Annotated in this window: 35 protein-coding genes, 1 tRNA gene and 2 pseudogenes; 23 read left to right on the top strand and 15 right to left on the bottom strand. The window is 63.5% G+C overall.

Annotated features, from left to right (window positions below; all coding sequences use genetic code 11):
- From A9D60_RS15315 to A9D60_RS15305, 3 genes are all read left to right on the top strand, one after another.
- Nucleotides 1–593: EcsC family protein (locus tag A9D60_RS15315; RefSeq protein ID WP_065268397.1), on the top strand; the 593-nt coding region annotated here is incomplete at its 5' end.
- A 78-nt stretch (nucleotides 594–671) separates the two neighbouring features.
- On the top strand, nucleotides 672–1178 hold the full coding sequence (locus tag A9D60_RS15310; RefSeq protein WP_065268394.1) for a DUF1178 family protein: 507 nt from the start codon (nucleotides 672–674) through the stop codon (nucleotides 1176–1178).
- 28 nt (nucleotides 1179–1206) lie between these two features.
- Entirely contained in the window at nucleotides 1207–1848 is a 642-nt protein-coding gene (locus A9D60_RS15305; RefSeq protein ID WP_065268393.1) for an SDR family oxidoreductase, read from the top strand.
- 277 nt (nucleotides 1849–2125) lie between these two features.
- Here the strand turns inward: A9D60_RS15305 and A9D60_RS15300 are convergent, their stop codons facing one another.
- Nucleotides 2126–3892 (bottom strand): trypsin-like peptidase domain-containing protein, encoded by a 1767-nt coding sequence (locus A9D60_RS15300; RefSeq protein WP_065268392.1) that lies wholly within the window; start codon nucleotides 3890–3892, stop codon nucleotides 2126–2128.
- Nucleotides 3893–4148: 256 nt separating this feature from the next.
- Between A9D60_RS15300 and A9D60_RS15295 the strand changes: the two genes are divergently transcribed.
- The 8 genes from A9D60_RS15295 to glmM all read left to right on the top strand — a co-directional run bounded on the left by A9D60_RS15295 (nucleotide 4149) and on the right by glmM (nucleotide 14938).
- Complete coding sequence (locus A9D60_RS15295; RefSeq protein ID WP_065268391.1) at nucleotides 4149–5090, top strand: glycine--tRNA ligase subunit alpha; 942 nt, start codon at nucleotides 4149–4151, stop codon at nucleotides 5088–5090.
- A 17-nt stretch (nucleotides 5091–5107) separates the two neighbouring features.
- Nucleotides 5108–5641, top strand: coding sequence for a DUF6446 family protein (locus A9D60_RS15290; protein WP_065268390.1), 534 nt, complete (start codon nucleotides 5108–5110; stop codon nucleotides 5639–5641).
- Nucleotides 5642–5717: 76 nt separating this feature from the next.
- Nucleotides 5718–7943 carry a glycine--tRNA ligase subunit beta gene (glyS, locus tag A9D60_RS15285; protein WP_065268389.1) on the top strand — a complete coding sequence of 742 codons (2226 nt, stop codon included), beginning with the start codon at nucleotides 5718–5720 and terminating at the stop codon, nucleotides 7941–7943.
- Between the two features lie 177 nt (nucleotides 7944–8120).
- Nucleotides 8121–10697 carry a putative PEP-binding protein gene (locus A9D60_RS15280; RefSeq protein ID WP_065268388.1) on the top strand — a complete coding sequence of 859 codons (2577 nt, stop codon included), beginning with the start codon at nucleotides 8121–8123 and terminating at the stop codon, nucleotides 10695–10697.
- Between the two features lie 172 nt (nucleotides 10698–10869).
- A complete protein-coding gene (locus A9D60_RS15275) occupies nucleotides 10870–11526 on the top strand; it encodes a cell wall hydrolase (protein ID WP_065268387.1) in 657 nt (218 codons plus the stop codon).
- Between the two features lie 128 nt (nucleotides 11527–11654).
- Complete coding sequence (locus A9D60_RS15270; protein ID WP_065268386.1) at nucleotides 11655–12575, top strand: dihydroneopterin aldolase; 921 nt, start codon at nucleotides 11655–11657, stop codon at nucleotides 12573–12575.
- On the top strand, nucleotides 12572–13567 hold the full coding sequence (folP, locus tag A9D60_RS15265) for a dihydropteroate synthase (RefSeq protein ID WP_065268385.1): 996 nt from the start codon (nucleotides 12572–12574) through the stop codon (nucleotides 13565–13567). Before A9D60_RS15270 ends, folP begins: the two co-directional genes overlap by 4 nt.
- Nucleotides 13568–13591: 24 nt before the next feature.
- Nucleotides 13592–14938 carry a phosphoglucosamine mutase gene (glmM, locus tag A9D60_RS15260; protein WP_065268384.1) on the top strand — a complete coding sequence of 449 codons (1347 nt, stop codon included), beginning with the start codon at nucleotides 13592–13594 and terminating at the stop codon, nucleotides 14936–14938.
- A gap of 15 nt (nucleotides 14939–14953) precedes the next feature.
- Here glmM and A9D60_RS15255 read toward each other — a convergent pair whose 3' ends face one another.
- From A9D60_RS15255 to ilvC, 3 genes are all read right to left on the bottom strand, one after another.
- Nucleotides 14954–15859 (bottom strand): DMT family transporter, encoded by a 906-nt coding sequence (locus tag A9D60_RS15255; protein ID WP_065268383.1) that lies wholly within the window; start codon nucleotides 15857–15859, stop codon nucleotides 14954–14956.
- Nucleotides 15860–15951: 92 nt separating this feature from the next.
- The gene (locus A9D60_RS15250) at nucleotides 15952–16860 is read right to left on the bottom strand and encodes a DMT family transporter (protein ID WP_065268382.1); all 909 of its coding nucleotides are present in this window, start codon (nucleotides 16858–16860) and stop codon (nucleotides 15952–15954) included.
- An 89-nt stretch (nucleotides 16861–16949) separates the two neighbouring features.
- On the bottom strand, nucleotides 16950–17972 hold the full coding sequence (gene ilvC, locus A9D60_RS15245; RefSeq protein WP_019298383.1) for a ketol-acid reductoisomerase: 1023 nt from the start codon (nucleotides 17970–17972) through the stop codon (nucleotides 16950–16952).
- Between the two features lie 132 nt (nucleotides 17973–18104).
- Between ilvC and A9D60_RS15240 the strand changes: the two genes are divergently transcribed.
- From A9D60_RS15240 to A9D60_RS15225, 4 genes are all read left to right on the top strand, one after another.
- Entirely contained in the window at nucleotides 18105–18560 is a 456-nt protein-coding gene (locus tag A9D60_RS15240) for an Lrp/AsnC family transcriptional regulator (RefSeq protein WP_065268381.1), read from the top strand.
- Nucleotides 18557–19015, top strand: coding sequence for an Lrp/AsnC family transcriptional regulator (locus tag A9D60_RS15235; protein WP_065268380.1), 459 nt, complete (start codon nucleotides 18557–18559; stop codon nucleotides 19013–19015). Before A9D60_RS15240 ends, A9D60_RS15235 begins: the two co-directional genes overlap by 4 nt.
- A gap of 177 nt (nucleotides 19016–19192) precedes the next feature.
- Entirely contained in the window at nucleotides 19193–19819 is a 627-nt protein-coding gene (locus A9D60_RS15230; protein WP_141117937.1) for a hypothetical protein, read from the top strand.
- A 225-nt stretch (nucleotides 19820–20044) separates the two neighbouring features.
- Nucleotides 20045–21169 carry an aminotransferase class V-fold PLP-dependent enzyme gene (locus A9D60_RS15225; protein ID WP_065268378.1) on the top strand — a complete coding sequence of 375 codons (1125 nt, stop codon included), beginning with the start codon at nucleotides 20045–20047 and terminating at the stop codon, nucleotides 21167–21169.
- Here the strand turns inward: A9D60_RS15225 and A9D60_RS15220 are convergent.
- The 4 genes from A9D60_RS15220 to A9D60_RS15205 form a co-directional block, all read right to left on the bottom strand.
- Entirely contained in the window at nucleotides 21166–21849 is a 684-nt protein-coding gene (locus A9D60_RS15220) for a M50 family metallopeptidase (protein ID WP_254656708.1), read from the bottom strand. The genes A9D60_RS15225 and A9D60_RS15220 overlap by 4 nt on opposite strands.
- A 22-nt stretch (nucleotides 21850–21871) precedes the next feature.
- Complete coding sequence (locus A9D60_RS15215; RefSeq protein WP_065268376.1) at nucleotides 21872–23068, bottom strand: UbiH/UbiF family hydroxylase; 1197 nt, start codon at nucleotides 23066–23068, stop codon at nucleotides 21872–21874.
- Between the two features lie 78 nt (nucleotides 23069–23146).
- Nucleotides 23147–23395 (bottom strand): hypothetical protein, encoded by a 249-nt coding sequence (locus tag A9D60_RS15210; protein ID WP_039151719.1) that lies wholly within the window; start codon nucleotides 23393–23395, stop codon nucleotides 23147–23149.
- A 164-nt stretch (nucleotides 23396–23559) separates the two neighbouring features.
- Nucleotides 23560–24204 (bottom strand): pyrimidine 5'-nucleotidase, encoded by a 645-nt coding sequence (locus A9D60_RS15205; RefSeq protein ID WP_065268396.1) that lies wholly within the window; start codon nucleotides 24202–24204, stop codon nucleotides 23560–23562.
- Between the two features lie 142 nt (nucleotides 24205–24346).
- Between A9D60_RS15205 and A9D60_RS15200 the strand changes: the two genes are divergently transcribed.
- Nucleotides 24347–24991, top strand: coding sequence for a GntR family transcriptional regulator (locus A9D60_RS15200; RefSeq protein ID WP_039184023.1), 645 nt, complete (start codon nucleotides 24347–24349; stop codon nucleotides 24989–24991).
- On the opposite strand, the gene A9D60_RS15195 is transcribed toward A9D60_RS15200, so the two are convergent.
- Nucleotides 24951–26882: a glycosyltransferase family 2 protein gene (locus A9D60_RS15195; protein ID WP_065268375.1), complete on the bottom strand. Its 1932-nt coding sequence runs from the start codon at nucleotides 26880–26882 to the stop codon at nucleotides 24951–24953. The genes A9D60_RS15200 and A9D60_RS15195 overlap by 41 nt on opposite strands.
- A gap of 110 nt (nucleotides 26883–26992) precedes the next feature.
- A complete protein-coding gene (gene carA / locus A9D60_RS15190; RefSeq protein WP_065268374.1) occupies nucleotides 26993–28153 on the bottom strand; it encodes a glutamine-hydrolyzing carbamoyl-phosphate synthase small subunit in 1161 nt (386 codons plus the stop codon).
- 182 nt (nucleotides 28154–28335) lie between these two features.
- Between carA and A9D60_RS15185 the strand changes: the two genes are divergently transcribed.
- Nucleotides 28336–28809 (top strand): GatB/YqeY domain-containing protein, encoded by a 474-nt coding sequence (locus A9D60_RS15185; protein WP_065268395.1) that lies wholly within the window; start codon nucleotides 28336–28338, stop codon nucleotides 28807–28809.
- 98 nt (nucleotides 28810–28907) lie between these two features.
- On the opposite strand, the gene A9D60_RS15180 is transcribed toward A9D60_RS15185, so the two are convergent.
- Together A9D60_RS15180 and A9D60_RS15175 are read right to left on the bottom strand one after the other, a co-directional pair.
- Nucleotides 28908–29399, bottom strand: a complete 492-nt coding sequence (locus A9D60_RS15180) for a DUF2244 domain-containing protein (RefSeq protein WP_065268373.1) — start codon at nucleotides 29397–29399, stop codon at nucleotides 28908–28910.
- A gap of 154 nt (nucleotides 29400–29553) precedes the next feature.
- The gene (locus tag A9D60_RS15175) at nucleotides 29554–31227 is read right to left on the bottom strand and encodes a cytochrome c oxidase subunit I (protein WP_065268372.1); all 1674 of its coding nucleotides are present in this window, start codon (nucleotides 31225–31227) and stop codon (nucleotides 29554–29556) included.
- Nucleotides 31228–31462: 235 nt separating this feature from the next.
- Between A9D60_RS15175 and A9D60_RS15170 the strand changes: the two genes are divergently transcribed.
- Both A9D60_RS15170 and A9D60_RS15165 read left to right on the top strand, forming a co-directional pair.
- Nucleotides 31463–31888: an HIT family protein gene (locus tag A9D60_RS15170; protein WP_065268371.1), complete on the top strand. Its 426-nt coding sequence runs from the start codon at nucleotides 31463–31465 to the stop codon at nucleotides 31886–31888.
- A 369-nt stretch (nucleotides 31889–32257) separates the two neighbouring features.
- Nucleotides 32258–33928: an alpha/beta fold hydrolase gene (locus A9D60_RS15165; protein WP_254656707.1), complete on the top strand. Its 1671-nt coding sequence runs from the start codon at nucleotides 32258–32260 to the stop codon at nucleotides 33926–33928.
- A 2-nt stretch (nucleotides 33929–33930) separates the two neighbouring features.
- Here the strand turns inward: A9D60_RS15165 and lipB are convergent, their stop codons facing one another.
- Nucleotides 33931–34581, bottom strand: coding sequence for a lipoyl(octanoyl) transferase LipB (gene lipB / locus A9D60_RS15160; RefSeq protein ID WP_065268369.1), 651 nt, complete (start codon nucleotides 34579–34581; stop codon nucleotides 33931–33933).
- Between the two features lie 126 nt (nucleotides 34582–34707).
- Here lipB and A9D60_RS15155 point away from each other — a divergent pair, with 126 nt between their 5' ends.
- From A9D60_RS15155 to A9D60_RS15140, 4 genes are all read left to right on the top strand, one after another.
- The gene (locus A9D60_RS15155) at nucleotides 34708–36321 is read left to right on the top strand and encodes a peptidoglycan-binding domain-containing protein (RefSeq protein ID WP_065268368.1); all 1614 of its coding nucleotides are present in this window, start codon (nucleotides 34708–34710) and stop codon (nucleotides 36319–36321) included.
- Between the two features lie 222 nt (nucleotides 36322–36543).
- On the top strand, nucleotides 36544–38109 hold the full coding sequence (locus A9D60_RS15150; protein ID WP_065268367.1) for a caspase family protein: 1566 nt from the start codon (nucleotides 36544–36546) through the stop codon (nucleotides 38107–38109).
- Between the two features lie 170 nt (nucleotides 38110–38279).
- A tRNA-Leu gene (locus tag A9D60_RS15145) sits at nucleotides 38280–38366 on the top strand.
- Nucleotides 38367–39073: 707 nt separating this feature from the next.
- Nucleotides 39074–40321: a hypothetical protein gene (locus A9D60_RS15140; RefSeq protein ID WP_065268366.1), complete on the top strand. Its 1248-nt coding sequence runs from the start codon at nucleotides 39074–39076 to the stop codon at nucleotides 40319–40321.
- Between the two features lie 333 nt (nucleotides 40322–40654).
- Here A9D60_RS15140 and A9D60_RS25565 read toward each other — a convergent pair.
- Nucleotides 40655–40846 (bottom strand): annotated as a pseudogene (locus A9D60_RS25565) (IS5/IS1182 family transposase); the annotation flags it as partial.
- Nucleotides 40846–40989 (bottom strand): annotated as a pseudogene (locus A9D60_RS27470) (IS5/IS1182 family transposase); the annotation flags it as partial. The pseudogenes A9D60_RS25565 and A9D60_RS27470, both read right to left, overlap by 1 nt.

Here is a 40989-nt window from a genome sequence, read left to right as displayed (position 1 = left end):
CCGGCGCCACGGAGACCGCGTTGCGGGTGGCCATGAAGGGGGCCAGCCAGTCGCGCCGGCTGGTGCCGGATCAGAAGCCCGGGGTCGACCGGATGGTGAGCGCGGCCATGGGCGCCGCGGGCGGCGCTGCGGGGCTGCCGGGGGCGCTGGTGGAGCTGCCGGCCACCACCGCCTTTCTGCTGCGCACCATTCAGGGCGCGGCAGCGGCGGAAGGGTTTGATCCCGATGCCGAAAGCGTGACCTTCGACTGCATCCAGGTGTTTGCCGCGGCGGGGCCGCTGGCGGAGGATGACGGGGCGGATTTGGGCTTTGTCTCTGTCCGGCTGGGATTGCCCGGCGGCCTGCACAAGCTGATTGCCCAGGTGGCGCCCAAGCTGGGCACGGTGCTGGGGCAGAAACTGGCGGCACAGGCCGTGCCGATTGCCGGCGCGGTGGCAGGGGCTGCGGTGAACTATGTGTTTTCCGGCTATTACCGGGAAATGGCGCATGTGCACTTCGGCTTGAGAAGGCTGGCGGTGGAGGCGGATGTCGCGCCGGAGGAGCTGACGGCGCGGCTGCGGCAGCGGCTGCAGAACCAGAATGGAGCGCGGTAGCTGCGCGGCGGACACAGAGACCTCTTGCGCTTGCCGGAGAGGCAGATTTAATCAGCCTTTCCTGCTAAGAGAGTAAGCATGATTCAATACAGCCTCAAATGTGCGGACGGGCATGCGTTCGACAGCTGGTTCCAGTCGGCGGCCGCTTTTGACAAGCTGGCCGCGGGCGGGATGGTGTCCTGTGCGGTCTGCGGCGGCACCAAGGTGACGAAAGCAATCATGGCACCGCGGGTGCGCCCGGGCCGCAAGGCGGTGTCCGGTGTCGGCGAGCCTGAACCGCAGGCCGTGCCTGCTGCTGCCCCGGCACCAGCTCCTGCGCCGGCGCCTGCTGCGTCAGGGCCGGGTATGCTGAGCCGCCCGTCGGGCGAGGTGGAGAAGGCGCTGGCCGAGCTGCGCAAGAAGGTTGAGGAAAACTCTGACTATGTAGGGGACAGTTTCGTGCGGGAGGCCCGTGCGATGCATCTGGGCGAGGCGCCGGAGCGGGCGATCCACGGCGAGGCAAGGCTGGAAGATGCGCGCGAGCTGATCGAGGAAGGCGTGCCGGTGATGCCGCTGCCGTTCCGCCCGGGCCGGAAATCGAACTGACAAGACCAAAGCTGAAGGACAGGGCAGAATGCATGCAGTTGTAACGGGAACCAGCCGCGGGATCGGCAAAGAGCTGGTGAAGCAGCTGCGGGAGGCGGGCCATGAGGTGACGGGCACCTCGCGGGACCATTCCTCGGGCGTCAAGCTGGATGTTTCCGACCCGGGCCAGCAGGCGCGCTTTGCCGCCCAGATCAAGGGCCGCCCGGTGGATCTGCTGGTCTGCAATGCCGGCGTTTATATCGACAAGGCGATGGGGCTGGAGGATTATTCCGCCGAGGTCTGGACCAAGACGATGGCCGCCAATGTGACCGGCGTGTTCCTGACGGTGCAGGCGATGCTGCCGAACCTGCGGCTGGCGGAAAGCCCCAAGATCGCCATCCTGTCGTCGCAGATGGCCAGCCACAACCGGGCGCCGGGCGGCAGCTATGCCTACCGCGCGTCAAAGGCGGCGGCGCTGAATATCGGGCGCAACCTGGCCACCGACCTGAAGCCGGAAGGGATTGCCGTCGGCATCTATCATCCCGGCTGGGTGCAGACTGACATGGGCGGCTATGACGGCGAAATCACGGTGCAGGAGTCGGTTGCCGGGCTGATCAATGAATTTGATGTCCTGACCGTGGACACCACCGGCTGCTTTCATACCTGGGACGGCCGCATCCACCCTTACTGAGCGGAGGCTGTCAGGCAGCGCAGCGCTCCCGCGCCCGCAGCGGCTTGGCTTTGCCAGCCCCCTTGGCGGCCTTGGGCGGTGCGCCGCGCGGTTGCGCGGCGCGGCACCGTGCGCAGGCACGGTGCCATGCCCAACGGGCTGAGGGCCCGGCAGGGCCCGGTGCCGGGCGGGAGCACTGCGCTGCTTTTAGGGCTGCGGGCGCTGCAAAAAAGAAAGCCGGCGCGAAATCCGCGCCGGCTGTTTTGTGTCAGCAGTTTGCCTGCAAGCGGGGCAGGGGTTACTCCCAGCAGCTGACCAGAACGGTCATGCCGGAGGCCAGCCGGGTGATTGCCGCGTTGGGCAGGCTGCCGCCGGAGGCGGGCTGTGCGGCCGGGCTGAGGCCTGCGTCGTTCAAGGCGCCGCGGATCACCTCGGCGTTCACGGCAAAGCTAACGCCTTCGGGCAGCTGCTTGCCGCCGGACTGCTGCGGCAGCAGCATCCCCAGCACCGCGCCGGTTGCATCCAGCACCGGGCCGCCGGCATCGCCGGGCTGTGCTGCCAGCTCAAGGCGCGCGACATTGGTGTTGCCGTCCAGGCTTTTCACGTCGGCAATCTTGCCCCAGGTCAGGCTGGGAGCGCCAAGCACGCCTTCGTAGGAGAAGCCGGAGACCGCGACCTCTGACTGCAGCCGCGGCGAAGCGGTGCTGAGGCCGCCCACGGCGGCAGGCGCCAGAGGCTGTGCGGGTTTCAGCACCGCGATGCCGTCGGCGGCGTTATTGGCTGCAACGGTGGCTTCATAGCCGTGGTCCAGGGTGATCCGGGTGCAGCCGGCCACCACGTCCGAGGTGGTCAGAACGCTGCCGTTGCCATCCACGAAGAAGCCGCTGCGCGACAGTTTCGGCTTGCGGATCTCCAGGCCGGAGACCAGATCGACGTTTTGCACCGCGTCGCCGCCCTCAGCCGGGTCCAGAACCCCGTCGAGGCGGGTGAAGCTGGACTGCATCGCGGCCAGAACGCGGGCGCGGCGGTCTTCGTCGCCGGCGGGCCAGACCAGGGTGAAGCCCTTGATCTCGCCGTTCTTCAGGCTGGCCTGGGTGAAGGAGACGATTTGATTGCTGCGGCCTTCGATGGTGAAGCTGCTGGCGCCGCGTTCGCGCGGGCCGTCCAGCGGCACGATTTCCAGCGTCTGCAGGATGTCATAAAGGCCAAACAGGGTGCGCTTGTCGCCGGGCTGGCTGATCAGCAGCAGCTGGGCGCCCAGATCGCCTTTGCTGGTGTAATGGGCAAAAGGCGATTCATAGCGGTCAAAGGCAACTTCATCTGCCGGGATCTGCAGCGCGATGCCGGCCTTGGCGTCCTCGGCGCGGGCCATGCCGACAGAGATCAGCGGCGCGTTGTATTCATCCATCAGCACCTGGCGCTGGGCGGTGGTCAGCACGCCGGTCGGCTCAAAGCCGCGGGCCGCCTGCCAGTCGCTCATCGAGGCGCGGGTGCCGCGGCCGAAGGCGCCGTCGATGCCGGAGTTGTAGAAACCTGCCGCCTTCAGCGCGACCTGCAGGTCCATCCGCTGCTCACGGCTGAGCGCGCTTTCGCTGCGCCGCGCCTGGGCCGGGGTTTCATCGGGCAGGGTGGTCTGCAGGGCGGTTTGCGGCTGCGGTTCGGGTTCCTGCACCGCGGGTTCCACAGGGGCGGGGGCGGGTTCCGCGGGCTGGGTGGCATCCGCAGCAACCGGGTAGAACTGGCTGCCCAGGTTGCGTTCAAATGCGATGAAGCTGTCGCGCGGGATCTGCCCCTCGCCGCGGTAGACCTGCAGCACGCGTTCGGCGTCATCACGGGAATAGGGGCCGAGCACCACCCCGTACCAGCCGCCGCCAATGGAATAGCCGGAGACATCGGGCAGGCGGGCGGCATAGCTGCGGGCCTCTTTTTCGGCCTCGCGCAGGGAGGGGCGGGCGGCGATCTGGRTCCAGACGCCATCGCGGCTGCTCTGCGCTGAAACAGGCGCCGTGAACGCAATGGCCAGCGCAATCAGCGGCAGGGCCAGAGCGGCAAACAGTTTTTTCATGGTCAGGGCCTCGTATCCCGGAAGTACTCTTATTCTTTGAGGCGGAGATTAAGCATTTTGCGGCGGCAAAGGGAACTCCTCATGACAGGGGGAATTCCCGGCCCGTTGCCGCATTCCCGCACTTTTGTTGCCGATGCGCGGCGGGCATCGGGGCAAGGACAGGGCTTAGGCAGGCAGAGGGCGTTGACCCTGCCAAGAGCCTTGCATAGGAAGAACCCCGCAATTGCTGCCCCAGATGCCCCCAAAGGGATAAGAGATGACCCAGACCAACGGCGCGCCGCGCTCCTTCCAAGAGATTATCCTGAGGCTCCAGAACTACTGGGCCGCCAAAGGCTGTGCAGTGATGCAGCCCTATGACATGGAAGTCGGCGCCGGCACCTTCCACCCGGCGACCACGCTGCGCTCGCTGGGGTCCAAGGCCTGGGCCGCGGCTTATGTGCAGCCCTCGCGCCGCCCGACCGACGGGCGCTATGGCGAGAACCCGAACCGGCTGCAGCATTACTACCAGTACCAGGTGCTGATCAAACCCAGCCCGCCGAACCTGCAGGAGCTGTATCTGGGCAGCCTTGAGGCGATTGGCGTTGATATGGCGATGCACGACATCCGCTTTGTCGAGGACGACTGGGAGTCGCCAACGCTCGGCGCCTGGGGCCTGGGCTGGGAAGTCTGGTGTGATGGCATGGAAGTCAGCCAGTTCACCTATTTCCAGCAGGTCGGCGGCCATGACTGCCACCCGGTGTCGGGTGAGCTGACCTATGGGCTGGAACGTCTGGCGATGTATATCCTGGGCGTCGATCATGTGATGGACATGCCCTTCAATGACCCGGACGCGCTGATCCCGCTGAGCTATGGCGACGTGTTCAAGCAGACCGAGGAAGAATACGCCCGCTGGAACTTTGACGTGGCCAACACCGAAGTGCTGCTGCGCCATTTCGAGGAGGCCGAGGCCGAATGCGCAGCGATCCTGGCGCAGGAGCATCAGGACCCGAAGACCGGCAAGCGCATCATCATGGCGCATCCCGCCTATGACCAGTGCATCAAGGCGTCCCACATTTTCAACCTGCTGGATGCCCGCGGGGTGATTTCGGTCACTGAACGCCAGGCTTATATCGGCCGTGTCCGGGCGCTGGCCAAGCAATGCGCCGATGCATTCGTGCTGACCGAAGCCGGCGGCTACGCGCCCGAGAACGCGGCCTGAGCAGGGGACGGCACGTTATGGGGAAACTCCTTGCCCTGATCCTGATCGTCTCCGGCCTCGCGGCCGGGGGGGCGATGTATTACCTGCAGGTCTATGGCTTCTATGACGAGGTCGCGCTGCAGCCGGGCCGCGATGTGATGCTGGTGCCGCTGGATGGCGGCGAGGCGCAGCCGATTGCCTATGCGGATTTCGAGGCGATTGACGCGGACAGCTCCCCCATCCGCTACCGGGCCTGTTTCACCACCAAGGTGTCACCGGATGAGCTGGCGCAGGTCTTTGCCCTGTCGGACAAGGTTGAGCCGCGCAACGCGCCGGACTGGTTTGAGTGCTTTGATGCCGCCGCCATCGGGGCCAAGCTGGCGGATGGCTCTGCCAAGCCGTTCCTGTCGGTCAAGAACATCTCTTATGGCGTCGACCGGATTGTTGCCGTCACCGATGAGGGCCGCGGCTATGTCTGGCATGAGCTGAATGACTGCGGCCAGAAAGCCTATGACGGCACCGTGGTGGGCGAGGAATGCCCGCCCCGGCCTGAGGCGGGTGCAAGCGAATGATGCGCCTTCGCCCCATGCCCGCCTTTTCTGAATTTTCCGCTGCGCCCGCCCGCGCGGCCACGCCCGAGGATATCTGATGCCCGATCTGCTGATTGAACTGTTTTCCGAGGAAATCCCGGCCCGCATGCAAGCGCGTGCGACGGAGGACCTGAAGAAGCGTGTGACCGATGGTCTGGTCGAGGCGGGCCTCACCTATGCCGGGGCCGCGGCGCTGTCGACGCCGCGCCGCCTGACGCTGGCGGTGGATGGACTGCTGGCGGAAAGCCCGACCATCCGCGAAGAGCGCAAGGGGCCGAAAGTGGGTGCGCCGGACAAGGCGATCGAGGGCTTCCTGCGCGGTGCGGGCTTGACCCGTGATCAGCTGGAGGAGCGTGAGACGCCGAAGGGTGCGGTCTTTTTCGCGATGATCGAAAAGCCGGGCCGCCCGGCGGCGGAGATCATTGCCGAGGTGCTGGAAGACAGTATCCGCAACTTCCCCTGGCCGAAATCCATGCGCTGGGGTGCGGGGTCCTTGCGCTGGGTGCGGCCGCTGCATTCGATCCTCTGCATCCTGTCGGATGAGGCAGGCGCTAGCGTGGTGGATCTGGACATCGACGGCATCAAGTCCGGCAATACCACCCGCGGCCACCGCTTCATGGCGCCGGATGAGATCACCGTCACCGGTTTTGACGACTACGCCGCCAAGCTGAAGCGCGCCCATGTGGTGCTGGACGCCCGTGAGCGGGCCGAGGCGATCTGGCAGGAGGCGACCAACCAGGCCTTTGCCAACGGGCTGGACGTGGTCGAGGACAAGGGCCTGCTGGCTGAGGTTGCAGGCCTGGTCGAATGGCCGGTGGTGCTGATGGGCGCGATTGACGAAGAATTCCTGGCGCTGCCGGCAGAGGTGCTGCAGACCTCGATGAAGGAGCACCAGAAGTTCTTCTCGGTTAAGAACCCCAAGACCGGGCGGATCGAGAAGTTCATCACCGTCGCCAACCGCGAGACCGCGGACAATGGCGCGACTATCCTGGCGGGCAATCAAAAGGTCCTGTCGGCGCGTCTGGCGGATGCCAAGTTCTTCTGGGCGAACGACCTGCGCACGGCGAAGTCCGAGGCGGGCATGAGCGCCTGGGTCGAGAACCTGGGCAATGTGACCTTCCACAACAAGCTGGGCACCCAGGCGGCGCGGATCGACCGCATCGCCGCGCTGGCTCGGGAGATCGCGCCGGTGGTGGGCGCCGATGCGGACCTGGCAGAGCATGCGGCGCGGGTGGCCAAGGCCGACCTCAGCTCGGAAATGGTCTACGAATTCCCCGAGCTGCAGGGGCTGATGGGCCGCTACTATGCCGAGGCTGCGGGCCTGCCCTCAGCCGTGGCGAATGCCTGCGAGCAGCATTACTCACCGCTGGGGCCGGGCGATGATGTGCCGTCGGAGCCCGTTTCGGTCGCCGTGGCACTGGCCGACAAGCTGGACACGCTGACCGGCTTCTGGGCGATTGATGAAAAGCCCACCGGCTCGAAAGACCCCTTTGCCCTGCGCCGCGCCGCGCTGGGGGTGATCCGGCTGGTGCTGGAGAATGATGTGCGGATGCCGCTGGACCGGTTCTTTGACAGCCAGCTTCTGCGGGCCGAAAGCGCCGCCAATGGGGCGCTTCCGGAGGAGACCGTGAATGACCTGCTGCAGGAGATTGCAGAACACGGGGTGTTCGGGTCCGCTTTCGAGGCCGTGAAGGAGAACCTTGGCGCGTCCCCTGCGGAAGCCTTCCTGAACCTCGAAAAGAAGGTTCCGGACACTTCGGACGACCTCCTCTCCTTCTTCCACGACCGCCTCAAGGTCTTCCTGCGCGATCAGGGCATCCGCCATGACGTGATCGACGCCTGCATTGCAATGGACGGGAACGACGACCTGACACTGCTGGTGAAACGCGCCCGCGCCTTGGAGGATTTCCTGAAGACCGAGGATGGCACCAACCTGCTGCAGGGCTTCAAACGCGCCAACAACATCCTCAGCCAGGCGGAAGAAAAGGACGGCGTGGAATACTCCTATGGCGCCGACCGCAAGTTTGCCGAGGACCCGGCCGAGACCGCGCTGTTTGATGCGCTGGAGGCTGGCGGGGCGGCGATCTCTCCGGCTGTCGAAGCCGAAGATTTCGCGGCAGCCATGCGGGGCATGGCCGCCCTGCGCGCGCCCATCGATGCGTTCTTTGAGGCGGTGCAGGTCAATGCGGACAGCGAAGTGGTGCGGCGCAACCGCCTGAACCTCCTCAGCCAGATCCGGCAGGTCTGCGGCCAGGTGGCGGACCTCGCCAAGGTCGAGGGCTGACCGCCAGCGCCCGTCTTCTTCTTTGCCTAAAATACTCCCGCCGGAGGCACCGGCCTTTCCGCAAGGGAAGGCCGGTTTTTCGTATCTGCGCCCGCCTGATCCGTCACTGCCCTGTTACAAGACCCTTGCGCCGTCGCGTCTTGGCCTTATGGTGACTGGCAAAGGAGACGTGCTGCAGTGCAGAAAGATTTCGAACAGACCCCGCAGGCCTGCCTCATCACTGCCACCGCGCCGGTGGCCACCGCCACCCATGGCGGGCGGGCGAAATGCCTGCAGCGCTTGGTGCGCTTGGACCTGCCGGTGCCGCGCACGGTGGCGCTGTCGTTTGATGCTGTGCACTCCATTGCCGAAGGGCAGATGCCGGACCTGAACGCGGTGCTGGCCGAATTCGACCCGGAGGCGCTGCTGTGCGTGCGCCCGTCCTCGGAAGATCCTGACTGGGGCGGTCCCGGTGCGATCCTGAACATCGGCATGAACGATGCCCGCTATGTCGACCTCTGCGACAGCCTGGGGCGGGAGGCCGCGGCGGCGCTGTATCTGCGGTTCGTGCAATCCTATGCGGTGCATGTTGCGCGGCTGGATCCGGATGTGTTCGACGATGTCGAGGACGGCGGCCCGGATGCTTTGAGTGAAATTCTGCATGCCTATGAGGCGGAGACGGATGAGCCGTTTCCGCAGGACCCGGGTGAGCAGCTGGCGGCGGTGCTGCGCTCAATGGCGCGGGCCTGGGAGGGCACCTCGGCACGGCTGTTGCGCCAGGCCAAAGGCGCGCCGGCCGATGCGGGCCTGGGGCTGGTGGTGCAGGAGATGATCCCCGGTGTGGGCCAGGGAGAATGCGGATCGGGTGTCCTGCAGCTGGTGAATTCCACCACCGGCATGCCGCAGCTGACCGGGCGCTACCTGAGCCAGAGCCAGGGGCGCGATGCGCTGGGGGCCGGGGTTCAGGCGATGTACCTTGCCAAGGATGCGCGCGGGCTGTCGCTGGAGGAGCTGGCGCCGGAGGCGTTTGCGGACCTGAAGGCCCACGCAGCGCTGATGCGCCGGAAGCTGCGCGAGGAAATGCAGCTGGAGTTCGTCATCGAGAACGGCCGGGTGCATATCCTGGACGGGGTGCGGGTGGTGCGGTCGGCACAGGCAGCGGTGCGGATTGCCATTGCGCTGGCCGAGGACGGGGTGATCCCCAAGGAAGAGGCCCTGATGCGCGTGGATGCGCATATCCTGAATGAGCTTCTGCACCGGCAGGTGGCGCCGGACGCCGAGCGTGATGTGATCGGGCGCGGCATTGCCGCAAGCCCCGGAGCCGCGACCGGCAAGCTGGTTTTCACTGCTGCCGGGGCGCAGGCCAGTGCGGCGCGCGGGGAGCCCTGCATTCTGGTACGCCGGGAGACCTCTCCCGAAGACGTGCGCGGGATGCATGCGGCGGCGGGTGTGCTGACCGAGAAGGGCGGCATGACCAGCCATGCGGCGGTGATCGGCCGCGGTTTGGGCCTGCCGTGCATCGTCGGTGCCTCCAACTTGAAATTTCACAGCAAGCGCAAAATGCTGGAGTCCGCAGACGGCCGCGTGTTTAACGCGGGCGACATCATCACCATCGACGGCAGCAGCGGCCAGGTGCTGGCAGGCCAGCCGCAGATGCTGGAAGCGGCTGAGGACGGGGCGCTGCAGACGCTGCTGACCTGGGCCGACGAGGCCCGCGATATCGGCATCCGGGCCAATGCGGACACCCCGGAAGATGCTGAAATGGCGAGAAAGTTCAACGCTCAAGGCATCGGACTGTGCCGGACGGAGCATATGTTCTTTGAGCCCGGGCGGCTGACCGTGATGCGCGAGATGATCTTTGCCGAGACGCCCTCGGGCCGGGAGGCGGTGCTCGAGCGTCTGCTGCCGATGCAGCGCGACGACTTCCGCGAGCTGTTCCGGATCATGGAGGGGATGCCGGTCTGCATCCGCCTGTTCGACCCGCCGCTGCATGAATTCCTGCCCGCCACCAAGACCGGCCAGCGCGAGCTGTCGGAGGCTTTGGGCATTCCGGTCAGCGATGTGACCCGGCGGGTGGAGGAGATGGACGAGTACAACCCGATGCTGGGCCTGCGCGGGGTGCGGCTGGGCGTGACGGTGCCGGAAATCTATGACATGCAGGCGCGCGCCATCTTCGAGGCCACGCTGGAAGCCTCGAAATGGGGTGAGCCGGTGGTGCCGGAAATCATGATCCCTCTGGTCTCGGCCAAGCGTGAGGTGGAGCTGGTCAAGGCCCGCATCGATGCGGTGGCTGCGGCGGTGAAGTCAGAGCGCGGCGAGGACTTCACCTACCGGCTGGGAGTGATGGTGGAAACGCCGCGCGCGGCGCTGCGGGCGGGGGAGATTTCGCCTCATACGGCGTTTCTCAGCTTCGGCACCAACGACCTCACGCAGATGACCTATGGCCTGTCGCGGGATGACGCCGGGCGGTTCATGTCGGAATATGTGAACCAGGGGGTGTTCCCGGAGGATCCGTTCCACGTGCTGGATACCGACGGGGTCGGCGAGCTGCTGAAACTGGGTGTTCAGCGCGGCCGCGCGGAGAACGGCGAAATTACGCTGTCGATCTGCGGCGAGCACGGCGGCAACCCCGAATCGATTGCATTTTGCCGTGACGCGGGCTTTGATTACGTTTCGTGCTCGCCGTTCCGGGTTCCGGTTGCGCGGTTAGCCGCCGCCCAGCTGGCGATTGGCAGCAGAACCGGACAGGTTGCGCCAACTTACCATAAATATTAGGAAAATTCAGGGCATCCAGCTGCTGGAAGAGGTTCTGGCCCCGCATATGCGTTAACCATGCTGTCGCACCCCCGGGCGGCAAGCTGGACCTTCGGGGTCATTTCCTTTAAAGGCTGCGACCGCATGTGGCCGGGGTAACCGGTTGCAAGCTGCTAGGACGGGGGAACCCTGAATGAAATTGTTGACTATGATTGCCGTGATGGCTGCCACCATCGCGATGGGTAAGAGTGTTGCTGCCGAAACCGGTCTGGATGCGCTGATCGAGCGTGAGCAGGCCAGTCTCAACGCGGTACCTGCGCGGAAGTTCAGCGGATTTTTCGGATTCCGCTCCAATCCGTTCAAGAGCCGCAAGACCGGCACGCAACAGGTGGAGTACTCAAAAGCCTGGCTGGACTCCCAGCCCAAAGCGACCGGTGGCGAACAGTTCGCCTGCCTGGCCGAGGCGCTGTACTTCGAGGCGCGCGGCGAGACCGTGAAAGGCCAGTTCGCGGTGGCCGAAGTGATCCTGAACCGGGTCCAGAGCGAACAGTTCCCGAACACCCCGTGCGGGGTGATCAACCAGGGGACAGGGCGCAAGTACCAGTGCCAGTTCACCTACACTTGTGACGGCTACGAGGAAGTGATCCGCGAGAAGAAAGCGTATCAGCGGGTGGCCAAGGTGGCGCGTGCGGCGCTGGACGGGCTGAAGTCGGAACTGACCGCAGGCGCGACCTACTACCACACCACCGCGGTGCGGCCGCGCTGGAGCCGCACCTTCACAAACACTACGCGCATCGGCGTGCATCTGTTCTACCGCGACGATCGCTACCAGACCGCGATGAGCAACTGATGGCATGAAGGCGGCATCCCGGTGCCGCTTTCTGCTACTGGCATGGCGTATGCGGGACTGTTAAGAAGCCGCTGAAAGTCTATTGTTGGGTCCCGCACCTGACACAGCCAGCCAAAGGCCCGTTTCCCATGCCCTCTGAAATCCGCCTTGCCTTTGCGCACCCGTCCGAACGTTCGATGGCCACTGCCGCGCCCGGCCCGCTGGACCGGATTTCGCTGCGCGATCACACTGTCGAAGTGGAGATCGGCGCGTTCCAGGCGGAGCGCGGCTCAACCCAGCGGATCAGTTTCAACGTGGTGGTCGAAATCGCGCCGCTGCCCAAGGATCTGGACGACGATGTTGACCGGATCCTGTCCTATGACAAGCTGACCGAAGCCATCGCTCATGAACTGGCGGCGGAGCGGCTGAACCTGCTGGAGACGCTGGCGGAACGGGTGGCCGAACGGATCCTGCTGGAGCATCAGGCGGTGCGCGCATTCGTGCGGATCGAGAAGCTGGACCGCGGCCCCGGCGCGCTGGGCGTCGAAGTGGTGCGCTCCAAGGATCAGATCACCCATCTGGCAGGCGAGCAGGACCGCCCGCATCCGCGGCTGATGTACCTGTCCAACGCGGCCATCGACAGTGAAAACCTGACCGCCTGGATAGACCAGATGGAATGCCGCAAGCGGCCGCTGATCCTGTGCGTCGGAACGCACCCGCTGGCGGTCCCCACGACGGGGCATAAGTGGACCCAGCGGCGGATCGACCTGCTGGCGATTGAACAGAATGCCTGGCGCCTTGCGGCCAAGGATGACCGCTGCGTTGTGGTCTCCACCCGGACCGAACTGGATTGGGCGATGAAGAACGGCCAGATCTGCGTCTGGGCGCCGTCCAAGATCGTGCTGGATGCAGTGGAAGGGCCTTCGGCGCCGCCCTCGAACTCGGTGGCGCTGGCGGCCTGGTTTGCGGCGACGTTCGAGGCTGGCGAGATGATTGTGCTTGGCGGGGATTTGCCTGATAATCCCGGTGTCCCCTTGCGGGCCGTCAGCGTGGAGCAAGCACAACTGTGACATATTACCGGCCGTTGGTTCAGCACGGCGAGGCGCGCCCCGAAGGCGCGGTTCCGCTGGCAGGCAGTGCCTTGTGGTTCACCGAGGTTGAGATCCTCAGCCGCGATGCGCCGCCGCGGATTGTGCCTGCCGGTCTGGTGCCTGAGATGGAGCGCCGCCGCCTGAGCGCGCGGCGCGCGTCGATCGCCGGTCTGGATATGACCCAGCCGCAGATCATGGGCATTCTGAATGTGACGCCGGACAGTTTCTCGGACGGCGGCAAACATGCCGGTGCCGAGGCTGGGAAGGCCGCGGCGCTGCAGATGGTGGCCGATGGCGCAACGATCATCGACGTGGGCGGCGAGTCCACACGGCCCGGGGCTGCTGAGGTGCCCGAGGCCGAGGAAATCGAGCGCACGGCCCCGGTGATCGCGGCCATTCGCGCGGAGTGCCCGGTGCCGGTCTCCATTGACACCCGCAAGGCCACGGTGGGCATGGAAGCGCTGGAGGCGGGGGCGAACCTGCTGAATGATGTCTCCGGCTTCACCTTTGATCCGGCCCTGGCGCCCCTGGCGGCGCAGGCCAGCGTGCCGGTCTGCATCATGCATGCCCAGGGCGATCCGGCCACCATGCAGGATGATCCGCAATACGGAAATGTGCTGCTGGATGTCTATGACTTCCTTAGCGACCAGATCGACCGGCTGGAAGCCATTGGCGTGGTGCGCGAGCAGATCGTGGTCGACCCGGGCATCGGGTTCGGCAAGACGCAGGAGCATAACCTGACGCTTCTGCGCAATCTCAGCCTGTTTCACGGGCTTGGCTGCCCGGTGCTGCTGGGGGTATCCCGCAAGAAATTCATCGGCACCATCGGCGAAGCGCCGCGTGCGGATGCCCGGGCGCCGGGGTCGATTGCGGTAGGGCTTGCAGCGCTGGCGCAAGGCGTGCAATTCCTGCGGGTGCATGACGTGGCTGAGACGGTTCAGGCCCTGCGGCTTTGGCAGGCGGTCCGGTAAGGCCTTTTTAGGCAGGAAAGCATAATGCGGAAACTCTTTGGAACCGATGGCGTGCGCGGCACGGCCAATATCCATCCCATGACCGCGGAGATGGCGCTGCGCATTGGGGCAGCCGTGGGGCGTTATTTCCGGCGCGACGGCACCGGGGTGCACCGGGTGGTGATCGGCAAGGATACCCGGCTGTCCGGCTATATGTTTGAAAACGCGCTGACGGCGGGGCTGACCTCGACCGGCATGAACGTGCTGCTGCTGGGTCCGGTGCCGACGCCGGCGGTCGGGCTGATGACACGCTCGATGCGGGCGGACCTTGGTGTGATGATCTCTGCCAGCCACAACCCGTCAGAGGATAATGGCATCAAATTCTTCGGCCCCGACGGATTTAAACTGTCGGACAGCGCCGAAATGGAGATTGAGGCGCTGGTCGAGGCAGGGGTCGATCCGGCCCAGGCTGTCAACATCGGCCGCGCCAAGCGGATCGACGATGCGCGCTTCCGCTATGGCGAGCGGGTCAAAAGCTCCCTGCCGCGCAATCTGGGCCTGAACGGGCTGAAGGTGGTGATCGACTGCGCCAATGGCGCGGCGCACCGGACCGCGCCCGAAGTGCTGTGGGAGCTGGGGGCGGACGTGATCCCGGTCGGGGTGGCGCCGGACGGGCTGAACATCAACCGCGGTTGCGGCTCGACCCATCCGCAGGCCGCGGCTGAGGCGGTGGTGGCGCATGGGGCGCATGTCGGGATCTGTCTGGATGGCGATGCCGACCGGGTGATCCTGATCGATGAGACCGGCACCGTGGCGGACGGCGACCAGCTGATGGCGCTGCTGGCCAGCCGCTGGGCCGAAGAAGGTCTTCTGACCGGCGGCGCGCTGGTTGCAACCGTGATGTCGAACCTCGGTCTCGAGCGCTTCCTTGAGGGCAAGGGCCTGGGATTGGAGCGCACGGCCGTGGGCGACCGCTATGTGGTGGAACGGATGCGCGAGGGCGGGTTCAACCTGGGCGGCGAACAATCCGGCCATATCGTGATGAGCGACTATGCCACCACCGGCGACGGGCTGATGGCGGGGCTGCATTTCCTGGCGGCGATGGTGCAGACCGGCCGGAAGGCGTCAGAGCTGGCGCATCAGTTTGAGACCGTGCCGCAGCGGCTGCGCAATGTGCGGTTCCAGGCGGGCCAGGTGCCGCTGGAGGATGCGCGTGTGCAGGAGGCGATTGCCGCGGCTGAGAAGATGCTGGACGGCCAGGGGCGCCTCTTGATCCGCAAGTCCGGGACCGAACCGCTGGTGCGGGTGATGGCGGAGAGCGAGGATGCCGAGCTGATGACGCTGGCGGTCGACAGTGTGGTTGCCGCGGTTGAGGCGGCGGTCGAGGGCTAGTCGGGAGGGGGGCGTTCAGCCCCCTTTGCCGAACAGGCGGCTGAGCCTGCCGAACTGACTGAGGCCGAGACCGCCCAGGATCATCACCATTGCCAGCAGCATCGAGGGCGGCAGCTCCTCGCCCAGGAACACCGCGCCCAGCACCACCGCCCAGACCGGCACCTGGTAATTGGTGAGGGTCATGAAGGTGGGGCCGGCCTCGCGCACCACGATGACGCGCAGCAGGTTGGCAGCGGCTGTCGGGATCAAGCCGAGGACAGCGGCGATCAGCAGGGTCCGGGTGTCCGGCATCACTGGCGGGCCTTCTGCGGCCCAGGCGGTCGGGAAGATGATGAAACAGCCGATCACCAGGAAGATGGCCGCCAGTCCGACCGGGTCGGCGGGCGGCAGACGGCGGGTCAGGATAGAGCTGACCGAGTAGCAGGCTGCGGCAGCCAGGCAGGCGGCGCGGCCATAGGCCTCCAGTTCGGCGCCGCTGGTTTCAAATGCCTTGCCGCCGATCAGCAGCGCGACGCCGGCAAAGCCGATGCAGAAGCCGATGAGGCGGCGCAGGGTCATCTGCTCGCCCGGCACAAAGACATGCGCCAGCGGCAGCACCATCAGCGGGATTGCGGCCATGCTGACGCCGGTGAAGCCGGAGGAGACATGCTGCTGACCCCAATTGATCAGCATGAAGGGCAGGGCGGTGCTGAGAATGCCGATGAGGATCAGCGAGGGCCAGTTGGCCTTACCTTTGAATAGCTTGAACCCGCGCCAGCCCCAGACCGCGCACAGCAGCAGCGCGGCAAAGCCGATCCGGCTGGCGGCCAGCCAGAACGGGGTGATCCCGTCCAGCGCCAGCTTGATCAGCAGAAACGTCCCGCCCCAGACAAAGCCGAGGGTGGCAATCATCAGCCAGTAGCGAGGTGCGATATCGGGCATGGGGTCCTCTTGCCGTTCACCGCGCGACAAGACCCCGCCGGGCGGGCGGGGTCAATGGAAATTGCTTTGTTATCGATCGAAGCGTTTGCGCTTCACGCCGCGCGCGGGCGGCGGCTGCGGCTGAGGAGAAGGCCGCCGAGGATCAGCGCCAGCGCGGCAAACAACTGCGGCGGCAGGGTTTCCCCCAGAAGGGCGGCGCCGAAGATCACCGACCAGACCGGCACCTGGTAGTTCACGGTGGACAGGAACGCCGGGCCTGCGCTGCGGGCGACCTGCACCAGCAGCACCTGGGCGAGGGCGGTGGGCAGCAGGCCAAGGTAGATCACGGCGCCGAGCGGCAGGGCGGCGGGCAATTCCGGCACGCCCTCAGCCCAGAGCGCGGCGGGGGTCATCATGGCAGCTCCGCACAGGAGAGCTGCGGCAGAGAGCGACAGCATGTTCACCTGCGGGCAGAGCCGGGTAATGATCGAACCGATGGCGTAGCACAGCGACGCACCAAGGCAGGCGAGGCGGGCCAGTGATTCAAAATCCGTTCCGGCGGAGCGGAAGGCATCCAGACCGATCAGCACCACAACACCGGCAAAGCCGATCAGGAAGCTGATGGTGCGGCGCAGGGTCATATGCTCGCCCGGCACCAGAAGATGCGCCAGCGGCAGAACAAACAGTGGCACCACCGCCATGCAGACCCCGGCAAAGCCGCTGGCCACATAAGTCTGCCCCCAGCTGAGCAGGGTGAAGGGCAGGGCGTTGGTAAAGAACCCCATGCCGATGGCGCAGGCCCAGATGATCCGGCCTTCCCGCATACGCGGGGAGGGCAGACCGATGCCCATGGCATAGACCACGCCCAGAAGGCAGAGCGCGCCGATGGAGATCCGCAGCGCGGCGATGGTCATCGGCGGGAAGCCCCGAAGCGCCAGCGACACCGCCATGAAGGAGGCGCCCCAGATCACACCGAGGAACAGGAGCTTGGCCCAATTGGCAGCGCCGGGGGTGTCTGGCATCGGATAACCCCAATGAAATAAATGAAAAAGGGCGCCCCAAATTGGAGCGCCCTGCAGAGGTAAGGTCAGCGGAGGGTTCCGCGGGCGCCTTAGTTCTTCTCTTTGTCGACCATCTTGCCGGCCGAGATCCAGGGCATCATGCCGCGCAGCTTGGCGCCGGTTTCTTCGATCAGGTGCTCGTCGTTGGCACGGCGGGAGGCTTTCAGGGTCGGCTGGCCAACCTGGTTTTCCAGCATGAAGTCGCGGACGAATTTGCCCTGCTGGATGTCTTCCAGAACCGCTTTCATGCGGGCTTTGGTTTCGTCGTACTTCAGGATGCGCGGGCCGGTGACGTACTGGCCGTACTCGGCGGTGTTGGAGATCGAGTAGTCCATGTTGGCGATGCCGCCTTCATAGATCAGGTCAACGATCAGCTTCACTTCATGCAGGCACTCGAAGTAGGCCATTTCCGGGGCATAGCCGGCTTCGACCAGGGTTTCGAAACCGCAGCGGATCAGCTCAACCAGGCCGCCGCAGAGAACTGCCTGTTCGCCGAACAGGTCGGTTTCGCATTCTTCGCGGAAGTTGGTCTCAATAATGCCGGAGCGGCCGCCGCCGATGGCGGAGCAATAGGACAGGCCGGTTTCCAGCGCTTTGCCGGTGGCGTCGGTGTGAACCGCAACCAGGCAGGGCACGCCACCGCCTTTGGTGTATTCGCCGCGCACGGTGTGGCCCGGGCCCTTGGGCGCCATCATGATGACGTCGACGCCTTCTTTCGGCTCGATCAGGCCGAAGTGCACGTTCAGGCCGTGGGCGAATGCGATGGCTGCGCCCGGACGGATGTTGTCGTGGACGTATTTCTTGTAGGTCTCAGCCTGCAGTTCGTCGGGCATGGTGAACATGATGACGTCGCACCAGGCGGCCGCTTCTGCGATGCCCATGACCTGCAGGCCTTCGCCTTCGGCTTTCTTCGCCGAGGGGGAGCCTTCGCGCAGGGCGACGACAAGGTTCTTGGCGCCGGAGTCGCGCAGGTTCAGCGCGTGGGCGTGGCCCTGGGAGCCATAGCCCAGGATGGCCACTTTTTTGTCCTTGATCAGGTTCACATCGCAATCGCGGTCGTAATAAACGCGCATGATCCACGTCCTTTCGTTTGGTGTTTGAGGGCATCATAGGCATGTGGGCGGGGAAGGCGATTGCTGTTGCGCATGAATTTCGCGGTTTCTTTGCGGTAGTCATTCGTAATTTTGCCTGATAGTGATGAAATCATGCTTGATGATCTCGACCGGCGCATTCTGCGCTATATGCAAAGCGACCCGGAGCAATCGATTCCGGATCTGGCCGAACGGCTGGGCATGACCGCCTCGCGCCTGTCGCGGCGGCTGGAGAAACTTCGTGAGGCGCGCGTGATCCTGGGGCAGCGGGCGGTGATCGACTGGCGCGCCTTGGGCTATGAGGTGGAGGTGTCGCTGCGGGTGACGCTGGACAAGACCAACCCGCGCGCCTTTGACGAGTTCATCGAGGCGGCCCGGGGCATTGCCGAGGTGATCGAGATCCAGACCTTTCTGGGCCAGGTGGATGTGCGGCTTTCGGTGATTGCGCGGGACATGCCGCACTACCAGCAGATCTACCGCGCCGCCATTTTGAACCTGCCGCATATCACCGATATCGAGGCGCTGATGCATGTGGCGCGGATCAAGTCGGACGAGGTGCTGCCGGTATGAGCGCTTTGGATGATCTGGACTTTGCCATTCTGCGGGCGCTGTCGGAGGATGCGACTTTGTCGGCGGGGGCGCTTGGCCGGCAGCTGGGGCTGAGCCAGCCCGCCACCTGGCGGCGGATCAAGCGGCTGCAGGAGGCGGGGATCATCGCGGGCCGCAGGCTGGAGCTGGACAAGGAAAAGCTGGGGTTTGGTGTCACCGTCTTTCTGGGGGTAAAGCTGGCGACCAAGGGGCGGGTCAGCCTCGAGGATTTTGAGCGCGCGGTCTCAGCCATCCCGGAGGTGCAGACGGTGGAGCATGTGCTGGGCATGTATGACTACCGCCTGCGGGTGACGGCGCGCGACATTTCCGATTTTGAACGGGTGCTGCGGCGCCGGGTGATGACCTTGCCGGGAGTCGGTAATGTTGAGGCCAATGTGCTGCTGAGCGAGGAACGGCGGCCGGGGCCGCTGGGATGACTATCAAGGGCTTGCAGCGGGCATCTCTTGGGGAGCGCTGAATTGAAACGTAAACAGATGCAGCGGATGCAAGGCAAACTGCCGCCGGATCATGAGTTTGCAGCGGTGGTTGCAGAGGCGTACAGGGTATTTGCCTGCCGCAAGCCGTCAGATACTGGAGTCTGCAAAGGATGCTGCATGGACCCGGCTATTGAGGCAGACTTCTTTGGTCCGGAGATCGCGGACTTGCCACTTCACTATCTGCGCGACTGGTTTTTTGCGGCTTTGGAAGGGCCGCTGGATCAGGCTATCTGGCGATACTTGCTGCCCAGGGTTCTAGAAGCGCTCGCGGGCAACAAGGAGTTGGCTTATGTTGGCCTTGAGGTCAGCTTGAACCGTTTCCCGACCGGCGATGCCGCGCGTTGGCGCGAGCAAGAGTGGCAGGTTCTTAGTACATTCCAGCGGATGTTTCTCCAGAGAGCTGTGCGAGAGGGCGGCGACAGCTTGGATGATGTATTGTGCATGTTTGGTCTTGCGGGCTGGCCGCTGGAGGATTTGTTCGCGCAGGTGCTGGAAATGCCTGCGGATTTGCTCGCCGCCAAACTGTGGCGCGACTGGTGCATCGGGCGCCCGTCGATCTGGATTACGGCGTTCTGGGACAATGGCGGCAATTCTGATGCCTTTGCCTTTTACACCTCGCCGGAGCTTTATCAGCGGATTTCGGATCTGGCCTTGGATGAGCAAACGCCGCCTGAGCTGGCGGAAAAGGCGCTGGCGGTGGCTGGGGTGATCGAGCAGGCAGTCGCTTGGGATGCTGGGAACTGATGCCTGTGCGCCCGGTGGGCGGGCCGCAGCGGAGTGTTTGTTGCCGATGTGAAACCCGCTTGGCGCAAATGCGGGTGTTTTCTGTCGTGCTTGGGCTGTCTTTTCCTTTCCGTTTCGCCAGTATCCCCCTTCGGAGAATGGCGGCGGCGCTGTATGCCATTGTAGGCTTTGCCAAAGCCTGCGGCACCGGCTAGCCGTTAGTAAAGGAAGACAAGGGAGGCCCAGATGGCACTGCTCGATACCGTGGACCCGCAGGGTCTGGATGAATTTTCGGTGGTTTTCACCGACCGCTCACTGAACCATATGTCCAAGACCTTTCAGACCGTGATGCTGGACATCAACGCGATGCTGAAAGAGGTCTATAACGCCGAAGCGGTGGCGCTGGTGCCCGGCGGCGGGACCTATGCGATGGAGGCGGTGGCGCGCCAGTTTGCCCGCGGGGCAAACGCGCTGGTGGTGCGCAATGGCTGGTTCTCCTACCGCTGGAGCCAGATTTTCGAGGCCGGCGGGTTCACCGCGTCCTCCACCGTGATGAAGGCGCGCCGCACCGGCAATGAGAGCGCCTCGCCGTTTGAGCCGGCGCCGATTGCGGATGTGGTGGCTGCGATCAAGGAGCAGAAGCCGGACATCGTCTTTGCCCCGCATGTGGAAACCGCTGCCGGTGTGATCCTGCCCGATGACTATGTGACCGCGATGGCCGCGGCTGCGCATGAGGTTGGCGCGCTGATGGTGCTGGACTGCATCGCGTCGGGCTGCGCCTGGATCGACATGAAGGCGACTGGTGTGGACGTGCTGATCTCCGCCCCGCAGAAGGGCTGGAGCGCATCCCCGTCCGCCGGTCTGGTGATGTTCTCGGACCGGGCGCTGGCGCGGCTGGAGGAGACAACCTCGGACAGCTTTGCCATCAATTTGAAGCAATGGCGCACCATCATGAAGGCGTACGAGGACGGCGGCCACGCCTATCACGCCACCATGCCGACCGACGCGCTGAAGGCCTTCCGCGATACCATGCTGGAGACCAAGGAGTATGGTTTCGAGAAACTGCGCGATGCGCAATGGGCGCTGGGCAACGGCGTGCGGGCGATGCTCAAGGAGAAGGGCATCACCTCGGTTGCGGCTGACGGCTTTGGCGCGCCGGGCGTAGTGGTGAGCTATACCAGCGATCCGGATGTGCAGAACGGCAAGAAGTTCCTCGCACTTGGCACCCAGATCGCCGCGGGCGTGCCGCTGCAGTGTGACGAGCCTGCGGATTTCCGCACCTTCCGGCTGGGCCTGTTCGGTCTCGACAAGCTGTATGACGTGGATGCCACCATCGCGCGGCTGAAAAACGTCGTGGATCAGGTGCTTTAACGCAAGATCCGGACTGGGCTGCGCAAGGGGATATTGCTTGTGCGGCCCAGCCCGTGGCGCAGGGTGAGCCAGATCACCCCAAGGCTGATCGCCAGCCAAATCCCGCCCCACAGCATGGTTGCGCCGCCGAACTCCTCGGCCATCATCCGCGCGTCCGAGCGCAGGTGGGAACGGGCAATGGTGTCGTCCCAGATGTCGAGCGGGGCGTAGATCATGCTGCTGACCCCGATCACCCGTAGGATCATGTCGTTGATGTTCAGGCTGAGGTATCGCGATGCGGCGAGCATCAGCGCGCCGGTGGCAAGAGTAAAGCCAAGCGCGAACAGTTCCCGGACATAGAAGGCGGCAACAGCGAGGGTGATCGCGCCGAAGACGGCGAGCACCCTGCGGTCCCAGTCGGTGCGCAGGGCAATCACGAACAGGGCAGAACCGATCAGCAGCGACCCAGTGTAGCCTGCCGTGAGCGTCAGGAAGCGGCTGCCGCCGCGCGAGACCACCCTGCCGCCTTCATAGGGGTCGATGGTCAGGCTGACCACATCGCCGCCGGTGAACAGGGTTGCTGCCGCGTGCGACAGTTCGTGCAGGAATACGGTCAGGATACGCAGGGGCAGCAACGCCGGTGTTTGCCAAAGGGCGGCAATGGCCAGGGTCAGGCAGAGGAGCTGCCAGTGGCCTTTCATAAAGCGTCCGGCAGCCCGCATGTTATTTCACACCAAGGCCCATTTGCATCAGCGTTTTGCGCACCGGGGCCAGCGAATACAGCGCGTTGAGGCCAAAGGCGCGCAGGTCGCGGAGCGGGCGAGGCGCCAGCATCGAGGTGCGGTTCAGGAGGTCGATGCCCTTCACGCGCAGCAGGATCTCGTTGTGGCGGGCCTTGTGGTAGGCGGCCAGCATCTGGGCATCGCCCAGGCCTTCGGGGCGGGCCTCGGCCAGTTCCAGCAGGCTGCGCAGATCTCCCAGCGACATGTTGAGACCTTGCGCGCCGATCGGCGGCACCACATGGGCGGCTTCGGCCATCAGCGCCAGCCGTTCGCCGTTCAGCCGCGCTGCCGACTGGCTGATGATCGGCCAGATGGTGCGGCGCGACGCCAGTTTCAGACCGCCGAACAGCCCGCAGCTGCGTTCGGTCATCGCGGCCTCAAAGGCTGCGGGTTCGAGGTTCAAGAGTTCCTGCGCCTTGGGGCCGCGTTCCATCCAGACAATCGCCGAGGACGGCTGGCCCTGGTAGTCCGGCAGCGGTACCAGCGTGAACGGTCCGCCGGAGCGGTGGATCTCGGTCGAGACGTTTTCATGCGGCACCGGATGGGTAACGGCAAAGGCCAGCGCCTTTTGCCCGTAACGGGTGGTTTTCACCGGAATGCCTGCGGCCTGGCGCATCGGGGAATTGCGGCCGTCGCAGGCGACAACCAGCTTGGCCGTCACCTGGCTGCCGCCGCTGAGGCTGACGCGCGCCTCATCGGTGCGGGTGAACAGGGCGGTGGTGCCGGTGCCAAAGCGCAGGTCCACGTTCGGGAGTTCCGCCAGCCGGGCAATCATCTCACGCCGCAAGAGCCAGTTGGGCAGGTTCCACCCGAACGGCTGGTCAGAAATGTCGGCGGCGTTGAAGTCCTTGACCACCCGCGGTTCGGGCCGGGCGCCGCCGGCATCGACGATGCGCATGATCTGCAACGGGGCGGCGTGGTCCGCCAGCCGCGCCCAGATCCCGCAGCGCTCCAGCAGCGCCTGGGCCGGTTGCAGAAAGGCGGTGGTGCGCAGGTCGGAACCCTCGGCGTCGCGCTCAGTGACCGGCGGGGCCGGGTCGGCGCAAATGACGCTGAACCCCTTGGAGGCAAACGCGGCGGCTGCGGTCAGTCCCGCAATGCCGCCGCCGGAAATAAGGATGTCGCAGGTCTCGGCCATGGTCTCAGCCCTCCGTTGTTGCCCTGAAATAGGCCCTGACGGAGGGGGAAGACAAGCGGCAACCTGCCGCGCGGGGAATTAGCCGCGGGTAATGGAGAGCAGGACCAGGAACATCACCGGCACCATGCACAGCGCGGGGATGTAGAGGCCCGGAATGCCGAACAGCATGATCGAGCAGCCCCAGAGGCTGACAAAGGTTGCCAGGGCGTAGCCGATGTTCTCCTCCGGGCCGTAGGCGACTTCCTTGAAGATCCGTCCGAGCAACGGCACGGCAAACAGGATGCGCTGCCACAGGGTCAGGCGGGCGGGGAGGGTGTATGCGCTCATCGGTCAGGCTCCATCAGGTCGTTTCGGGGCGCATATAGGGAGGAAAACATGCAGCAAACAGGTATATTTTGCCGCAGTTGCGAAGTTTTGCCGGAATGCAATTGCACACATTCTGCGATGCGGCAGACGGCTGCACAAAAGCGTCCTGGCGCAGGTTCTGCGGGTCAGGTCAGGGCGGTCAGAAAACCCGCAAGATCGTCTGAGTGATGATGGATATGGTCCGCCCGGACCGGCTCCGGTGCCACATGCACGGTGCGCATGCCCATTTCATGCGGGGCGGCCAGATTGCGCGGGTCATCCTCGAACATGGCGGCCTGCTGCGGGGCGATCCCGGCGCGGTCAAACACCCGGTCAAAGGCACGGCGTTCGGGCTTGGGGTGGTAGTCCGCATGTTCGACGCCGTAAACGTCATCGAACAGTCCGGACAGCCCGCGCGCGGCCAGCACCCGTTCTGCATAGGGGGCAGAGCCATTGGTGTAGACGATCTTCTTGCCGGGCAGATTGCGGATCGCGGCCGCCAGCGGGGCGTCTTCTTCCAGATGGTCCATTGAGATGTCATGCACCGCGACCAGATAGGGGGCCGGGTCCAGGCCGTGCTCGCGCATGAGGCCTGCCAGGGTGGTGCCGTGCTCGCGCCAGTAATGGCTGCGCAGGCGGTCGGCCTCTGCCTTGTCCACCTTGAGCGCGTCCATCACATAGGCGGTCATCTTGACCTCGATCTGGTCGAACAGCCGCGCGGAGGGATGATAGAGGGTGTTGTCGAGATCGAACACCCATTGGCAGACGTGGGAAAAGGCGTGTTTGGGCATGGTGCCCAAGTAGGCGCCCTTTGCTGCTTTTGCAATGAAAAGCGCATTTTGCCTGCGGGTTTTCAGCGCGTTGGCGCCATCAGGGTTGATTGCTGGGGGATGCGCTGTAGAGATTGTCGGATCAAAACAGACAGGAACGACCATGAGCCAGAGCCGCAGCAACCAGAAAGATGCCTATGCGCTGATCCTAGAGGCGATCGACTCGGGGATCTACAAACCGGGCGACCGGCTGGTGGAAAGCGATCTGGCGGAACGCTTCGGGGTGTCGCGCACGCCGATCCGCGAGGCGCTGCAGCGGCTGGAGACGCAATCGCTGCTGGAGCGTGACGGGCGGTCGCTGATTGTGGCTTCGCTGGATCACAACCAGATGGCGGAGCTGTACGTGGTGCGGCGCGAGCTGGAAGGGCTGGCGGCGCAGCTGGCGGCCCGCCATGCCACCGAGGAAGAGATCAAGGTGCTGAAGGAGATGGTTGAGTCCGACGACAAGCTGATCGGCGATCCGGCAGCGCTGTCCAAGGCCAACCGCCGGTTCCATGAGCAGATCCATCTGGCTTCGCACAACCGCTATCTGGTGCAGCAGCTGGATCTGGTGCACCGGACGATGGCGCTGATGGCAACCACCTCTCTGGCGGCGGAGGGGCGCAGCGAGATTGCCCAGTCGGAGCACAAGGGCATTGTCGACGCGATCAGCCGCCGTGACGAGGCGGCGGCGGGCGAGGCGTTGAAGGAGCACATCTCGATTGCCTTCATGACCCGGCTGAAGCAGGACGCCAGCGGGCGGGGATAAGCCGCCAGAGCCAGCACCGGGGCCGGGCTGCGGGTTTGATGCCGTGGGCTGTTTTGTCCCAGAAAAACGGGCGGGCGAGCAGCTCATGCGCGGCCTTGGCGACGGCGATGGCCCCCATCGGAAAGTAGAGGATCATCGCCGGCGCCCAGGCGGCCAGCCAGGGCCGCCCCATGGCAAAGGCCGCGGTGATGCTGATCACCAGCCCCAGCCCTTCAAAGAACACCAGCGTGGCCGCCGCCAGCAGCAGAAGCTGTGGCGGCAGGCTTTCGGCGCCCGGGTGCGGCAGGCCCAGGGTAAACAGCCAGAATGACCAGAGAACGGGAGCAAACAGAAACTGCCCGATGGTGCCCAGAAAGAAGGCCTGAAAGCCAAGGAAGCGCGTCCAGCCCAGATCGGCCAGCAGCCGCAGCGGCTGGCGCATATGCACCAGGTATGTCACCATGAACCCCTTGAGCCAGCGGGAGCGCTGCCTGATCCAGGGCCAGGGGCGCCAATTGGCCTCCTCGTAAGTGGTGCTGGGCAGCATCTCGGTGCGGTAGCCCGCCCGGTACAGGCGGACACCCAGATCGGCGTCCTCGGTAACATTGTGGGCATCCCATCCGCCCAGCTCCTCCAGCACCGTCCGGCGTACGAACATGGTGGTGCCGCCCAGGGGCACCACCAGGCCAAGCCGGGCAATGCCATCCAGGACGATGCGGAACCAGCTGGCATATTCCAACGTGAAACAGCGCGAAATCCAGTTGGTGCCGGGATTGTAGTAGTCCAGCACCCCTTGGAAGCAGGCGGTGCGGTCCCCGGCTGAGGCAAAGGCCCGCGCCACCTGGTCCAGCTGGTCGGTCTGGGGCGCATCCTCTGCGTCCCAGACCCCGATGATATCCCCCCGGCAGAAGTTCAGCGCATAGTTCATCGCCCGCGGTTTGGTTGTCAGCCCGCCATAGGCCGGGACCTCCACCACCCGGATCCAGGGCGGCAGGCGGGTGTTCTCCAAGGCGGCGCGGGTGACGCTGTCGTGCTCCTCCAGCACCAGGATCACGTCCGTCTGCGCCCGCGGATAGCTGAGCTTCCGGATCCGGGCGAGCAGGGCGCGGCTGATCTCCGCCTCCCGGAAAAGCGGCACCAGGATCGAAATCATGGGGTAACCGGTGCGGGCGGGCGGGGCAGCCGCAGGCGCAGCGGATATCCTGTCCGCCCGTGCCTGCCAGTAAGAGGCGAGCCCGAAGAGCTTGAGCGCTGTGAACAGGAGCACAGTCAGCAGCGCCAGTGCACTGAGGGCAGCGGGAAGTGCTGCCGGTGCGTGCCAGGCCAGATAGAGTGCCGGAATGGCCAAGGCGGCCAGCAGAGCGCGGCCCCGGGGCGGCCGCAGGGAGCGGCAGCTCAGGCGCAGGGGCACGCTGCAGCTTGCCCTCCGCACCAGCGCCGGGCTGAAGTGCGCCGTCAGCAAAGCGGTGATTTGCGCTTCGCTGGCCAGAACAGGCGTGATGTGTTCGAATTTGTCCTGCAGTTCCTGCTGCAGGATTGCAAACCGGTCGGGGTGGGCCACGGCCAGGGTGACGGTCCGGCCCAGCTGCATCCAGGGAACAGCGCAGTGGCGCAGCCAGAACGCTGCGGGTTTGCAGGCCAGCAGCCGCGCATTGGCCATTTGGCCGGACAAGTCTGCGCGGGGGATCCGGTACTGGCAGGACAATGTGTCCTGAACCCGGTCTTCGCTGGCCAGGCCCTCGGCGACCAGCACCCGGCCAAGCGCGGCCCCTTGATGCTGACGCAGCACCAGCGCTTTCATCATGCTGCTGCTGTCGACTGGCGGCAAAGCACCGGCGGTCTGGCCCTGCTGCGGGGGCTTTCCATGCGGCGGCAGACGAAACTGCCGCTGCGGCTGTGACAAAATACCCATCGCCTGCCCGCAACACTGAAACCAGAGGCGTTCAGGCTGGCGGCAGGGGGTTAAAAGTTGGTAAATGCGGCGTTAACCATGCCGCCGGAGCGGCATGGCGAGCCGGTTTTTTACGCAGATTTGCGTTCTGCCATCGCGTCGGCAAAGCGCTCGAACAGGTAGAAGCTGTCCTGCGGGCCGGGGCTGGCTTCGGGGTGGTGCTGCACCGAGAAGACCGGCTTACCTGCAATCCGGATGCCGCAGTTGGAACCGTCAAACAGCGACACATGCGATTCCTCGACGCCTTCGGGCAGGGTCTGCGCATCAACTGCAAAGCCGTGGTTCATCGAGGTGATTTCCACCTTGCCGGTGGCATGCTCCTTGACCGGATGGTTGGCGCCGTGGTGGCCGTGGTTCATCTTGACGGTTTTGGCGCCCAGGGCCAGGGCCAGCATCTGGTGGCCGAGGCAGATGCCGAAGACCGGCAGGTCGGCTTTCAGAACGTCCTGGATCATCGGCACTGCGTATTCGCCAGTGGCAGCCGGGTCGCCCGGGCCGTTGGACAGGAACACGCCGTCGGGGTTGTGCGCCAGCACTTCCTCAGCCGTTGCATTGGCGGGCAGCACGGTCACGTCGCAGCCTGCGGAGGCGAGGCAGCGCAAGATGTTGCGCTTGGCGCCATAGTCAACGGCCACAACCTTGTGCTTGGGCGCTTCCTGGCGGGCATAGCCGTCCGGCCAGGCCCAGCGCATCTCGTCCCAGCGGTAGCTTTGCGCGCAGGTCACGTCTTTGGCAAGGTCCAGGCCCACGAGGCCGGACCAGCCGCGTGCCTTGGCGACCAGCGCCTCAATGTCGAAGTTGCCCTCTGGGTCATGCGCCAGTGCCACATGCGGTGCGCCCTGCTGGCGGATCGCGCGGGTTAGGCGGCGGGTGTCGACGCCGCCGATAGCGATGCGGCCTGTGCGGGTGAGCCAGTCCTTCAGCTCTTCTGTCGCGCGCCAGTTGGAGGCCAGCGTCGGATCCCATTTCACCACCATGCCGGCGGCGACGGGATCGCCGGTTTCATCATCTTCCGGGGTGACGCCGGTGTTGCCGATGTGCGGGAAGGTAAAGGTGACGATCTGGCCGGCGTAGGACGGATCGGTCATGATCTCCTGGTAGCCGGTCATCGCGGTGTTGAAGCAGAGCTCGGCCACGGTGTCGCCGGTCGCGCCGAAACCGGTGCCGTAAAAGACGGTGCCATCAGCGAGCGCCAGGCATGCGGTGGGCTTGGTCGGGGCGGAAGCGGCCATTGCGCGAGTCTCCATGCGGGTAAAATTCATGGGCTTGTAAGGGGAGCGCCCATGCGGGTCAAGCCTGCAAGGGGCCGGCAGGCTGACGCGGGGTCCGGAATTGAAAGTTTACTGAAAACTTGCGCAGAAGCGCCGGAATGGATAACCATCGGTGTCCGGCAACCATGGGGATGCTTTTGAATATGGATACGCGCACACGGGTCAATCAGGCCCTGAAGCAGGCGATGAAAGACAAGGCCGCCGACCGGCTGGCCACGCTGCGGCTGATCAATGCCGCCATCAAGGACCGCGAGATCGCGGCCCGTGCCGATGGCGAGGAAACCAGCATCGGCGACGGTGAAATCCTTGCCATCCTGGGCAAGATGACCAAGCAGCGCAAGGAAAGCGCCCGCGCCTATGAGGAAGGCGGGCGGCTGGATCTGGCAGAGCGGGAACTGGGCGAGATCAGTGTGATCGAAGAGTTTCTGCCGCAGCAGCTGAGCGACGATGAAGCTGCCGAGGCGGTGAAGGCCGCGGTGGCTGAAACAGGCGCCGAATCGATTCGCGACATGGGCAAGGTGATGGCGGCGCTTAAGGCGAAATACACCGGCCAGATGGATTTCGGCAAAGCCGGCCCGATGGTCAAGGATCAGCTCTGCAGCAAGGGTGACTGCTGATCCGTTGCCGCGAGGCTGATACCGTGCTGGCGAGCGATGCCTGCAGCGCGGAAATTTGTTGAAAGAAGATAAGATGAGGCCCGCATTGCGGGCCTTTTTCACGTCTGCTGACCGGACAAGGCAGTTTTGAGGTCGGCGTAGAGCGCCACCCGTTCTTCTTCCGAGAGGAAGGCGCCGATTTCGACCTCGCGGCCGCCGCCCTGCAGGGTCACGTAATGGGGCACGGGCCCGTCATGGTCGTGCATCTCCACCCGGGTCCAGTAGCGGTTGCAGTGCCAGCTTTGGCGGGCCCCATCCGGGTTGATCCGGTCCAGCCTTGCTTCGTCAGCGGTGAGGGTCAGCACTTCGAGGATCTGGTGGTCGCGGCGGCTGCGGTCCAGCGCCCATTTCATGCCGAACAGCGCCAGCAGCAGGAATGGCAGGAGGCCCCAGAGCAGAAAGGATCCCAGAAGCGGCACCAGGGGCACGCAGATCAGAATTGCCGTGAGGCCGATGAAGCGCACGTATCCCTTGGGCGGCAGCGATTGGTGCGGCCAGAGGTGCAGTTCGCGCTCGGCGCCGGCCTGCGGGCGGGTCCAGTTATAGGGCATCGGTTCGGGCCTGCTGGGGAGGAAAGCTCTTGCTCAAATGATGTGCCGGAAAAACGGGATGTCCACTGCAGCTGTTCAGCCCGTCAGGAGGGTATGAAAAAGGCCCCGGAGCATCAGCGCCGGGGCCTTTGGCTATTTCAGGATCCGGGGCCGCTTAGTGCGAATGCGAGCGGTCCCAGTCTTCCTGCTTGGGCAGGATTTCGAAGGTGTGCTCCGGCGGCGGAGAGGGCAGGGTCCACTCCAGGGTGTCCGCGTATTCGTTCCAGTAGTTGTTCTGGGTGACGCGGGCACCGCGCAGCAGCGAATAGATCACCACGCCGAAGAACAGCAGGAACGAGGCAAAGGACAAGAACGCGCCGTAGGACGAGATCTTGTTCCAGTAGGCGAACCCTTCCGGATAGTCGATGTAGCGGCGCGGCATGCCCTGACGGCCCAGGAAGTGCTGGGGGAAGAAGGTCAGGTTGGCGCCGATGAAGAACATCCAGAAGTGGATCTGGGCGCCCAGCTCGTTATACTGGCGGCCGGTCATCTTGCCGAAGTAGAAGTAGACGCCGGAGAAGATCGCGAACACCGCACCAAGCGACATCACGTAGTGGAAGTGCGCCACAACGTAATAGGTGTCGTGATAGGCACGGTCGACAGCCGCCTGCGACAGCACCACGCCGGTCACACCGCCGACGGTGAACAGGAACAGGAAGCCGAAGGCGAACATCATCGGAGCCTTGAACTCGATCGAGCCGCCCCACATGGTTGCGATCCAGGAGAACACTTTCACGCCGGTCGGAACCGCGATCACCATGGTGGCCAGCATGAAGTAGGCCTGCTGGTTCAGCGACATGCCGACGGTGTACATGTGGTGCGCCCAGACGACAAAGCCCAGCACGCCGATGGCGATGATCGCCCAGACCATCGGCAGGTAGCCGAACACCGGCTTGCGCGCGAAGGTGGCGATGACGTGGGAGATGATGCCGAAGCCGGGCAGGATCACGATGTACACTTCCGGGTGGCCGAAGAACCACAGGATGTGCTGGTACAGGATCGGGTCGCCGCCGCCAGCCGCGTCAAAGAAGGTGAAGCCGAAGTTGCGGTCCATCAGCAGCATGGTGATGGCGCCGGCCAGAACCGGCAAGCTCAGCAGGATCAGCCAGGAGGTGACGAAGATCGACCACGAGAACAGCGGCACCTTGAACAGGGTCATGCCCGGGGCGCGCATGTTCAGGAAGGTGGTGATCATGTTGATCGCACCCAGGATCGAGGAGGCGCCCGAGACGTGCACGGCGAAGATCGCCAGGTCCATCGAGTAGCCGCCTTCGTTCACGCTGAGCGGCGGGTAAAGAACCCAGCCGACGCCGGAGCCCAGCTGGTCATTGCCGCCCGGGGAGACAACCGAGAGGACCGCCAGCGAGGTGCCTGCGACATACATCCAGAACGACAGGTTGTTCATGCGCGGGAACGCCATGTCCGGAGCGCCGATCTGCAGCGGCATGAAATAGTTGCCGAAACCGCCGAACAGCGCCGGGATCACCACGAAGAACATCATCAGGATGCCGTGGGCGGTGATCATCACGTTCCAGAGGTGGCCGTTCGGAGTACATTCCGCAGCAGCGTCTGCGAACAGGCGCGCGCCTTCCAGGCACATGTACTGAACGCCGGGATCCATCAGCTCCAGCCGCATGTAGACGGTGAAGATGACGGAGATGAGACCTGCAATCGCCGAAACGATCAGGTAAAGAATGCCGATATCCTTATGGTTCGTGCTCATGAACCAGCGGGTGAAAAAGCTCCGCTCGTCCTCGTGGCCGTGACCATGAATGGCTGCGTCTGCCATTTAGGTGCCTCCTGCTGCATAACGAAAGGCCACCGGAGACGGACTCCGGGCGGCCTGGATTCCTTGCGAGTTTTAGTGTGGCCTGCCGGGGCCTTCAATGGCGGAGTTTGATCTGGATCAAGATTTATTGCCGCAGGGGCTTGAATGCCCTGGGAATTGCCCGGTTCTGAGCGCTTGACCTAAGGGCGGGGCGCGCGCACAACCGGGAGAAAGCCAGAACAAGGAGCCCGGACGCATGCCTGCCTATGACCCCGACAATATTTTTGCCAAGCTCCTGCGCGGGGAGATCCCCTCGACCCGCGTCTATGAGGATGACGATACCGTGGCCTTCATGGATATCATGCCGCGGGCCGACGGCCATCTGCTGGTCATTCCCAAAACCCCGTGCCGCAATATCCTGGATGCCACCCCGGCGCAGCTGGCGGCGGTGATGCAGACGGTGCAGAAACTGTCGCAGGCGGTGATCACCGCGTTCGGCGCGGATGGGGTCACCGTGCAGCAGTTCAACGAAGCGGCCGGCGGGCAGGAGGTGTTCCACCTGCATATGCATGTGCTGCCGCGGCACGAGGGCGACCGGCTGCGCCCGCCGGGCACCATGGGTGACATGGAGCTGATCCAATCCCAGGCTGAAAAAATCCGTGCGGCGCTGGCGTCGGGCTGATCTTTCCTGCCTGTCAGTATCTTTTGAAATGTGAAAACACCGTGGCATAAAGCCACGGTGTTTTGGTATGCGAATTTATGCATCTGAAATAAATGTTGAATTTTAGTTGAATTTGATCATAGCTGTTTCGCAAATTGGTTGTAGGTCAGAGAGGGCGCCCGCGCCCAATAGTTTGGGGCCCCAAGAATTGGGGCAATTCGGCAGTGCATGCCAGCCCGGTCCCGGGCGGCATCAGCCGGGTATTTTCTGTTTACAGGCAGGCTGCCTGAAACATGCAGGCCAGAAGGCCTGCACCATCCCCTGCGCGTGCCGCGTGCTTGCCGGGTGCGGTGCTTCTTTGACTTCCTAAACTGTATTGGAGGGACAGGGGTGACTCTCTTGTGCCATGGGCAGGCCTTGTCGCAAGACCAGGTCGTGGCCGCCATTTATGAAACGATGATCCGGCCGGAGCAATTCGACCGTTTCATGTCCGGTGCGCAGGACGGTCCGGGCACACCTGCGGCGGGCGGAATGCCGCAAGGCCGCCGGCCTGTGCTGCAGGCGCATTTTGCCCGGGCGGCTGAGATCCAGGAGCAGCAGTGGCAGCGGGCAGGGCGGCCGCACCCGGGAGCCTATTCCGGCAGCTGCAGCCGGTTCTGGCTGCTGGCGGAGGCGCGCCCGGACGGCGGTCTTCTGAACGCCTCGCAGCGGGCGGCACGCCAATTGACCGGCAATGGGCCGCTGCCTTCTGCACTGGGATTGACGCAGGCGGCGGCTGAGCTGTGGCAAAGCTACCTTGAGGACGTGCGCTGCGGGGCCTTTTCCTGGCGGGACGTGCTGCTGCTGGCCTCCCGCACCCCCGGCGAGCGGTTCCTGTGCCGCCCGGTGCGCCTGAGCGGTCCAGATGCATCTGTTGCAGTCATGGCAGAGCGGCTGGACGGGGTGCAGACGGCGGAGGCGGCTGTCCCGGTTGCCGCAGCGCTGGGCCTGCAGGAGGCGGATTTCGCGCCTCTGAAAGACACAGCGCACAGCCCGGGCGGCAAAGTCGACGGCAGGCTGGAACAGGCCGCGGGCCAGGCCGGCGCGCCCGGCCCGGCAGAGCTGATCCGGCTGGCGGTCTTTCTGATGAATGAACACAGCCGGGACCTGGCAATATCGCGGGGCGAGGTGCTGCCGCCCTCGGGCACCTATGAGGACAGTTCCGGTCAGCGCTCCCAGTGCTTCCGGCTGGGGGCGGAGACCGGCCAGCCGGTGATTTTCGTGCATGGCATGCTGGACGGGATTGCGCCGCTGCAGCGTTTGCAGCCGCAGCTGCGGAATCTGGGCTTCAGGGTCTATGCGCCGATGCGCCGCGGCTATGGCGGTTCGGTGCCGCTGAAACGCGGAGAGGACCCCGCGGAAGCCTTTGTGCAGCAGCTGATTGCCCTGATGGCGCATGAAAACCTGCAGCGTCCGGTGCTGCTGTGCCATCGCGGCGGGGCGCTTTACGGTTTTATCGCAGCCAGCCGCCTGGACAGCAGGATTGCCGGTCTGGTGGCCGCTGCCTCAAATTGCGCCATCAGTTCGCCGCGGCAGTTTTCCGGCCTCAGCGGCTATGCATGGCTGGTAGCGCTGGCCGCCACGCGCGCCAATTGGATGCTGCCCGTGCTGATGAAGGGCTGGGCGGCAGCACTGCGCTGGTACGGGCACAAGATGCTGTTGCATATACAGACCCGCAGCGGCAGCAAGGAGCGGGCGCGGTTGTCGCAGCTGGATCTGTTGCAGCTGCTTCAGCAAAGTCAGGCGCTGTTTCAGGAGCAGGGCGGCGCCGGGTTCATGGCCGATGTGCAGATGCTGCGGCAGGGGAACCGGACCGGCATCCCGGCCCGGATGCCGCGATCCGTGTTCGTGCACGGGGGAGAAGACCACGTGGCGCCGCTCTCAGCGGTCCGCGAGATGCTGAACGGGCTGCCGGATGCCCGGCTGTGCATCAGCCAGGAGGCGGGGGCACTGCTGTTTTACCACTTCCCTGAGCTGGTTCTGACGGCGCTGCAGGATCTCACCTCTGCCTCTGACGGCTGAGGTCAGCTGCCGAAAACCTGTTCGAAACTGCGCCTCAGGGCGACATCCACGTCTGCCATTGTCACCGGCAGGCCCAGGTCCACGAGGCTGGTCACCCCGTATTCGGTGATTCCGCAGGGCACGATTCCCGTGAAATGCTCCAGCTCCGGCTCGACGTTGATCGAGATGCCGTGAAAGCTGACCCATTTGCGCAGCCGGATGCCAATGGCGGCGATCTTGTCCTCGGCGGTGCCGCCTGAGGGGGTGAGAGGCTTTTCCGGGCGTTCGACCCAGACGCCAACCCGGCCTTCGCGGATATGGCCCTTGATGTTGAACTCATCCAGGGCGGCAATCACCCAGGTCTCCAGCTGCTGAACAAAACGGCGCACGTCATGCCCGCGCGTGCCGACATTCAGCATCACATAGACCACCCGCTGGCCCGGCCCGTGATAGGTGTACTGGCCGCCGCGCTTGCTCTCGTAGACCGGGAAACGTTCGGGATCTGTCAGGTCTTCGCGCTTGGCCGAGGTGCCGGCCGTGTATAGCGGGGGGTGTTCAACCAGCCAGATGCATTCCTCCGCCGATCCGGCAGCAATTGCCGCGGCGCGCTCTTCCATGAAGGCAACCGCTTGATCATAATCGACTAAACCGTCTGATGTGATCCACTCAACCATGCCTGCTGCAGTCCTTTTACATCCCGCCAGGGGCTTGCCGGCGGAATTGGCGGGAAAACCCTAGGTGCTAACGCTGCCTGTGGAGTATCCTGATTCCGTAGCGAGTATCCATAGGGGGCGAGTATCATGTTTTCCAAGCCGCTCAAACCGGCCCTGACAGCCGCATTTCTGGCGACATCCGTAACCGGACCCGCAGCAGCGGACGAACTGGGGGCCGCCATCGCCGGCGCCGTTATCGGCGGTGTTATTGTCAACGAAGTCCATAAGAACAAGCAGCGCCGCCGTGCCGCGACCACCTACCGGCGGGCACCGACCTATTCGGCTGCGCGGGCCGAGAACCGCGAAACCCAGGTTGCGCTCAATTATTTCGGCTTCAACGCAGGCACACCGGACGGGGTGCTGGGACGGCGGTCGCGCGCGGCGATCACCCAGTACCAGGTGCATATGGGCTATCCGGCCACCGGCCATCTGGCACCGTATGAGCGTAACTTCCTGGTCAGTTCCTATAACCGGGCTCAGGTTGGCGGCCCGCAGGTCATCAAGGCGATGCAGGGCCCGCAAGGGGTGCGCGGCGTGCTGCACACTTGGCGGGATGAGGCCGCGGGCATCCGCGCTCCTGGCAGCACCTATGCCAGCGGCGGCTACGGCGGGCTGCCGCCGGAGGTCAGCCACGCAGTGGATGAGATCGCCGCCAGCTCCGAGCCGACCGGGGAGCAGCTGCTGCAGCGCACCGGCTTCATGCAGCTTGCCGACCTGAATGGCGACGGGCGCAATGACTATGTGCTGGATACCTCTGTTTCCGGCAGCTCGTTCTGGTGCGGGGCCTCCAACTGTTCGGTGATGGTCTTTGCCTCGACACCGCAGGGGTACCAGCGCAATGATTTCCTGGCCCGCGGTGTGACCCCGGCCAGTTTTGCCTGCCATCAGGGCACGTGCCGGATGACAGACACGGGAACAGAAGAACCGGTGCAGGCGGCTCAGCAGAACCGGAGCACCGTCATGGCCTTTGCCGGGCAGGAAAGCGCGGCCCTGGGCGGCATCACCCTGTTTGACCAGCAGGAGCAGAGCGCCTCGCTCACCAGCTATTGCAGCAAGGTGAGCCTTCTGACCAGTTCGAACGGCGGGTTCATGACAGCAGACAGCATGAACGACCCGGAACTGGCGCTGGGCGAGCAATTCTGTCTGGCCCGCACCTATGCCATCAATGCAGGCGAAGCGCGTGCCGGCAAGGTCGCAGGGGCGTCGCAGGCGCAGATCGACAGCCAGTGCGATGCCTTCGGGCCTGCCTTGAAGCCTTATCTGGCCAAGCTGGGCACCGCGGGCAGCGGCGAAGTGATGGGGGACGTGCAGAAGTTCGTTCTGCAATCGGGCATGTCGCTGGATCAGCTGTCCAATACAGCCGGGATCTGCTTGTTCTCCGGTTACCGGCGCGATGACATGGATGTGGCGCTGGGATCCGCCCTGATCCTGGCGGGAACCGGCCAGCGCCCCTATGCCGAGCTGATCGGCCATCACCTGGCGCTGGGCTTTGGTGCGCCGAATGCGGTGAAGAAGGCGCAAGAATGGTACAGCATGGCGGTGATTGCGCTGGAAAGCGGTGCCGAACCCGTGTTTGCGCCAGGCCAGCCGGGCCGCGCGGAACTGATCAAGGCAGCCTCGACAGAGCTGGCGGGCGGCCGGGTGCAGCCTGTGCAGGCCTCTGGCGGAGCATCTGCTTTGCCCTCTTTCAGCAGCGAGTGAGCGCCTGATCCCAACGTCTTGAAGAAATGGGAAGGCCGGCATTTTTGCCGGCCTTTTCTTTTCCGCCTCACCGGCCGCTAGGGGACTGACCTTAAAAATTTGCAGCATTTGCTTGGTGATGGATAGGTTTTTGACGCTTCTCTAATGGTCGCGGATATTCCTCAAAACGTGATTTGGTGTACCCTCTACGCAATCTTTGAGTGTGTGTTTTTAAGGGGTCCCATGTGTATTAAGCCGCTTCTTACCTTTGCCGTCAGCCTGTCGCTGGCTTTCACCCCAGCACCCCGCGCCGCAGCCGACGCCGGAGATTTCGCAGCTGGTGCAATCATTGGCGGGATCATCGGCAACGCGTTGGGCAAGAACCAGCAGCGGCGATCCGGGGCCAAGACGCCACGCCGGTCCCGGTTGCCTTCGACCCAGGAAGGGCGGCAGATCCAGCAGTCGCTGAACTATTTCGGGTTTCCTGCCGGCGCGGTGGACGGCCAGCTGGGCCGCAAGTCGCGGGAGGCGACCTCCGCCTACCAGGCTTATTTGGGGTATCCGGTCACGGGCCAGTTGAATGACTTCGAACGGGATCTGCTGATTTCATCCTTCCAGCGGGCGCAGGCCAGCGGCTATTTGGCTACTCAGCAGGCGATGGCGCATCCTGACGGCCCGCGCGGTCTGCTGAAGATCTATTTGGCAGAGCGGATGGCGCCGCAGCCGCAGCAGCCCTATGGGTTGCCTCAGGCGACCATGGCCGGCACTTATGGCGTGCCGCAGCAATACGGTCAGGCGGCACCGCCGCGTCAAAACGGCCAGCCCCAGATGGGATTTGCGGCGTCAAGCCAGACATACGGGGTCGCCCAGCAGCCGCAGTACCAGGGGCAGCAGGGGGAATTCGTTCCGCAAGGCCAGATTCCGCAGAAGGGCCAGTTCATGCAGCAAGGCCAGCTCCTGGCCGCCGCGCCGGGGCAGGCCCTGATCCAGAATGGCGGCTCGGTTCAGGGTGCTGCTCCCGCTGCGACTCCGGCGCTTTTACAGCAAAACGATCAGGCTGCGCTGCCCCAGATCAGCCGCCGTGCGCTGGTGATCGGGGTGGACGGCTACCAGAACCTCGCAGCGCTTCAGAAGGCGCGCAACGATGCGCAGGCTGTCAGCAGCACGCTGGCGGCGCTGGGCTTTGATGTCACCACGCTGTATGACGCCAGCCGCCGCGATATCAACAGCGCGGTTTCCACCTTTGCCAACCGGATTGAGCCGGGGGACGAGGTTCTGTTCTACTTTGCCGGCCACGGGGTGGAAGTGGACGGGCGCAACTACCTGCTGCCCTCGGACGTGCCGGTGGTGAACTTTGGCGACGAAAGCTTCCTGACTGGCGAGAGTATTGCCGCTGATCGTGTGCTGGGCACCTTCCAGCGCAAGGGCGCGCGGTCAACTATCATGATCCTCGATGCCTGCCGCAACAACCCCTTCCCGCAGGATGGCCAGCGGTCTGTCGGCGGCAGCCGCGGGCTGGTGCGGATGGAGCCGCCGGAGGGGGCTTTCATTCTGTACTCCGCTGGCGCAGGCCAGACTGCGCTGGACCGGCTGTCGGACACTGATGCCAATCCGAACTCCGTCTTTACCCGCGCCTTGCTGTCGCGGCTGAATGAGCCGGGCATGACCCTGCACCAGCTGGCCAAACAGGTGCGCCGGGATGTGCAGGATCTGGCGGCAACGGTGAATCACGATCAGTTCCCGGCTTACTATGACCAGATGTCAGGCGAGATGGTGCTGCGCCGGCAGTTGGCGGTCCAGGGTAATTGAACGCCTCCTTTGATCTTGTTCAAGCTGGAAGGCAGCCGGAAAAACCGGCTGTTCTCCGCCAGTTGGCAGTCTGGAGCCGCAGCCGCGATATTCTGCGCAAAAAAGACGATTTTCGGCTTCACATCGCATCCGGGCTGGTCTATACGCCGCTACACCAAGCCTAAGACAGTGCGGTCGTGGCGGAATTGGTAGACGCGCAGCGTTGAGGTCGCTGTTCCTTAACCGGAGTGGAAGTTCGAGTCTTCTCGACCGCACCAACTTTCCTGAAAAGTTTATATTTTTCAAGTACTTGCCGCGGGTGGCGTGAGTCTGTCCACCCCTAAGTACACCCTTTGGCTTGCAAAGCGCTTGAGAGTTGAAGGCATTTGGTTCGGTCGTTTGCACATCAACAGGAATTTTGAGTGCACAGGCTTACGACGACTGGGTCCATCGCGTCTCGCTGCTTCTGCACCCAACTTCGAAAATCCGCTGTAGGTTGGGAATGTTTGACGTTTTAGGGGGCAAATGCCTGATGCTAGCTTAGTTGGCGGCGAAGCCCCGAAGCCCTTCATAGAACACAAGGCCAAAATGCCGAGCGATCAAAACCCGGCTCGAACTGACTATAATTACCTAAGCTCCGACCATAAGGACTGAGCAGCGACAAGGATAGCTGCAGGCGCAACTTAAGCCTTTTCCTGGGATGGTCGAGCGCGCGTTACAACGCCTAGGCCGGTTGCTAGTGTCGGTTACGCGGCCGGTCACAGGGCGCTATACGACCAGTCTTGGATACTGCAGCGCAGCGCTTCCATAGTTTGGCTTGTTGACTTTGGATTGGCATTCGATGCTGCGCGCGTTTATGTCCAATTTCAACCTTCGTAGAGTTAGTGTTCAGTGGTGTTCGCATGTTCTCGATATTGCCTTGTTCTTTTGGTTGGCAAAGGTGAATATCGCAAAGTATTTCAGAGTTACATTTAGGAGCGTTGCGATGCGTGTACATGTGTTGGACAAGTTTAATGAAGGGGATTCTGAGGGGGTCTTATGTCGAGTATCGTTCACTGAGTACTTAAAATATTTGCCTGAAGATTTCCGTCAGTACTTTGTTCAGCGCGGTATCACGTCTAACCGGTATCTTGACAATCTTTGGGAAACGATTGTTGAGAAGAAGCACATCCCTCTAATTGTGCTGGTTGCGAGCCCGGAGAATGAAAGCCCTGGCTCTAGTACTGCTGTTCAGCTTGGTTCAGGTTGGAAAATACTTGACGGCCTGCAGCGTACGCACCGAATGAAGCTAATTTTCGATGTAGTGCAATATCTCATTGAGTCTGTCGATGAAGAATTAGACGTTTCGGGAGTGCGCCCTCCAATTTCAAAAGTAGTCAGAGAGCACAAGGATTGGCTTCTGCGTAACGACTGCCCCTCATCACTGTTTGTAAAGGTGTTGCGATCCAAGCGCTCTATGAGTCCCGAGGACTTCTCTAGAGTGTTTGATGATGTGAACCTCTGGCTAGAAGTGTGGTTTGGGTTGAGTGAAAATGAGCAGATTCAGAAGATGCTAATCCTCAACGCTGGGCATAAATCTGTTAATATTAAGCATCAGATTGAGCTTCTTTTTTCGGATTATTTGGAAGTTTTGAAGGGTAGGTTGGGTGATGGTCGCATAATAAGAGAGCGGGATAAAAGTTCAATTTCTTACAGTAAGTCGCGAGAGGTTGGTCAATTCCATTTTTCTCATTTGGTAACGGCTTTTCAGTCCCTGGATGCGGGGAAGCCAATTTCTACAAATTCCGACTTTGCTGCGGAGAAATCACTTTCAATGTCTAGTGGTGAGGACAATAAGCTAGAGATCAATGTCGAGCTTTTGGAAGCGTTTGCAGAGTTTTTGCGGGAACTGGATGCGCAATTTCGTGAAGATGATCTTTCGGTTAAGTGGCTCGGCCGGGAAGTGGTTTTGGCGGGGGTATTCGGGGCGATTGGAAGATATTCCAGCGATGAGAAAAAAACAAAGATAGAGGTGCTGGGAAAATTCAAGGATGGGCTCAAGGAATTTTCCGCCTGGTTGGACCTAGAGAGATTCGAGGCCGCGCGAAACGCCTTGAATTTGGCTAAGGTGAATATCGGGAATAAAAATAAGCTAGCGGTGTCGAAGGCTACACTTTCCTTTCTGAGGTGCCCAAGCGGGCCGAGTCCAGATTGGAAAATGCTATTCGATGGGGAGCGCCTAAATGACATTTGAAGAGAAGTTTCTTGAGCTCACAGAGATTTTTTTTGAGTTGCGTGATTTGAGTGGCGACGAAACTGATGCCAAGGTTGACCAGTATTTTATGGTTGATGGGCGTGTTGGTGAACTAAAAGAAGGCTTAAGAAGCCTTGCCAAAGGCGATCCGAAAGATTTGCAGGATATTTGCGATTTTTTTTCAGATGATAATGTTTTCGAATTTCTTGCCCGTGATAATGCGGCTGTACTTCCTAAGTTGCTGTCTTTGGCTGGCAATATTACTGCAGACACTTGGAGGGCATTGTTGCAGAAAGGCGTCTTGAGGCGTGACTTCCCCTTTCCCCTTCAGGTTCAGGCCACGCGGACGATCTCGGCGGTGCCGAGGGCATTGAAGCGGTTGATGAGTGCGACGCGGATGTGGATTTCAGCGGTTTGGCTATCTGGGTCTCTCGCGGCGATGCGCTCGCCGAAGGCCTTGAGGCAGCGCATCCTGGCTTCTGCGCGGCTGCGGGTGTGGTATCCCGTCCATCGTTTCCAGAACGCATGAGTGCGACGCGGATGTGGATTTCAGCGGTTTGGCTATCTGGGTCTCTCGCGGCGATGCGCTCGCCGAAGGCCTTGAGGCAGCGCATCCTGGCTTCTGCGCGGCTGCGGGTGTGGTATCCCGTCCATCGTTTCCAGAACGC

This window comes from Leisingera sp. JC1, from assembly GCF_001679925.1.
Taxonomy (GTDB): domain Bacteria; phylum Pseudomonadota; class Alphaproteobacteria; order Rhodobacterales; family Rhodobacteraceae; genus Leisingera.
Note: the sequence above shows the minus strand (reverse complement) of the source record. Positions and strands in the feature narration are given on the sequence as shown.

Excerpts from the sequence above, each read along its gene's own strand:
- A9D60_RS15310 (WP_065268394.1), top strand. The coding sequence starts at position 672 with ATGATTCAATACAGCCTCAAATGTGCGGACGGGCATGCGTTCGACAGC.
- A9D60_RS15305 (WP_065268393.1), top strand. The coding sequence starts at position 1,207 with ATGCATGCAGTTGTAACGGGAACCAGCCGCGGGATCGGCAAAGAGCTG.
- A9D60_RS15295 (WP_065268391.1), top strand. The coding sequence starts at position 4,149 with ATGACCCAGACCAACGGCGCGCCGCGCTCCTTCCAAGAGATTATCCTG.
- A9D60_RS15290 (WP_065268390.1), top strand. The coding sequence starts at position 5,108 with ATGGGGAAACTCCTTGCCCTGATCCTGATCGTCTCCGGCCTCGCGGCC.
- glyS (WP_065268389.1), top strand. The coding sequence starts at position 5,718 with ATGCCCGATCTGCTGATTGAACTGTTTTCCGAGGAAATCCCGGCCCGC.
- A9D60_RS15275 (WP_065268387.1), top strand. The coding sequence starts at position 10,870 with ATGAAATTGTTGACTATGATTGCCGTGATGGCTGCCACCATCGCGATG.
- A9D60_RS15270 (WP_065268386.1), top strand. The coding sequence starts at position 11,655 with ATGCCCTCTGAAATCCGCCTTGCCTTTGCGCACCCGTCCGAACGTTCG.
- glmM (WP_065268384.1), top strand. The coding sequence starts at position 13,592 with ATGCGGAAACTCTTTGGAACCGATGGCGTGCGCGGCACGGCCAATATC.
- A9D60_RS15255 (WP_065268383.1), bottom strand. The coding sequence starts at position 15,859 with ATGCCCGATATCGCACCTCGCTACTGGCTGATGATTGCCACCCTCGGC.
- A9D60_RS15250 (WP_065268382.1), bottom strand. The coding sequence starts at position 16,860 with ATGCCAGACACCCCCGGCGCTGCCAATTGGGCCAAGCTCCTGTTCCTC.
- ilvC (WP_019298383.1), bottom strand. The coding sequence starts at position 17,972 with ATGCGCGTTTATTACGACCGCGATTGCGATGTGAACCTGATCAAGGAC.
- A9D60_RS15240 (WP_065268381.1), top strand. The coding sequence starts at position 18,105 with ATGCTTGATGATCTCGACCGGCGCATTCTGCGCTATATGCAAAGCGAC.
- A9D60_RS15235 (WP_065268380.1), top strand. The coding sequence starts at position 18,557 with ATGAGCGCTTTGGATGATCTGGACTTTGCCATTCTGCGGGCGCTGTCG.
- A9D60_RS15230 (WP_141117937.1), top strand. The coding sequence starts at position 19,193 with ATGGACCCGGCTATTGAGGCAGACTTCTTTGGTCCGGAGATCGCGGAC.
- A9D60_RS15225 (WP_065268378.1), top strand. The coding sequence starts at position 20,045 with ATGGCACTGCTCGATACCGTGGACCCGCAGGGTCTGGATGAATTTTCG.
- A9D60_RS15220 (WP_254656708.1), bottom strand. The coding sequence starts at position 21,849 with ATGAAAGGCCACTGGCAGCTCCTCTGCCTGACCCTGGCCATTGCCGCC.
- A9D60_RS15215 (WP_065268376.1), bottom strand. The coding sequence starts at position 23,068 with ATGGCCGAGACCTGCGACATCCTTATTTCCGGCGGCGGCATTGCGGGA.
- A9D60_RS15210 (WP_039151719.1), bottom strand. The coding sequence starts at position 23,395 with ATGAGCGCATACACCCTCCCCGCCCGCCTGACCCTGTGGCAGCGCATC.
- A9D60_RS15205 (WP_065268396.1), bottom strand. The coding sequence starts at position 24,204 with ATGCCCAAACACGCCTTTTCCCACGTCTGCCAATGGGTGTTCGATCTC.
- A9D60_RS15200 (WP_039184023.1), top strand. The coding sequence starts at position 24,347 with ATGAGCCAGAGCCGCAGCAACCAGAAAGATGCCTATGCGCTGATCCTA.
- A9D60_RS15195 (WP_065268375.1), bottom strand. The coding sequence starts at position 26,882 with ATGGGTATTTTGTCACAGCCGCAGCGGCAGTTTCGTCTGCCGCCGCAT.
- carA (WP_065268374.1), bottom strand. The coding sequence starts at position 28,153 with ATGGCCGCTTCCGCCCCGACCAAGCCCACCGCATGCCTGGCGCTCGCT.
- A9D60_RS15185 (WP_065268395.1), top strand. The coding sequence starts at position 28,336 with ATGGATACGCGCACACGGGTCAATCAGGCCCTGAAGCAGGCGATGAAA.
- A9D60_RS15180 (WP_065268373.1), bottom strand. The coding sequence starts at position 29,399 with ATGCCCTATAACTGGACCCGCCCGCAGGCCGGCGCCGAGCGCGAACTG.
- A9D60_RS15175 (WP_065268372.1), bottom strand. The coding sequence starts at position 31,227 with ATGGCAGACGCAGCCATTCATGGTCACGGCCACGAGGACGAGCGGAGC.
- A9D60_RS15170 (WP_065268371.1), top strand. The coding sequence starts at position 31,463 with ATGCCTGCCTATGACCCCGACAATATTTTTGCCAAGCTCCTGCGCGGG.
- lipB (WP_065268369.1), bottom strand. The coding sequence starts at position 34,581 with ATGGTTGAGTGGATCACATCAGACGGTTTAGTCGATTATGATCAAGCG.
- A9D60_RS15155 (WP_065268368.1), top strand. The coding sequence starts at position 34,708 with ATGTTTTCCAAGCCGCTCAAACCGGCCCTGACAGCCGCATTTCTGGCG.
- A9D60_RS15150 (WP_065268367.1), top strand. The coding sequence starts at position 36,544 with ATGTGTATTAAGCCGCTTCTTACCTTTGCCGTCAGCCTGTCGCTGGCT.
- A9D60_RS15140 (WP_065268366.1), top strand. The coding sequence starts at position 39,074 with ATGCGTGTACATGTGTTGGACAAGTTTAATGAAGGGGATTCTGAGGGG.